The sequence below is a fragment of the Rhizobium leguminosarum bv. viciae USDA 2370 genome, from assembly GCF_002008365.1.
In the GTDB taxonomy this organism is placed as follows: domain Bacteria; phylum Pseudomonadota; class Alphaproteobacteria; order Rhizobiales; family Rhizobiaceae; genus Rhizobium; species Rhizobium leguminosarum.
The window spans coordinates 109432-164820 of the sequence record NZ_MRDL01000047.1 but is presented as its reverse complement, the minus strand read 5'-3'; the positions used below and the strand labels follow the sequence as shown (position 1 = coordinate 164820).

At 62.2% G+C, this 55389-nt stretch carries 60 protein-coding genes and 1 pseudogene (2 of these 61 cut by a window edge); 27 read left to right on the top strand and 34 right to left on the bottom strand.

The window, feature by feature from the left end; translation table 11 throughout:
* Positions 1-257, bottom strand: the start of a protein-coding gene (locus tag BS629_RS24820) for an SDR family oxidoreductase (RefSeq protein ID WP_018241275.1). Its footprint begins 658 nt before the window's first position; the window shows 257 of its 915 coding nt (coding positions 1-257); the start codon lies at positions 255-257; the stop codon falls past the left edge of the window.
* A gap of 179 nt (positions 258-436) precedes the next feature.
* Between BS629_RS24820 and BS629_RS24815 the strand changes: the two genes are divergently transcribed.
* The gene (locus tag BS629_RS24815; protein ID WP_026188324.1) at positions 437-997 is read left to right on the top strand and encodes a TetR family transcriptional regulator; all 561 of its coding nucleotides are present in this window, start codon (positions 437-439) and stop codon (positions 995-997) included.
* Positions 998-1116: 119 nt separating this feature from the next.
* Here BS629_RS24815 and BS629_RS24810 read toward each other — a convergent pair whose 3' ends face one another.
* Entirely contained in the window at positions 1117-1593 is a 477-nt protein-coding gene (locus tag BS629_RS24810) for a YcgN family cysteine cluster protein (RefSeq protein ID WP_018241273.1), read from the bottom strand.
* Between the two features lie 203 nt (positions 1594-1796).
* On the opposite strand from BS629_RS24810, the gene BS629_RS24805 reads away from it, so the two are divergent.
* The 3 genes from BS629_RS24805 (at position 1797) to BS629_RS24795 (ending at position 5320) form a co-directional block, all read left to right on the top strand.
* Positions 1797-3983 (top strand): transglycosylase domain-containing protein, encoded by a 2187-nt coding sequence (locus BS629_RS24805; protein WP_018241272.1) that lies wholly within the window; start codon positions 1797-1799, stop codon positions 3981-3983.
* Between the two features lie 208 nt (positions 3984-4191).
* Complete coding sequence (locus BS629_RS24800; RefSeq protein ID WP_018241271.1) at positions 4192-4779, top strand: DUF1214 domain-containing protein; 588 nt, start codon at positions 4192-4194, stop codon at positions 4777-4779.
* Entirely contained in the window at positions 4772-5320 is a 549-nt protein-coding gene (locus tag BS629_RS24795) for a DUF1254 domain-containing protein (RefSeq protein WP_018241270.1), read from the top strand. The genes BS629_RS24800 and BS629_RS24795 overlap by 8 nt, the downstream gene beginning before the upstream one ends.
* 13 nt (positions 5321-5333) lie before the next feature.
* Here the strand turns inward: BS629_RS24795 and BS629_RS39320 are convergent, their stop codons facing one another.
* The gene (locus tag BS629_RS39320; RefSeq protein ID WP_018241269.1) at positions 5334-5501 is read right to left on the bottom strand and encodes a hypothetical protein; all 168 of its coding nucleotides are present in this window, start codon (positions 5499-5501) and stop codon (positions 5334-5336) included.
* Between the two features lie 541 nt (positions 5502-6042).
* Here BS629_RS39320 and BS629_RS24790 point away from each other — a divergent pair.
* Positions 6043-6249, top strand: coding sequence for a hypothetical protein (locus tag BS629_RS24790; RefSeq protein WP_017963548.1), 207 nt, complete (start codon positions 6043-6045; stop codon positions 6247-6249).
* Positions 6250-6496: 247 nt separating this feature from the next.
* Positions 6497-7543: a DUF2336 domain-containing protein gene (locus BS629_RS24785; protein ID WP_026188323.1), complete on the top strand. Its 1047-nt coding sequence runs from the start codon at positions 6497-6499 to the stop codon at positions 7541-7543.
* A gap of 67 nt (positions 7544-7610) precedes the next feature.
* Here the strand turns inward: BS629_RS24785 and BS629_RS24780 are convergent, their stop codons facing one another.
* From BS629_RS24780 to BS629_RS24770, 3 genes and pseudogenes are all read right to left on the bottom strand, one after another.
* Positions 7611-7955 carry a DUF1491 family protein gene (locus tag BS629_RS24780; RefSeq protein WP_018241267.1) on the bottom strand — a complete coding sequence of 115 codons (345 nt, stop codon included), beginning with the start codon at positions 7953-7955 and terminating at the stop codon, positions 7611-7613.
* Between the two features lie 61 nt (positions 7956-8016).
* Positions 8017-9465: pseudogene (locus BS629_RS24775) on the bottom strand (methyl-accepting chemotaxis protein).
* 132 nt (positions 9466-9597) lie between these two features.
* A complete protein-coding gene (locus BS629_RS24770; protein WP_018241266.1) occupies positions 9598-10572 on the bottom strand; it encodes an oxidoreductase in 975 nt (324 codons plus the stop codon).
* Positions 10573-10630: 58 nt separating this feature from the next.
* Between BS629_RS24770 and BS629_RS24765 the strand changes: the two genes are divergently transcribed.
* Positions 10631-11668, top strand: a complete 1038-nt coding sequence (locus BS629_RS24765) for an AraC family transcriptional regulator (protein ID WP_018241265.1) — start codon at positions 10631-10633, stop codon at positions 11666-11668.
* Positions 11669-11671: 3 nt separating this feature from the next.
* Here the strand turns inward: BS629_RS24765 and BS629_RS24760 are convergent, their stop codons facing one another.
* Entirely contained in the window at positions 11672-12625 is a 954-nt protein-coding gene (locus tag BS629_RS24760) for a peptidoglycan-binding domain-containing protein (RefSeq protein ID WP_077988529.1), read from the bottom strand.
* Complete coding sequence (locus BS629_RS24755; protein ID WP_018241263.1) at positions 12597-14177, bottom strand: sensor histidine kinase; 1581 nt, start codon at positions 14175-14177, stop codon at positions 12597-12599. The genes BS629_RS24760 and BS629_RS24755 overlap by 29 nt, the downstream gene beginning before the upstream one ends.
* A 412-nt stretch (positions 14178-14589) precedes the next feature.
* Here BS629_RS24755 and BS629_RS24750 point away from each other — a divergent pair, with 412 nt between their 5' ends.
* Together BS629_RS24750 and BS629_RS24745 are read left to right on the top strand one after the other, a co-directional pair.
* Entirely contained in the window at positions 14590-15084 is a 495-nt protein-coding gene (locus BS629_RS24750) for a DUF5330 domain-containing protein (protein ID WP_018241262.1), read from the top strand.
* A 361-nt stretch (positions 15085-15445) separates the two neighbouring features.
* On the top strand, positions 15446-15868 hold the full coding sequence (locus BS629_RS24745; RefSeq protein ID WP_018446245.1) for a SufE family protein: 423 nt from the start codon (positions 15446-15448) through the stop codon (positions 15866-15868).
* Positions 15869-16269: 401 nt separating this feature from the next.
* Here BS629_RS24745 and BS629_RS24740 read toward each other — a convergent pair whose 3' ends face one another.
* The 9 genes from BS629_RS24740 to BS629_RS24700 all read right to left on the bottom strand — a co-directional run bounded on the left by BS629_RS24740 (position 16270) and on the right by BS629_RS24700 (position 23504).
* Entirely contained in the window at positions 16270-16701 is a 432-nt protein-coding gene (locus tag BS629_RS24740; RefSeq protein ID WP_003557810.1) for a Ros/MucR family transcriptional regulator, read from the bottom strand.
* Between the two features lie 440 nt (positions 16702-17141).
* Complete coding sequence (gene mnhG, locus BS629_RS24735; RefSeq protein WP_018241260.1) at positions 17142-17474, bottom strand: monovalent cation/H(+) antiporter subunit G; 333 nt, start codon at positions 17472-17474, stop codon at positions 17142-17144.
* Positions 17471-17821: a cation:proton antiporter gene (locus BS629_RS24730; RefSeq protein WP_018241259.1), complete on the bottom strand. Its 351-nt coding sequence runs from the start codon at positions 17819-17821 to the stop codon at positions 17471-17473. The genes mnhG and BS629_RS24730 overlap by 4 nt, the downstream gene beginning before the upstream one ends.
* Positions 17818-18294, bottom strand: a complete 477-nt coding sequence (locus tag BS629_RS24725) for a Na+/H+ antiporter subunit E (RefSeq protein ID WP_018241258.1) — start codon at positions 18292-18294, stop codon at positions 17818-17820. Before BS629_RS24725 ends, BS629_RS24730 begins: the two co-directional genes overlap by 4 nt.
* Positions 18291-19859 carry a Na+/H+ antiporter subunit D gene (locus BS629_RS24720; RefSeq protein WP_018241257.1) on the bottom strand — a complete coding sequence of 523 codons (1569 nt, stop codon included), beginning with the start codon at positions 19857-19859 and terminating at the stop codon, positions 18291-18293. The genes BS629_RS24725 and BS629_RS24720 overlap by 4 nt, the downstream gene beginning before the upstream one ends.
* Before the next feature lie 67 nt (positions 19860-19926).
* Entirely contained in the window at positions 19927-20304 is a 378-nt protein-coding gene (locus tag BS629_RS24715; RefSeq protein ID WP_032980268.1) for a Na+/H+ antiporter subunit C, read from the bottom strand.
* Complete coding sequence (locus BS629_RS24710) at positions 20304-20723, bottom strand: Na(+)/H(+) antiporter subunit B (RefSeq protein ID WP_018241255.1); 420 nt, start codon at positions 20721-20723, stop codon at positions 20304-20306. The genes BS629_RS24715 and BS629_RS24710 overlap by 1 nt, the downstream gene beginning before the upstream one ends.
* 4 nt (positions 20724-20727) lie before the next feature.
* Entirely contained in the window at positions 20728-23085 is a 2358-nt protein-coding gene (locus BS629_RS24705; RefSeq protein WP_018241254.1) for a putative monovalent cation/H+ antiporter subunit A, read from the bottom strand.
* Positions 23086-23288: 203 nt separating this feature from the next.
* A complete protein-coding gene (locus tag BS629_RS24700) occupies positions 23289-23504 on the bottom strand; it encodes a hypothetical protein (RefSeq protein WP_018241253.1) in 216 nt (71 codons plus the stop codon).
* Between the two features lie 187 nt (positions 23505-23691).
* Between BS629_RS24700 and msrB the strand changes: the two genes are divergently transcribed.
* On the top strand, positions 23692-24105 hold the full coding sequence (gene msrB, locus BS629_RS24695) for a peptide-methionine (R)-S-oxide reductase MsrB (protein ID WP_018241252.1): 414 nt from the start codon (positions 23692-23694) through the stop codon (positions 24103-24105).
* Between the two features lie 105 nt (positions 24106-24210).
* The gene (locus BS629_RS24690; protein ID WP_018241251.1) at positions 24211-24738 is read left to right on the top strand and encodes a GNAT family N-acetyltransferase; all 528 of its coding nucleotides are present in this window, start codon (positions 24211-24213) and stop codon (positions 24736-24738) included.
* A gap of 20 nt (positions 24739-24758) precedes the next feature.
* Here the strand turns inward: BS629_RS24690 and BS629_RS24685 are convergent, their stop codons facing one another.
* The 4 genes from BS629_RS24685 to BS629_RS24670 all read right to left on the bottom strand — a co-directional run bounded on the left by BS629_RS24685 (position 24759) and on the right by BS629_RS24670 (position 27413).
* Positions 24759-25460 carry a pentapeptide repeat-containing protein gene (locus BS629_RS24685; RefSeq protein WP_018241250.1) on the bottom strand — a complete coding sequence of 234 codons (702 nt, stop codon included), beginning with the start codon at positions 25458-25460 and terminating at the stop codon, positions 24759-24761.
* Positions 25461-25623: 163 nt separating this feature from the next.
* Positions 25624-26139: a GNAT family N-acetyltransferase gene (locus tag BS629_RS24680; RefSeq protein WP_018241249.1), complete on the bottom strand. Its 516-nt coding sequence runs from the start codon at positions 26137-26139 to the stop codon at positions 25624-25626.
* 69 nt (positions 26140-26208) lie between these two features.
* Positions 26209-26877 (bottom strand): PAQR family membrane homeostasis protein TrhA, encoded by a 669-nt coding sequence (gene trhA, locus BS629_RS24675; protein ID WP_026188320.1) that lies wholly within the window; start codon positions 26875-26877, stop codon positions 26209-26211.
* A gap of 116 nt (positions 26878-26993) precedes the next feature.
* Positions 26994-27413: a universal stress protein gene (locus BS629_RS24670; protein WP_018241247.1), complete on the bottom strand. Its 420-nt coding sequence runs from the start codon at positions 27411-27413 to the stop codon at positions 26994-26996.
* 293 nt (positions 27414-27706) lie between these two features.
* On the opposite strand from BS629_RS24670, the gene BS629_RS24665 reads away from it, so the two are divergent.
* From BS629_RS24665 to BS629_RS24655, 3 genes are all read left to right on the top strand, one after another.
* Positions 27707-28567 carry a VOC family protein gene (locus BS629_RS24665; RefSeq protein ID WP_032980181.1) on the top strand — a complete coding sequence of 287 codons (861 nt, stop codon included), beginning with the start codon at positions 27707-27709 and terminating at the stop codon, positions 28565-28567.
* A 176-nt stretch (positions 28568-28743) separates the two neighbouring features.
* Positions 28744-29910, top strand: coding sequence for an AI-2E family transporter (locus BS629_RS24660; RefSeq protein ID WP_018241245.1), 1167 nt, complete (start codon positions 28744-28746; stop codon positions 29908-29910).
* An 18-nt stretch (positions 29911-29928) separates the two neighbouring features.
* Positions 29929-31218: an NAD(P)/FAD-dependent oxidoreductase gene (locus BS629_RS24655; protein ID WP_018241244.1), complete on the top strand. Its 1290-nt coding sequence runs from the start codon at positions 29929-29931 to the stop codon at positions 31216-31218.
* A gap of 31 nt (positions 31219-31249) precedes the next feature.
* On the opposite strand, the gene BS629_RS24650 is transcribed toward BS629_RS24655, so the two are convergent.
* Together BS629_RS24650 and BS629_RS24645 are read right to left on the bottom strand one after the other, a co-directional pair.
* Positions 31250-32062 (bottom strand): polysaccharide deacetylase family protein, encoded by an 813-nt coding sequence (locus BS629_RS24650; RefSeq protein ID WP_018241243.1) that lies wholly within the window; start codon positions 32060-32062, stop codon positions 31250-31252.
* Between the two features lie 102 nt (positions 32063-32164).
* The gene (locus tag BS629_RS24645) at positions 32165-32554 is read right to left on the bottom strand and encodes a DUF930 domain-containing protein (protein WP_003557772.1); all 390 of its coding nucleotides are present in this window, start codon (positions 32552-32554) and stop codon (positions 32165-32167) included.
* A gap of 253 nt (positions 32555-32807) precedes the next feature.
* Here BS629_RS24645 and BS629_RS24640 point away from each other — a divergent pair, with 253 nt between their 5' ends.
* The gene (locus BS629_RS24640; protein WP_018241242.1) at positions 32808-34916 is read left to right on the top strand and encodes a S9 family peptidase; all 2109 of its coding nucleotides are present in this window, start codon (positions 32808-32810) and stop codon (positions 34914-34916) included.
* A gap of 17 nt (positions 34917-34933) precedes the next feature.
* Positions 34934-35458 carry a DUF1697 domain-containing protein gene (locus BS629_RS24635; protein ID WP_018241241.1) on the top strand — a complete coding sequence of 175 codons (525 nt, stop codon included), beginning with the start codon at positions 34934-34936 and terminating at the stop codon, positions 35456-35458.
* 11 nt (positions 35459-35469) lie between these two features.
* Here the strand turns inward: BS629_RS24635 and BS629_RS24630 are convergent, their stop codons facing one another.
* Positions 35470-36138 (bottom strand): TetR/AcrR family transcriptional regulator, encoded by a 669-nt coding sequence (locus BS629_RS24630; RefSeq protein WP_018241240.1) that lies wholly within the window; start codon positions 36136-36138, stop codon positions 35470-35472.
* A 219-nt stretch (positions 36139-36357) separates the two neighbouring features.
* Here BS629_RS24630 and BS629_RS24625 point away from each other — a divergent pair, with 219 nt between their 5' ends.
* Positions 36358-37305 (top strand): homocysteine S-methyltransferase family protein, encoded by a 948-nt coding sequence (locus BS629_RS24625; protein WP_018241239.1) that lies wholly within the window; start codon positions 36358-36360, stop codon positions 37303-37305.
* Positions 37306-37326: 21 nt separating this feature from the next.
* Positions 37327-37557, top strand: a complete 231-nt coding sequence (locus tag BS629_RS24620) for a hypothetical protein (protein ID WP_018241238.1) — start codon at positions 37327-37329, stop codon at positions 37555-37557.
* Between the two features lie 17 nt (positions 37558-37574).
* Here BS629_RS24620 and BS629_RS24615 read toward each other — a convergent pair whose 3' ends face one another.
* Entirely contained in the window at positions 37575-39029 is a 1455-nt protein-coding gene (locus tag BS629_RS24615; protein WP_018241237.1) for a DHA2 family efflux MFS transporter permease subunit, read from the bottom strand.
* Positions 39030-39278: 249 nt separating this feature from the next.
* On the opposite strand from BS629_RS24615, the gene BS629_RS24610 reads away from it, so the two are divergent.
* From BS629_RS24610 to BS629_RS24600, 3 genes are all read left to right on the top strand, one after another.
* Positions 39279-40781: a protein adenylyltransferase SelO gene (locus BS629_RS24610; protein ID WP_018241236.1), complete on the top strand. Its 1503-nt coding sequence runs from the start codon at positions 39279-39281 to the stop codon at positions 40779-40781.
* A 197-nt stretch (positions 40782-40978) separates the two neighbouring features.
* Entirely contained in the window at positions 40979-43318 is a 2340-nt protein-coding gene (locus tag BS629_RS24605; RefSeq protein WP_018241235.1) for a glucose/quinate/shikimate family membrane-bound PQQ-dependent dehydrogenase, read from the top strand.
* A 94-nt stretch (positions 43319-43412) separates the two neighbouring features.
* On the top strand, positions 43413-43877 hold the full coding sequence (locus BS629_RS24600; protein WP_018241234.1) for a hypothetical protein: 465 nt from the start codon (positions 43413-43415) through the stop codon (positions 43875-43877).
* A gap of 59 nt (positions 43878-43936) precedes the next feature.
* On the opposite strand, the gene bla is transcribed toward BS629_RS24600, so the two are convergent.
* From bla to dmeR, 3 genes are all read right to left on the bottom strand, one after another.
* Complete coding sequence (bla, locus tag BS629_RS24595) at positions 43937-44854, bottom strand: class A beta-lactamase (RefSeq protein ID WP_018241233.1); 918 nt, start codon at positions 44852-44854, stop codon at positions 43937-43939.
* A gap of 113 nt (positions 44855-44967) precedes the next feature.
* Entirely contained in the window at positions 44968-45999 is a 1032-nt protein-coding gene (dmeF, locus tag BS629_RS24590; protein ID WP_026188319.1) for a CDF family Co(II)/Ni(II) efflux transporter DmeF, read from the bottom strand.
* 157 nt (positions 46000-46156) lie between these two features.
* A complete protein-coding gene (dmeR, locus tag BS629_RS24585; RefSeq protein ID WP_018241231.1) occupies positions 46157-46429 on the bottom strand; it encodes a Ni(II)/Co(II)-sensing transcriptional repressor DmeR in 273 nt (90 codons plus the stop codon).
* A gap of 269 nt (positions 46430-46698) precedes the next feature.
* Between dmeR and BS629_RS24580 the strand changes: the two genes are divergently transcribed.
* Entirely contained in the window at positions 46699-47193 is a 495-nt protein-coding gene (locus BS629_RS24580) for a GNAT family N-acetyltransferase (protein ID WP_018446273.1), read from the top strand.
* A gap of 107 nt (positions 47194-47300) precedes the next feature.
* Complete coding sequence (locus BS629_RS24575; RefSeq protein WP_018241229.1) at positions 47301-47930, top strand: glutathione S-transferase family protein; 630 nt, start codon at positions 47301-47303, stop codon at positions 47928-47930.
* A 145-nt stretch (positions 47931-48075) separates the two neighbouring features.
* Here the strand turns inward: BS629_RS24575 and BS629_RS24570 are convergent, their stop codons facing one another.
* The 3 genes from BS629_RS24570 to BS629_RS24560 all read right to left on the bottom strand — a co-directional run bounded on the left by BS629_RS24570 (position 48076) and on the right by BS629_RS24560 (position 50394).
* Complete coding sequence (locus BS629_RS24570; protein ID WP_018241228.1) at positions 48076-48990, bottom strand: cytochrome c; 915 nt, start codon at positions 48988-48990, stop codon at positions 48076-48078.
* A 137-nt stretch (positions 48991-49127) separates the two neighbouring features.
* A complete protein-coding gene (locus tag BS629_RS24565) occupies positions 49128-49568 on the bottom strand; it encodes a c-type cytochrome (RefSeq protein WP_018241227.1) in 441 nt (146 codons plus the stop codon).
* Positions 49569-49758: 190 nt separating this feature from the next.
* Complete coding sequence (locus BS629_RS24560) at positions 49759-50394, bottom strand: LysE family translocator (RefSeq protein ID WP_018241226.1); 636 nt, start codon at positions 50392-50394, stop codon at positions 49759-49761.
* Positions 50395-50522: 128 nt separating this feature from the next.
* Here BS629_RS24560 and BS629_RS24555 point away from each other — a divergent pair, with 128 nt between their 5' ends.
* On the top strand, positions 50523-51215 hold the full coding sequence (locus BS629_RS24555; protein WP_018241225.1) for a helix-turn-helix transcriptional regulator: 693 nt from the start codon (positions 50523-50525) through the stop codon (positions 51213-51215).
* A 55-nt stretch (positions 51216-51270) separates the two neighbouring features.
* Here BS629_RS24555 and BS629_RS24550 read toward each other — a convergent pair whose 3' ends face one another.
* Together BS629_RS24550 and BS629_RS24545 are read right to left on the bottom strand one after the other, a co-directional pair.
* On the bottom strand, positions 51271-52116 hold the full coding sequence (locus BS629_RS24550; RefSeq protein WP_018241224.1) for a metallophosphoesterase: 846 nt from the start codon (positions 52114-52116) through the stop codon (positions 51271-51273).
* A gap of 137 nt (positions 52117-52253) precedes the next feature.
* Positions 52254-52856 (bottom strand): superoxide dismutase, encoded by a 603-nt coding sequence (locus BS629_RS24545; RefSeq protein WP_008528928.1) that lies wholly within the window; start codon positions 52854-52856, stop codon positions 52254-52256.
* 225 nt (positions 52857-53081) lie between these two features.
* Between BS629_RS24545 and BS629_RS24540 the strand changes: the two genes are divergently transcribed.
* The 3 genes from BS629_RS24540 (at position 53082) to BS629_RS24530 (ending at position 55175) form a co-directional block, all read left to right on the top strand.
* Positions 53082-53408 carry a hypothetical protein gene (locus BS629_RS24540; protein WP_018241223.1) on the top strand — a complete coding sequence of 109 codons (327 nt, stop codon included), beginning with the start codon at positions 53082-53084 and terminating at the stop codon, positions 53406-53408.
* A gap of 320 nt (positions 53409-53728) precedes the next feature.
* Positions 53729-54382 (top strand): class I SAM-dependent methyltransferase, encoded by a 654-nt coding sequence (locus BS629_RS24535; RefSeq protein WP_018241222.1) that lies wholly within the window; start codon positions 53729-53731, stop codon positions 54380-54382.
* A 61-nt stretch (positions 54383-54443) separates the two neighbouring features.
* Positions 54444-55175 carry a sulfite exporter TauE/SafE family protein gene (locus BS629_RS24530; protein WP_018241221.1) on the top strand — a complete coding sequence of 244 codons (732 nt, stop codon included), beginning with the start codon at positions 54444-54446 and terminating at the stop codon, positions 55173-55175.
* Positions 55176-55206: 31 nt separating this feature from the next.
* Here the strand turns inward: BS629_RS24530 and BS629_RS24525 are convergent, their stop codons facing one another.
* Positions 55207-55389, bottom strand: partial view of a nuclear transport factor 2 family protein gene (locus tag BS629_RS24525; RefSeq protein WP_018241220.1) — the 3' portion only. The gene runs 162 nt beyond the window's last position; only the last 183 of its 345 coding nucleotides appear in the window; its start codon lies off the right edge, out of view — the gene reads right to left on this strand; its stop codon occupies positions 55207-55209.

The window sequence follows — 55389 nt, the reverse complement described above, 5'->3', positions numbered from 1 at the left end:
GCGACCAGCGCCTCGACCTGTTCCTTGACGAGATGGTCCACCTGAACGGCAATGCCCCTGCCGCCGGCTGATGTCACCAGCTCGGCCGTCTCCTCGATCGTCTCCGGTCGCATATATTCGGATTGCTTAGCGCGCGTCGTGCGCCCCGTCACGTAAACGGTAGCGCCGGCGGCGCCGAGTTCCACCGCGATGCCTCGGCCCGCGCCGCGCGTTGCACCCGCCACCAAGGCTACTTTCTCCCGCAAGTTCGCTATCACTTCTCCATCCTCCACGCTAGAACGGCCTTCACGCCGTAAGCACCCGGGTTTAGCTCTTTGTTTTTACGCAATTCCGGACGGAAAACCGCTTCACACTTTTCCTGGAATTGCTCCAGCTAGCGCCGCTTGTATATAAACGAATGATCGTTTACATTCGAGGCGAATGCAAGAGGAATTTCATGCCGCGTCGCCGCACACTTTCCGATGAACAGCTTCTCGCCATGGTGCTGGCGCTGATCCACGTCGAAGGGCCGGAGGCGGCGACCTTTGCGGCGGTGGCGAAAGCGAGCGGCCTTTCCGGCTCGACGCTGGTGCAACGTTTCGCGACGAAAGCGGCGATGCTGCGCGCCGCGTTGCTTTACGCCTGGGACCGGCTGGATGCGGAAACGGCGCGGCTTGCCGAGACCGTGCCGAAAACGCCGGAAGGCGCCGTCGCGCTGCTCGTCGGCCTGTCGCAGGATTACGGCGACAATGCCGCCGCCTATGGCGAGGGACTGCTGGTGCTTCGCGAGGATTTCCGCGATCCGGTGCTACGTGCCCGGGGTGCGGCCTGGGGAGCGGCACTGACGGCGGCAATCGCTCGATGTTTCGGATCGGCAAAGGCGCCGGAGACAATCGCCCGGCTGATGCTGTCGCAATGGCAGGGATCGCTGCTCTGGTGGGGTTTTGGCGCAGACGGGCCGGTGGCTGCCTATGTCGAGACGGAACTGCGGCGCTTCCTCGCGGCAATAAAGTCCTGAGCCCGCCTAGAGCATGATGCCGAAAAGTGTAAGCGGTTTTCAGACGACGTCATGCTCTAACTCTTTAATTTAGAACAGGATTCAGATTTTAGGCCGACCCGGCCTAAAATCATCTTGTTTTAGGCTTCCTCTTCGTCCTTCTCCTCACCCACCGTCAGCGGCCAGTCGACGACATAATCCTCGAGATCGTCGATATCGATCTCATTTTCGCTGATCGCGCGGCCCCGCGCGGAAATGCCGGCGGCATGGACGGTCTCCGGGTCGCCGGAGACGAGCGGGTGCCACCAGTAAAGATCGCGGCCTTCATTGACCAGCCGGTAGCCGCAGGTGGGCGGCAGCCAGGCAATGTCAGGCACGTTCTCCTTCGTCAGTTGCACGCAGTCCGGCACGAAATCCCAGCGGTTCTCATAGCTGGAGCAGCGACAGCTTTGGCCGTCGAGCAGCTTGCAGCTGACCGAGGTGAAATAGATATCGCCGCTATCCCATTCCTCGATCTTGTTGAGACAACAGAGGCCGCAGCCGTCGCAGAGGCTTTCCCACTCGGCGACGGTCATTTCGGCTAGCGTCTTGCTCTTCCAGAAGGGCAGATCGTTCATCGTTCGTTTCTTGCAACAGCGGCCCGCAAATTCGCGTGAGCCTCATGCATCTCTCTTGTTATCAGCCGCAAAATCAATCAATTCTCAGTATACTCCTGGTACTCGGAGAATTCTCTCCTGGTATCGGAGAGCTTTGCGGCCATATGCGGGCCTCGCGCTTTCGTCAGATATGACCGAAGCGCGATCAGGCGGGAATACAGGACGTGCAGGATCCGGACAACCCAGAAAACGGGCCAGAAAACAGGCCCGGAAAAGCGGCGAACGAGGCGGCGGACAAGCGGCCTAGGAAGAGCCGTCACATTCTGCTGCGCATCGATTCCTGGATCGATTCGACCGTCTGGAACGCCGGCTTCCGCGCCGCCGAGATCTGGGAAGACATTACCATCTTCTTCCGCCGCTTCCGCGTGCGCGGCTGGAAACGCATGGTCTTCGAACTTGCCGGCGAAGGGCTGACGCTCGGGGCGGCCGGCTCGGTGCTGATGCTGCTGCTTGCCCAGCCGGCCTTCGAGGCGACCAAGGAGGATTGGCGCAACCGCGGCGATTTCGCCGTCACCTTCACCGACCGCTACGGCAACGTCATCGGCCATCGCGGCGTCATCCACCAGAATTCGGTGCCGATCGACGAGCTGCCGGATTCGCTGATCAAATCGGTGATCGCCACCGAGGACCGGCGCTTCTTCGACCATTTCGGCATCGATTTCATCGGCCTCTTCCGCGCCATGAGTGAGAATGCACGCGCCGGCGAAGTCGTCCAGGGCGGCTCGACGCTGACCCAGCAGCTCGCCAAGAACCTGTTCCTGTCCAACGAACGCTCGATCGACCGCAAGGTCACTGAGGCGTTCCTGGCACTGTGGCTCGAGGCGAACCTTTCCAAGAAGGAAATCCTCTCCACCTATCTCGACCGCGCCTATATGGGCGGCGGCACCTTCGGCGCAGCGGCGGCGGCACAGTTCTATTTCGGCAAGAACATCACCGATGTGAACCTTGCCGAATCTGCCATGCTTGCCGGCCTGTTCAAGGCGCCGGCGAAATATGCGCCGCATGTCAACCTGCCGGCGGCGCGTGCCCGCGCCAACGAAGTGCTGACCAATCTGGTGCAGAGCGGGCTGATGACCGAGGGCCAGGTGATCGCCGCCAGGCGCAATCCAGCCACCGTCGTCGACCGCAACGAGGTGGAATCGCCCGATTTCTTCCTCGACTGGGCCTTCGACGAGGTGCAGCGGCTGTCACCGCGTTTCCACCAGCATTCGCTGATCGTGCGCACGACGATCGACATGGGCATCCAGCAGGCAGCCGAGGATTCGGTCGAAACATCGCTGCGCGAATATGGCGAGGCCTATCACGCCAAGCAGGGCGCGATGGTGATGATCGAGAACGGCGGCGCCGTGCGCGCCATGGTCGGCGGCCGGGATTACGGCGAGAGCCAGTTCAACCGCGCCACCAGGGCGCTGCGCCAGCCAGGTTCCTCCTTCAAGGTCTACACTTATTCGGTGGCGATGGAGAGCGGGATGACGCCGCAGACGACGATCGTCGACGCACCGATCTCCTGGGGCAACTGGAGCCCGCATAATTATGCCAATCGCTATGCCGGCCGCATCACGCTCGAGACCGCCATCGCCCAGTCGATCAACACCGTGCCGGTGCGGCTCGCCAAGGAAAAGCTCGGTATTCAGCCGATCCGGGCAATGGCGAAAAACCTCGGCGTCGAAACGCCGATCCGCGACGACGTTACCATCCCGATCGGCACCTCCGAGGTGACGGTGCTCGACCAGGCGACGGCCTACGCCACCTTCCCGGCTGGCGGCTACCAGTCGCGCCGCCACGGCATCACCCAGATCCTCGATTACGACGGCGACGTGCTCTACGATTTCGACCGCGACGAGCCGGCGCCGAAACGCGTGCTCTCCGAAAAGGCCGATGCCTATATGAACCAGATGTTGTCGCGCGTTCCCTATGTCGGCACGGCGCGCAAGGCAGCCCTCGACAACGGCATCGTGACGGCTGGCAAGACCGGCACGACCCAGGCCTATCGCGACGCCTGGTTCGTCGGCTTCACCGGCAATTACACCTGCGCCGTCTGGTTCGGCAATGACGACTATACCTCGACCAACGAGATGACCGGCGGCTCGCTGCCGGCGATGACCTTCAAGCGCGCCATGGACTACGCCCACCAAGGTGTCACGCTGCGGGCCATCCCCGGCATCGAAAACCCCCTACCCTCGGACAAGGATCTCGCCAAGACTGCCGCCGCCAAGCCGCAGGACGGATTGCCGCAGCTTATCCGGCCGCGCATGCTTTCGGTTCAATCGACGGACATCCTCAAGAAGCTCGGCGAGAAGCTGAAGGATGCCGTCCCGCTCGCGCCGGCGAAGGTGGCGAGCGCGGAGTAGCCGGCCACGCCTGACGTCCAGATCTCCCATCAGCATCCGCCCGCATCGATGCATAGGCGTGGATTGCTGTCGCAGCTTGCGGCATGACGGCTTTGCCGCACATATGGCATGACCGTGGATCAATCGGCCTCTATGTCATGGCGTGGCATTCCACCCTGCCAGAATCAGTGGTAACCCTTTCATCCGATATGGTTTCCAAGGTCTTGACGTGTTTCGATTCCCCCTCTTTATCGCGATCACGCTGATCGTCGCCTTTGGCGGCGGGATCATGATTTCGCTTTATGCGCTGGATGCGACGCAGGGTTTCGGGGCGATCAAGCTCGGCGCCTGGGAGGCCTTTCCGGCGTTGCAGACCGTCGAGGCTGATCCTTATGCCAAATCGCACCGGGCGCGCGCCGGCAAGCTGCTCTATGGCAGCGCCGAGGGCCTGACCTTCACGGCGAGCGTCGACGACGACGGCGCGCGGCTGAATGCCGGCTGCCGCTATCGCATCAGCGGGCAAACACCGCCTGCCCGGCTCTGGACCCTGTTTACCGCCGACAATGGCGGCAATCCGGCGGCGGTGACGACCGGGCATCCCTCAGCGCTCAATTCCTGGACGGTGCTGCGCCAGCAAGACAGCAGTTTCTCGATCGAGATATCCGCCGTGGCGCAGCCGGGCAACTGGCTGGCCCTGCCACAGGCCGGCACTTTCCGGCTGGTGCTGACACTGTTCGACACTCCGACCGCCGGTAGTTCCGGCGTGATCGACCTCGCCATGCCGAAACTCACCAAGACCGGATGTGGCAATGCTTAGGATATTCTTCGCCGTCCTGACCGGTCTTTTCGGCGCAGCCCTGCTGCATCTCGTCATCATCCTGTCGCTGCCGCATTTCACCGGCAAGGATGCGGCAACCCGCGTGGAGGCAGAGGGCGACCTCAACAATTTCTACCTGCTCGGCAACCAGTATGACGAAGCCGGCCTTGCCAATGGCGACCCCTTCGTGCGCACCGCCGTCTGCTCCTTCGATGTCGAGGATGCGCCGGTGCATTTCACCGCCAAGGGCAATGTGCCCTTCTGGTCGATCGCGATCTACGACAGCGCCTCCAACGAGGTCTTCAGCATGAACGACAGGACGTCGGTCGGCGGTGCGCTCGATGTGGTGGCCGGCAGTCCGATCCAGCTGACCGACCTGCGCAAAAACCTGCCGCAGGAGCTGCAGCAGGCGATCCTGGTGGAAATGGCACGGCCGGACGGTTATGCCGTGCTGCGGACGCTGGCGCCGCAGGCGAGCTTCGATGAGGCCGCGCGCAACTTCCTGACGGAAGCCGGCTGCGAGCAATTCGCCGCTCGCTGAAGTTGAAGAGCGGTTACTTCTTGTTGACGCGCAGCGCGGGCGCCGGACGATGTTTCGGGCTCTCGGCCAACCGCTCGTAGCGGACGCCGGTGAACCAAAGGATCTTGGCTTCGCGGGGCTCCTTGTCCGGGCGACGCGGCGCCCGCGGCCGCCGATCCGCCAATGCGACTACTATTGCCATTCTCGTCTCCATGCACTGCCCGAGACGGATGAACTTGCGATGGATTTCACCCTGCCCGCCAATGTGCGAGCCGGCGCGTCCTGCAGTGCCGGAATGACCGGACCGAGGGCATTCGCGCCTTTCCCACGGCACTTGATTGAAATACCGTGATGCGGAGTTTCAACGATCCAACTACTCAAATCGCGTCGTTCCTATCCGAATTGAGCCACATGACAGTTAACAGTTTACTAATATTCAGCGGATGCCAAACACAGTTCACCTCACTTCTCCTTTAACGCTCGAAGAGTTGATTTGGTTTCACGCCGCCCGCGCGGATGCCCAGCCTGGCGTCGACGTATAAAATTAGAGATAATTCATATAGTTGACATTGGCGCGGCAAACTCCCTGGCGGGAAAGGGGCGGTGTTGCAAAAATGCGTCATGAAAATATTTAATTGCGAGGCGCTCAGATGGGCGTATGTTCGCGCATGTCGATCACATGTTTCCGGGCACCGATCGATCGGAGATGTTCCCCGCTCTTGCCGGAATGCGGAGGGTAAGCGGTGTCTTTGTTGGTGAATTCATCCTTCTCGCCTGACGATCTCGACGTGCTGCGCAGTGCGCTCGATGCCTGGTGCTCGGAACGGCGCATCGACATCAAAAGCGTCGAGGCGCAGTTCGCGGCATCCGCAGCCCTCGACCTTTACCAGGCCGGTTACGACAGTCGCGAAAAGTTGCTGCACGCGCTGCGCGATCATAGGATCGCCTGAGCTTTTCCACCATCACAGCGGCGATGAGCATCGCGCAACGGCGCTTCCAAACCGATCATTTTTATAGTGCCGGCTAGCCATGCCGACACTCGCTTAGCGTGTATATTTCTGTTGCTTTTTAATAAAATCTTCAGCATGCATTAACCGTACCGGTGTAGGATTTGTTCATAACCGTATGGCCTGACATGCGTTCCGCCAGCGCATATCGGCCCTTGGTCCCCTTGTTCTGCGTTTTCGGGGTGTTTTTGTGCGTGACCGGTTTCGAGACCTAGAAGGCCCCTTGGCCGTCAGGAAAAAGGACGTGGTGTTAATGGCGACTGTCAGCAGTTTCGAGAACCTGTCTCATCCGACACGGTCCGAACTGCGCCAATTTGCCGAACTCTTCATGCCGCTGTTCCAGGCCTCCTCCGACGAGGCCAAGCGCCAGGCGGTCGCGGCGCTGTCCCAATGCGAGAACATGCCGGCAGCCGTGGCGCTGTTCATCGGCAACCAGCCGATCGAGATCGCGGCGCCTTTTCTTGCCGCCTCAAAGGCCGTCGCCGACGATACGCTGATCACCATCGCGCGCATGCAGGGTGCAGCGCATGTCAAGGCGATCGTCAGCCGCGATTCACTCTCGCCGAAGGTCATCGATGCTTTGGTGGCGCTGCGCCAGAGCCAGCCGCGGTCCGCGGGCGCATCGGCGCCGATCATGGAATCGCCGGCGGTCCCGCTTTCACCAGCGCCTGCCGAGACCAACGAGGCAGATGCGCTGGAGGAACAGCGGGTTGCCAATGAAGAGGCATTGCGCGAGCGCATCCTCGGGCTTGCCAGTCATCTCGGCCGTGCCGACGAGGACAGGCTCGGTCTGCGCACGCTCACGGACATTCAGGAGGCGCTGCTGGTGCGCTTCGCTCGCTCGCGCGAGGCGACGCATTTCGCAACCGCACTTGCCGACGCGCTTTCCGCCAGCCGCTGGCTTGCCGAGCGCATCATGCTCGATCTTTCCGGCCAGCAGCTCGCCACGACGCTGACCAGCCTCGGCATGAGCTTTCTCGACGCCGTCTTCGTGCTCGAAAGGCTCCATCCGCACCTTGCCGACCAGCAGCACAACGTCACGCGCGGCTGGATGGTGCTCGATGCGCTCGACCCGGAAGAATGCCACGAACGCGTCGAAGCCTGGCGGCGTGCGGATCGCTACACCTATAGGCCGGAAGCGCCTGATACGCCGGCGCCGGCAGCACCCGACCATCGTTTCATCCGCCAGGCGGCGCCGCAGCGCGACATGCGCGTCATGGGGCGGCGGTATCGCTGAGCTGGAATGACTAACCTCAACGCATGGTGAGCTGTTCGAAATGGCGAGGAGCTGACGCGCCTGGCCGTCAGCCGCCCTTGGCAAGCGGGATCATGTCCCCCAGTTCCTCCGCCTCCAACTCGACGATCCAGAGATCGGGGTCGAATTTGCGTTCGCGCTCCAACATCGCACGCACCGCTTCCGGTTCGCTGCGCGACAGGCGGATCTCGAACAGGCGGTCACCGGCCTGACCTTCGTCGAAGGCGGTCTGCGGCGCCGGCGCATAGAGCGTTTCCAGGCCGCTGCGGAAATGCTGGCGGATAAAGATCGCACCCGCCTCCTCCGCGCCCCTCTTCTCGACGGCGGCGAAATCGCCGCTGGCAAAGACGCGGCGCAGGAGGGCTGAAACGAAGATGTCGGCGCGTAGTCTCATTGGTGCGGTATAGACCGGCCTGTGGGCGGCGGCAATGCGGGGTCAGAGTCTGATCCCGGGGTCAGACCTTGATTGCCAGCCGCAATCCGCCCCAGTGCCGCCCGCGCACGGTAATCGGAGCGGAGATATCCTTCATCATCACGAAATTGCCGCCGCCCATGTCGCGCCTGTAGGTCTGGACGAGGAAAGGCGCGGTGCTGCGGCCGGCGGCAAGACCGACGCGATCGGCGAAGATGCGGCGATTGCGGCAATTGGCGGTGTTCCAGACGGTGTCGCCGGGCCGCTGGGCCTGCGAGAATTTTCGGTTGTGAGTCGGCAGATAGCCGTTCTCGTCGATCGCCGCGCAAAAGGCGATGCGCTCGTCCAAGGCTGTGACGGGTTCCTGGATCGGCGGCAGCAGGCGGTCGGTGAGCTCGGTAAAGGCTGCCATCACCTGTGCCGGATCGGAGCCGGCTATCGGCCGATAGCGTCGATCGAAGAGAGCATCGAGCCCGATCTGGCCTTCAGCGACGGCGCGTTCGAAGGCGCCGGAAATCTGTCTTGCCACCGATTGCGCTTCCTCGATCCAACGGCTGTCGGCGGTCTTGACGCCGGCGCTCGCCGTCAGCTGGATCAGTGTTTCCGACAGGCCGACGACGCTGTCGACGCGTTTCGCCGCCTGCTGCAGCCTGACATTCGAGCCAGCGACTTCGGCCGACATCTCGCCGAGTTTCTCGACAAAGCCGGCGCATTGCTGGTCGACCGCCTCGGTGGTGTTGGCCATGACAGTCGAACTGTCGAGGATGCGGGTGATGACATGTTCCATGCTTTCGAAGGCACCGCGCATCGCCTCCGACTTGTCACGCACGCCGGCCGCACTGTCGCGCGCATCGCTGCCGACGGCCGAGAGCCGGTCGATCTTCACACGCAGTTCGTCCAGCGTCTGCTGGATGGAGCCGGTCGCCTTCGAGGTCTGCAGCGAAAGCGCGCGGACCTCGGCGGCGACGACCGCAAAACCCTTGCCCGCATCGCCGGCGCGCGCCGCCTCGATCGCGGCATTCAGCGCCAGCAGGTTGGTCTGGCGGGCAATGGTGCTGATCTCCTCGGCGATATTGTCGACATCGGCAAGCGACTTGGAGAAGCCGGCGATCTCAGTGCCGATCTCGTTGGAGGACTGGACCATGTGGCCGATCTCGGCGACGGAGCCGGTCAGGCGGTCGGCCGATTCCTTCAGCATGTGGCGGGCCTCGGCCGCCGTGCGGTCGGTCTCGCGCAGCGACACGGCGACCGAGCGGTTGGTCTCGGCAATCGAAAGCGCGGTGCGGGTGACATGATCGAAGGCGGAGGCATGCCGGGCCGACATTCCCGCCATATCCTGGATAGCGCCGGCGATATCGACGAGATCAATGCCAAGGGTGAAGCTTCTTCGGCAAGGCGCAGCAAAATGTAGCGGAGCGCCTCGGGGTCTGGCCCCCCCCGCTTCGACCGCCGGTTCTCCGGCCAGATCGTCTATCGCCTTCAGCGCATGCATGACCGACGCTCCCCCGCCCCAATCAGAAAAGCTTCAGGCAACATGGTTAACAAGTTGCAAACAGCGGCGACACCTTAGACTTAGGTTGTAGAGAAATCAGACTCCGTGACTGTGGGTGGCCGTGTGGCGCCATCAGCTGGCGATGAAGCCCGTCAGCCGCTCGCTCAGCTGCCAAAGGCGTTCGGCAAATTCCGGATCGGTTGCCCAAGGGCGGACACCGAGCATCTCGGTCGAATCGCCGGGGACGGCGGTGGCGATATCGCAGTTCTCGCAATAGACGCCGCCGAGACCCTCGAGCTTCTCGCTGACGGCGCACCAGACGGTGGTCGACGCCCCCTGCTCAATCGTCTTCTTGTTGTTTTCCGGATCGATGACCGGCTTGCCATCCTCATCGACATAGCCGCTCGCCCTGAGGAAGTCGCTCGACTGGTGGCGGACCAGATTGGTGGTGACGATACCGCCGGGATGCAGCGAGAAGGCTCTGACACCGTGCTTCGCACCCAAAGCGTCCAGTGAGACCGCAAAGAGAGCATTTGCCGTCTTCGACTGGCCATAGGCGAGATAGGGCGCGTATTCGCGGTTCTCGAAATTCGGATCGTCGAAATCGACGCCGGAGAAGACGTGACCGCGCGAGGAGACGGCGACGACGCGCGCACCCTCGGCCTTCACCAGCGCCGGCCAAAGGCGGGCAGTGAGTTGGAAATGGCCGAGATGATTGGTGGAGAACTGCGATTCGTAACCACGGGCGTCACGCGTCAGCGGGTTCGCCATGACGGCAGCATTGTTGATGAGCAGATGCAAGGGCTCGCCGCTTTCGAGGAAGCGGTCGGCGAAGTCGTCGATCGACCCGGGGTCCATCAGGTCGAGCTTTTCCACCGCAAGGCCGGGAATGCTTTCCACGGCCGCCTTGGCCTTTCCGAGATTGCGGGCGGGAACGACAACCCTGGCGCCGGCTTCGGCGAGCACGCGCGCTGTCTCGAGGCCAAGACCGGAATAGGCGCCGGTGACAATCGCGACCTTGCCTGAAAGATCGTGCCCGGCAATGACGTCGGCGGCGGTTGAGGCCGCACCGAAGCCGGAACCGATGGGAGCTTGTGGGGTGGACATGGCATGCCCTCCGTTGTTGCATGATGGCCTTATGTACGCCCGAGAAACGGGATTCTGAATGCTTGCAAATCCCGATTTCCTGCTTCATCGTTCAAAAATGATCAGTGACCCGCTCTCCGAAATGCTCAATCTGCTCGATGCGCGCTGCCTTGTGTCGGGCGGGCTGATCGCCGGCGGCGCCTGGGCGCTGCGCTTCCCCCGGCCGAACCGGATCAAGATCAGCGCGGTCGCCAAAGGGCGCTGCTGGCTTTGCCTCGACAATGGCAGTGAACCCATTCTGCTCGAGGCGGGCGACGTTGCGCTTCTGAACGGCCGGCACTCCTTCATCCTGGCCAGCGACCTTGCCGTTGCGCCCGCCGACGCGGTCGGCGCCTTCAAGGAGAAGGTCGACGGCATGGCACGCCACGGCGTTGGCGAGGATTTCCATTATCTCGGCGGCCACATCGCGCTCGGGCCGCAGGGCATGGAGCTGCTGTCCGACGTGTTGCCGCCGATCATTCATGTGCGCGCCGCCCTTGCCGAAGCCGGCGTGCTGCGCTGGCTGCTCGACCAGCTGGTGCGGGAGATGGCGGCAAAGCGGCCAGGCGCCCTGCTCGCCTCGACCCAGCTTGCGCAGTTGATGTTCGTGCAGGTGCTGAGGGCGCACATCATGAGCTCGGCGCCATTGACGGTCGGGTGGCTCCGCGCCTTCGGCGACGATCGGATTGCGCCGGCGCTCCGGCTGATGCATGGCGATCCCGGCCGGTCCTGGCAGCTTGGCGAACTGGCAAAGGCGGCCGGCATGTCGCGCACGAGCTTTGCGCTGCGGTTCAAGACCGTGGCGGGGGTTGCGCCGCTCACCTATCTGATCGGCTGGCGCATGCGCCTTGCTGAACGCGAGCTCCGGGAGGGCAGCATGCCGGTCTCGGCGCTGGCGCTTTCGCTCGGTTACACATCCGAAAGCGCCTTCAGCAACGCCTTCAAGCGGATGACGGGTATGGCGCCCAGGCGCTATCGCGTGGCGATGGCCCGCGAGGCCGGGCCGATCGAAGAGGTGGTGGATGTCGAGGGCCAGGCGATGACGACGCATTACCGGCTGTTGAAGGCGGCATCATAGCGGCTAGATCGCGCCGATTTCCTTGAGTTTCTTCAGCACCGCCTGGTTCGGCTCACCGTCTTCGGGCAGGTTGTAGTGCTTCTGAAAATGGCGGATGGCCGCGCGGGTCTGCTCGCCGGCGACGCCGTCGACGCCGACATTGGCATAGGCCATGTTGGAAAGACCCTTCTGGATCTTCAGCACCAGGTCGACATTGGTGATTTCGCTTGATGGAACCTGCTTTGCCGCTGATGAGGCCGTTTTGACCGTCTTTTCAGCACTGCGGATCGCCGCTGCCACCGGGTCTTCAGCCGCCTCCTTCGAGCTTACATCTTCGGGCGGCTTTTCGGCGGGCACGGTCGAGGGGCCGGCGGCATCGGTCTTCAGCGCCGCCAGTACCTCCGGCGTCGGATCGCCGGTCTGGGTCATGCCGACGGTCTCTTCGAAGAAGAGAATGGCCGCACTGGTGCGCGGACCGATGATGCCGTCGGGTATGCCGTTATAGAGGCCGCGGCGCACCAGCTGCTGCTGGATGTCCATGACGAGCTGGCTCGGTTGCTGGCCGGGTGCGGCAGGCGCCGGTGTCGCGTTGGTGGTGGCGGTATCCTGCGGCCGTTCGATCCGGAAGGTGGTGACGTCGCCCTGCTGCTCCTCGGCTAGGCGACGGGCGCCGAGCACGGTCGGAGACTGCGGATCGCGGGTGCGGAAGATCGGATGCGGATGCAGGCCCGGCTGATACCAGAGCGCATTGGCGGCGACGAAGGAGAAAATGACGGCGAAGGTGATCGTGCCGCCGGCGACCGACGGATTGCGGCCGATGACGCCGCCGAGCGCGGAGGCGCCCTGCAGACTGAGCCCGCCCAGCACGGAGGCGCCCTGCAGGCCGAGTCCGCCGAGGGCGGCAGCGCCTGACATCAGAAGGCCCGGCTGCTGCCGTCCCCTTTTTCCCTTAGGCGATTTTCGCTTGCGCGCGGCCATCGAAACGCCCCTCTTCCAATTCTGCGCCTGTGTTGACCGCGCCCTTCAGCCGCGGCGGAAACTCGACAGTCGCGCCGTGACCGGCGTCTTCGGCGTGCTGAGCACCCGAGCCGTCCATCGCGATCTCGATGGTGATGATCGTGCCTTCGCCCGGCTGGCTGGCGATGGCGAAATACCCGCCATGCAGCGCCACCAGCCCCTTGACCAGGGAGAGACCGAGGCCGGAGCCTTCGAACTGGCGGGTATAATCATTCTGGATCTGGACGAAGGGCTGGCCAAGCAATGCCAGCTTGTCAGCCGGGATGCCGATGCCGGTATCGCTGACCGTCAGCTTGAGGATGCCGTCGCGCGCTGCCGCATCGACCGAGACGACGCCGCCAGCCTCGGTGAACTTTATGGCATTGCCGACGAGGTTGATGAGGATCTGCTGGATGGCGCGCTGATCGGCAACAACCTCGCCGAGGCCGCGCTGGATACGGCTCGTCAGGGTGAGGCCCTTGGTCTTGGCCTGCAAGGCCAGCATCGATTCGCAGGATTTGACGGAGCTTGATATATCGAAGGCTTCGAGGATCAGCTCGTAGCGACCGGCTTCGATCTTGCTCATATCGAGCATGGTGTTGACGACGGACAGCAGATGCGCGCCGGATTCGCGGACCAGGCCGACATATTCGCGCTGGCGGTCGTTTTCAAACTTGCCGAAATATTCGCCGATCAGGATATCGGAAAAACCGAGAATGGCGTTCAGCGGCGTGCGCAGCTCATGGCTGACGGCGGCGAGGAAGCGTGACTTGGCGTCGTTTGCCGATTCGGCATCCGCCGCGCGGTTCTGGGCTTCGTCACGCAGCTGCTGCTCGACGGAGACGTCGCGCAGCTGCGCAATGATGGCGGCAAGTTCGCCGTCGGCATCGCGCCGGGCCGTCATGTCCATTCGGAGATAGGCGAACTGGCGTTGATCGCGCGAGACCGAGGGCCGGTCGATGCGCAGATCGACGCTCTGAGCGTCCTCGCCTCGGCGCAGGTCATCAAGCGCCTGCAGGAAAAGGATGCGGTCGGAGACATGCACCTGCTCGAGGAAGCCCCTGCCCTTGGGATCGCGCATCCAGGCGAGGAAATCGCGGCGGTCGCGACCGCCGACCGTCGCCACACTGCCGTGCGGGTCGAGGAAGAAGACGAGGCCCGGGGTGGCGGCAAGGAAGAAATCCTCAGCCGACTGTGTGGCGATACCGGCCGACGAACCCTGACGGGCGAGCGCGATGCTGCCAACGGCGGAAAAGAGAAAGGCGGCGCAGACCATGGCGACACCCGCCGGCAAGGCGACGGCAGGACTGGTGACCGCCGAAAGGCCGATGGGCGCGGCAATGAGAGCGGCCGACGAGAACAGTACGAGGCGGCGCAGGATCGCGAGCTCGCGTTGGCGCACGGCTTCACCGCCGCCCGTCCGGGAGAGCCAGCTTGTCGCTGCCCGGTCTACGAGGGCCGTCATCCAGCCGCCAATGTTACTCAATACACGCACGCAATACCCGCCCGAAAGGCTGTCGATCGATCCGGACAATAGGCCTTGGCGACTTAAAGAAAGGATAAGGCAAAAGCGCTGTTCACAGGCTGAAACGGCTGAAATTCCCGTTTTGAAGCATCTGGAAGGCTCTTTGCCTTTTGTGGTTAATAGGGGGTAAGCGACGGATTTTCCTCATATTTCAGCATTGCGTTAACTCCTGTGGCAAGGCGAGCCGGCAAAAGTCCTGCAATTGCAAGCAGGTGCTGCCCTGATGCTTAACGGCGATCGCTCGCATTCGACTAAAATGTCCCTCAAATACCGTTCGCTAAAATTTGAACTAAATTTGCCGCAAATGCGCGTGAGTTTCGAAAAGCGGCATTCGCAACTTGGCGGTAGGGTGAAAACACACCGGACAACCGGCCTGATTCGGCGACAAGAACCGGACGGGGAAACAGGATGGGCGACGACAATGTGGTTTCTGATCAAAGGATCCTTCTGGTTTGGCCTCGTGCTCGTGCTTCTTTCCGTCTTCAGCACGGAGAGTTCCGACAAGCTCGCCAACGGCCCGCAATTGCAGCTTTCCGACGCCTTCACGGCGGCAAGCGGCGCTTATGACTATTTGACCGGCATGTGCTCGGAGAAGCCCGAAGTCTGCGCCAAGGGCAGCGAGACCCTCACCGCGCTCGGCTACCGGGCCCGTGAAGGTGCCCGTGTTGCTTACGAACTTCTCGACAGCCAGTTCAAGGACGAGGCGCCGGCGACCGCAAAGCTTGCCGAACCGCAGATGCCGGTGGCGCTCAACATGCCTTCCCTCACCCCGCCTGCCATCCAGGAAAAGGTGCGCGAGGCAAAGGCTGCGCTCAACCAGCCGATGCCTTACCGCCCGCCGGTCGAAGATGATGCCGCAGCCGAGACGGTGGTAACAGGCGCAATTCCGCTGCCGACGCCAAAGCCGGCGATCTGACGAAATTTTTCGCGGGCATTCGTCCGCAATACCTTTCGGTTTATAGCTTGCATCGGTGGTCCGCATGACGCGGAGAACCCCATGCCTGACGTGCCTGCCCTGTTTAATTCAGCATGTTGCTGCGCCGTGAGGATGCCCATCCCTCACGGCGTTTTTCTATCTTGGTTTACACAATTCCCGGCAAAACCGCTTCGCGCTTTGCCCGGGAAAATCGCTTCAAACTTTTCCTGGAATTGCTTTAGCGGTTCAAATCCGCCGGTCTTTCACCTATATGCACTTGTAGAGCATTTCCTGACGCATTCCGGACGCAAAACCGCTGCGCACTTTTGCTGGAACTGCTTTAACAGTGAAAGGCTTCTCCATGGCATCCCTCGACCAGATCATCGACGACTTCGCTTTCCTGGACGATTGGGAAGACCGTTACCGCTATGTCATCGAACTCGGCAAGGCATTGCCCGACTTGGCCGAGGAGAAGCGCACCTCCGAGAACAAGGTGATGGGCTGTGCCAGCCAGGTCTGGCTGGTGACGCATACCACAGGCGATCCCGACGACCCGGTCATGAGCTTCGAAGGTGATTCCGACGCCCATATCGTGCGCGGCCTCGTCGCCATCGTGCTTGCCACCTATTCCGGCAAGATGGCATCCGAGATCGCCGGGCTCGATGCCTTCGAGATATTCTCGAAAATCGGCCTGGTGGAGAACCTCTCGTCGCAGCGCTCGAACGGACTGCGCTCGATGGTGAACAGGATCCGCGAAGAGGCAAGAGTTCGCGCCGCGGCTTGACGGTGATGATGGCTGATCGGCTTTCAGAGCCACAGCCGATCGATTCCGGCAGCGCCTGCCTTGGCACATCGAATACATTAACACTTGCTGATAGTATAGGAATACATTCTAAGCCTGTCGGCAAAGCATAAGACAGGGTCGCTCACACTATCTTGGCGCCCGCCCGAATCATCTGCGAAGGCCTGAATACCAACGCCGCTCAGCTTTTGATTGAACCACAGGATCGCTTCAACCTTTAGCTTTAGCCGATTCCCGGCAAAACCGCTTCGCGCTTTGCCTGGGAAAACCGTTTCGCACGTTCCTGACTGGCTCCATCGAGATTATTTTCCTCGCCTTGAAAAGGCGCACAAAAAAGCCGGGCACAAGACCCGGCTTTTTGTCGTCGATGCTTTCGAAAAAGCTCAGCCGCGGCCGCGCTTGCGGCGCTGCCCGAGGCCCATCTCCTTTGCCAGGCGCGAACGCGCTTCGGCATAAGCGGGCGCTACCATCGGGTAATCGGTCGGCAGGTCCCATTTCTCGCGGTATTCTTCCGGCGAGAGGCTGTGATGCGTCATCAAGTGACGCTTGAGGGACTTGAAGTTGCCGCCGCATTCCAAACATGTGATCTGCTCGTCCTGTACGGACTTGCGGACAGAAACTGCAGGCTTCTGCTTTTCGACGATCGCCGCAGCAGGCTGCGGTACGGACGTGTTGCTCAGTGCCGAATGCACGTCGGAAATCAGATTGGCCAGGTCGCTGACCGGTACAACGTGGTTGCTGACATAGGCCGCGACAATGTCGGCTGTCAGTTCCACAAGCAGCTCCGGCGCATTGCCGGTCGCTATATCCGTCATATTTTTTCTCCTGTTAGCATGCTCAAACGGCCTTTGACTGACACGCCAAAGACCCGCCTCGTAGAAGCGAACAGCAAAAGCGCAGGAATCGACCTTCTGTTTCGAAAAACGCGAAATCCACCCCTAGATTCCGAAGAGCGTAACCTGTTCTTATACTGCCTGACCGGAAACCACTACGTCATGCTCCAGGCGATGGCCTCAGTTTAGACATTAAAAATCAAAACTGAGGGACTTGGAAGCAGTACGATTGTAATTCACAATCAGAACTCTACTTGCATTTTCAAATACCATCGTTTGGTCGAAACGCCAATTATTATTTGTCGTTTTTCTTGAGAAAAAATGACAGATGAAGAATTGAGGGGCTCTCCGGCAAGCTTTACTCACAGCTTCCTGTGCATAAGTTTTGCATAAATCTGGTAAAGTTGCCGAACAGCATAGGCTCAACGATCCCTGATATCGTCACGAACCGAGAGCGCATCGAGATCATATCCCGAGCGATGGGCAGCTTTGGCAAGCAGATGGGCAGACACCGGCGCCGTCAGCAGGAAAAAGATAAAGCCGGCGACGGCACGGGCGAGAATCGCCGCATCCTGCGAATAGAGGCCGGCGGCGAGAAGCAACAGGCCGGAGCCGACAGTCCCCGCCTTCGAGGCCGAGTGCATGCGGGTGTAGAGATCGGGCAGCCTGACCAAGCCGATCGCCGCCGCAAGCGCAAAGAGCGCGCCGACGAGGAGCAGCAGGGCGGTGATGGCAGCCACGATATAGTCGATCATCGCTTCTTGCCCCCTGCCCGCTTTTGCGTGTTGCCGTTTGCCGCAGTTGCGGACGGCTTCGATGTGATGTTGCCGCGCGACAGCACGAATCGGGCGAAGGCGACAGTCGCCAGGAAACCGACGAGGCCGAGCGAGATGGCGATATCGATATAGAGCGAAAAGCCGGTCTTGACCGCGATGACGGCGATGAAACCGATGGCGATGCCGGTCAGCATGTCGAGGGCGAGGATTCGGTCCGGCAATGTCGGGCCGGCAACGACGCGCCAGACGGTTAGGATCAGCGCCAGGCCGAGGATGACGAGTGCGGACGAGGATGCGACCGCGACGATGGCGGCAGGTGTGATCACCGGAAGGCCTCCATGATCTTACGTTCGAAACCGTTGGCGATATCACGCTTAGTCGCCTCGGGATCGGAACAATCGAGCGCGTGAACATAGAGCGTGCGGCGATCTGTGGAGACGTCGACCGAAAGCGTGCCGGGTGTCAGCGTGATGAGGTTTGCCAGCAAAGTGATCTCAAAATCGCTCGTCACTGTCAAAGGGAAGGCGAAGATGCCGGGTTTCAGCTTCATATCGGGCGAGAGGACGGTGACCGTGACCCTCCAGGCCGACAGCGACAATTCCTTCAAGAACAGCGCGGCGAGCGAGAGAACCGGGCGGACGCGAGGGATATGATACCCCTTGCCGCGGAAGGATTCGCGGATGATGGCCAGCGCCAAGGCCCCGAGCAGGACGCCGAGGACGAGATTGTGCAGCGAGGCGCTGCCGGTAACAGTGAGCCAGGCAATGGCAAGCAGCAGGTTGAAGAGGAAGAAGATCACGGCGCGCCTCCTTCCGGGAAGACCGAATGAAGATAGGCCTCTGGATCGGCAAGGCCGGCGGCGGCCGATTGCGACAGCGTCAGCAGTTGTTCCGGCAATATCCCGAAGCCGACGACCAGCACTGTCAGCGCGGCGAGCGGCAGGCCCGTGCGCCACCGCGCCCTAGACGACGTCAGGACTATCGGCGCCGGGACTATCGGTGCCGGGCGCCAATAGGCGAGCAGGAAGAGACGGCCGAAGGCGATCGTCGTCAGAAAACCGCCGACGAGGATCGATGTCGCCAGCCACCAGGCGCCGAGATCGAGCGAGGCCTTGACGAGAATGACTTTCGGCCAGAAGCCGGAAAAGGGCGGCAGGCCACAGGCGGCAAGGAAGAGCACGAGGGAGAGCGCGGTGAAGCCGCCGCTTTGCCGATAGAGCCCGCCGAGGGCCGACAGCGAAAAGCCGCCGCCGCGCCGGGCGATCTCGCCGGCGGCAAGATAAAGCGCCGTCATCAGCACCATGGAATGGAGCGCATAGAAGACCGCACCGCTGATGCCGCCAAGCCCGCCGAGGGCGACGCCGGCGAGCATGTTGCCGATGCCCGATATGACGACATAGCCGAACAGCCTGCGAATATCGTTTTCGGCAAGCGCGCCGAGAGCGCCGACGAGAATGGTCGCGGCGGCGGCGAGCGCGATCACCAGGCTCAACTCCTCGCGTTCCACCGGCAGCAGCATGACCATCACCCGGATCAGCGCGTAGATGCCGACCTTGGTGAGCAGGCCGGCAAACAGAGCGGAGACGGTGATGCGCGGCGTATGGTAGGCGGCGGGCAGCCAGAAATTGACCGGGAAGGCCGCCGCCTTCATGCCGAAGGCGAGCAGGAAGAGGCTTGCCAGCGTCATCAGCGGCGCCGTGCCGCGCAAATCCCTCGCCCGGGCCGCGATATCGGCCATGTTGAGCGTGCCGAAGGCGGCATAGAGGATGCCGACCCCGACCAGGAACAGGGTTGTGGCGATGAGATTGAGCACCGCATATTTCAGCGCGCCGTCGATCTGCTCACGTTCGGAACCAAGGATGATCAACCCGAAGGAGGAGATCAGCAGCACCTCGAACCAGACATAGAGATTGAAGATATCACCGGTGAGAAAGGCGCCGGTGACGCCGGCCATCAGCAGCATGAGCAGCGGGAAGAAGCCGTATCGCCGGCCGCTTTCGCCAATATCGGCCAGCGCATAGATGCTAGCGGCGAGCGCGGCAAGGGCTGCGGTGAAGGCCATCAGCCCACTGAAGAGATCGACGGTGAAGGCGATGCCGAAGGGCGGCAGCCAGCGGCCCATGACCATGGTCAGCGGCCCCTCGGCCGCGACCTTGGCGAGCAGTGCCGCATTGATCAGCGCCAGCGCCGCAAGGCCAGGGATGGCAAGCCAGGCCTGCAGGCGGGGATAGCCGCGCAGCATCAGCAGGACGGCGCCGAGCGTGATGCAATGGGCGACCGGCAGGATGGCGAGCCAATGACCGATGGGCACCGGGGCGGTGATCAGGGCGGCGGAGAGATCGACGGTAGAGGTGGGGGCGGCCATCAGATGGCGCCTCCGCTATCGCGAGAGAGGGCTTGCCATGGGTTGAGCATCCGCACCAACATCCGCCTCAATATCCCAATGGCGGCAGCGGCCGGTCGTCGGGCTCGGCGGCGCGCATTTCGCTGGTGTTGTCGGTGCCGAGGTCCTGATATGCGCGGTAGGTCAGCACCAGCAGGAAGGCAAGGAACGAAAAGGAGATGACGATCGCCGTGAGGATGAGGGCCTGCGGCAACGGGTTGGCCGTGCCTGCGGGCAAGCTGTCGAGACCCGCCGGGATGATCGGCGGCACCTCGCGCGTCAGCCGGCCGCCGGTAAAAAGCAGGAGGTTGACAGCATTGCCGAGGATGGCGATGCCGAGCATGATCCGGATCGAGAATTTCGACAGCATCAGGTAGATGGCGGCGGCAAAGAACAGGCCGACGAGGATCGCGAGAAGCGGCTCCATCATTCCACCTCCTTTTCCTCGAGCGCCAGTGCGATCGAGGTGATGGCGCCGAGCACGACGAGATAGACGCCGACATCGAAGAGCATGACGCTAGACAGCGGCACTTCGGCGCCGAAAAGCGTCGGATAGATCCAGAGGCCGGTCATGAAGGGAACGGCAAACAGGATGGAGAGAAGACCGGCCGCGGTCGACAGGAGCAAGCCAAAGCCGGCAATCGACAGCGGATGGAAAAGCAGTGCCCGGCGAACGGCACCAACGCCGCGGGCAATGCCGTAGATCGCCAGTCCCGAGGCAGCGATCAGCCCGCCGATAAAGCCGCCGCCCGGCTCGTTATGGCCGCGCAGCAGCACGAAGACGGAAAAAAGCAGCATCAGCGCGGTGAGGAACGGGGCGACGGTGCGGAAGATGAGGGTGTTCACGCGATCAGCCCTCCGCCGCGGGATCATTGGCGGCAAGCTTGCGCTCGCTGCCGGCGCGGATGCGGATCAGCGCCAGGATGGCAAGGCCGGTGACCGCCACGACGGCGATTTCGCCGAGCGTGTCGGTGCCGCGGAAATCGACGATGATCACGTTGACGACATTGGCGCCATGGGCGATCGATTTGGAATAGGCGTTGAAGAAAGCCGTCAGCGCGTCGTTGAACGGCGCCTGCGTCGCCCGCATCAGCAAAAGCGTGAACCCGAGGCCGCAGGCGAGCGCCAGCGCACCGTCGAAGAGCTTGCGGCCGAGTGGCCGCCGATCAGCGGGCGAGAGCCGGAGCCTGGTCATGACCAAGGCAAGGATCACCACCGAAAGGGTTTCGACCGTGAACTGGGTGAAGGACAGGTCCGGCGCGCCGAACAACAGGAAGATGATGGCGACGGCGAAACCCTGGATGCCGAGCGAGACGATCGCCGTCAACCGGTCGCGGGCGACGAGCACGGCGGCAAGACCGAAGGCGGCGATCAGGAAGACCGCCCATTCATGGAGCCTGACATCGACCGGCCAGGCCGGGAGACGCGGCAGTTCGCCATAGACGACGAGCGGGACGATGAGGATAGCGGCGACGCAAAGGAAGGTGCAGGTGACATAGATCTCCAGCCGCCCCGGCTGGAGGACACGCATGAGGCGGCCGGCGAAGCAGACAAGGCCCGATATGGCAAGGTCGAAACCGTGATCCGGCCCGCGCCCGGCCGCATGCAAGAAGACGGCCATCAGGAAACGGGCGCGCGCGAGTTGCCAGTAGACGCCGATACCGAGCAGCACGGTCAGGGCGGAGAGCGCTAAGGGCAGGCCGATATGCGGCGTCAGCGAAATATCGATCTCGACGGGTGTCTGGCGGATGGCGGAGGCGATCGGCGAGGACAGGACGGTGTGGGTGAAGGTCGAAAAGATCGCCGCGAGCAGGCCGAGGACGGCGAGAACGGCCGGGCCGAGCCAAAGCAGGACGGGCGCTTCGTGCGGAGGTTTCGGCGTCTCCACCGGCTGGCCGAGGAAGGGTTTCAGCGCCACGGCAAAGGCGACGGCAAACATCAGCGCATTGCCGAATACGGTTATGGCGGTAAAGGTGAGTGCGCGGACATCGCCGCCGACGAGTGCCGTATAGATCTCCTCCTTGGAGAGAAAGCCGAAGAAGGGCGGCAGGCCGGCCATCGACAAGGCCGCCGCAAGTGCAATCATCCAGGTGAGCGGCATCGCCCGCATCAGGCCACGCAGCCTGGTAATATCGCGCGTGCCGGTTTCGTGATCGATGATGCCGGCGACCATGAAGAGCGCGCCCTTGAAGAGCGAATGCGCCACCAGATAGAGCGTCGCCGCCTCCACCGCATGGTCAGAGCCGAAGCCGATCAGCATGACGAGCAGGCCGAGCGAGGAGACGGTGGTATAGGCGAGCTTGAGCTTCAGGTCGGTCTGGCGGATGGCGAGCGCGGTGCCGACCACCAGCGTCAGCCCGCCGAAGAAGGGCAGTAGGATCTCCCAGGCAGGCGTTGCCCCCATGACGGGACTGAGCCGCATCAGCAGATAGACGCCCGCCTTCACCATCGTCGCCGAATGCAGGTAGGCGGAAACCGGCGTCGGCGCCTCCATGGCGTTCGGCAGCCAAAAATGGAAGGGAAATTGCGCCGACTTGGTGAAGGCGCCGCCCAGGACCAGAAGGAGGGCTGCGAGATAGAACGGGCTTTCGCGCACGACATCGCGCGTTCCCATGAGCCGCGACATCTCAGTGACGCCTGAGATATTCCAGAGCAACAGCAGACCGGCCAACAGGCAGAGCCCTCCCCCACCGGTCACAACAAGCGCCTGCAGGGCTGCGCGGCGAGCCGCCGCACGCTCGTGATCGAAGCCGATCAGCAGGAAGGAAGTGATCGACGTCAGCTCCCAGAAGACGAAGAGCATCAGGAAACTGTCGGAAACGACGACACCGAGCATCGCGCCCATGAAGAGGAAGATGAAGGAGAAGAAGCGGCCCTGATCCTTGTGTCCTTTGAGGTAGCCGCCGGCATAAAGCACGATCAGGGTGCCGATACCGGTGATCAGCAGTGCGAAAGCCAGCGACAGGCCGTCGAGGAACCAGGAGAAGGAGAGATGAAAGCTCGGCACCCAGGAATAGCCGCCGGTGACGACCTCGCCGCGCGCGATCTTGGGAACGAAACGCAGGAAATGCAGGAAGGCGAGCAAGGGAGCGATCGCCAGGAGCCAGGCACCGTTTGCGCCGAAGATGCGGATGACGAAGGGGGCAGCAAGAGCGCCGACGAGCGGCAGACACAGGGCCAGAAATGTCAGAGCCGTGACATCGGCCATGTCCCCTCCTCTACTGCATAATTCTCTACTGCATAATTCAAAATGTTACAGTCCTTCGCACGTCCGACAAGGCGCGCGGCGCTGTAAAGGCAACAGACGAAAAGCCAGAGAAACCCAGCCTGTCTTCTGGCTTAGGCGAAACGGGGGAGCGTCTCAAGTGATTTCGGCCGCAGGCCCCACTGCATGGCGATGTTCGAAGTCGATCAGGCCATCGATCGGGAAAGACGCGACAGCAGCCGGGCGATGCAACCGTGCAGGATGAAGACCACAAGCGTCAGCGGCCAGAGCAGGCAGGCGAAGAGTCCGGCGAGACGATGGAGCGTAAAGCCGTCATGGTTGGCCCAGCCTTCCAACAGCGTGACCGCCATGGCGGCCACGGCCACCAGGCCGTAGAGCAGGACGATTGCTGCCTCAAACACCAGTGATTCTCCAATGCACGTAACATTAACCCTAACAGAAAACCCCTAACGGATGTAAAAGCAAGCGTCTTCCTCCAATTGCGGTATGCCGCCAATCTGATGGCGCGGCGCTGGAGACTTGATGAAGTGAACGCGGCGCACCACATTTTGCGCAAACGGAACCGCCCCTCGGCGAAAGGAGCACCTCATGTCCGAAACTGCGACCACCGCCAAGATCCACAAAACCGATGACGAATGGAAAGAGCAGCTCACCCCCGAGCAATACCGCATCACGCGCCAGCACGGTACCGAACGCGCCTTTACCGGCCCCTACTGGGACTCCTTCGAGACAGGGCTTTACCGCTGCGTCGGCTGTAATGCGCCGCTTTTCCGCTCCGACACGAAATTCGATGCCGGCTGCGGCTGGCCGAGCTATTTCGAAGCAGTGTCGCCCGAAGCGGTGACGGAGCATCGCGACACGGCCTTTGGCATGGTGCGCACCGAAATCCGTTGCGGCAGCTGCGAAGCCCATCTCGGCCACGTCTTTCCCGACGGGCCACCACCGACCGGCCTGCGCTACTGCATCAACGGCCATTCCATGGTGTTCGAGCCCGGGAAGTAGGCGCGCAGCCCCGCAATCGGCAAGCGGCCCATTCCGATGTGATGGGCCGCTGACTTCCTCCGTCGTAGACGCTATCGACGGATCGGCGATACCAGGAGAAGGCCGATGGCGCGCGATATCCTGAAGACCGAGCGGCTGACGCTGCGGGAGATCACGCCTGCCGACCTGCCGTTTCTCCACCGCATTTTCGGCGATGCCGAATGCATGCGGTATTACCCCGGCATCAAGAGTTTCGACGAAACCGCGCGCTGGTTCCAGAGGCTCGCCTTCGACAGTTATACCAGTCACGGCTTCGGCCTCTGGACGGTGACGGACCGGCAGAGCGGCACATTGCTCGGCGATTGCGGCATCACGCTGCAGGAAACCTCCGCGGGCCTGGAACCCGAGATCGGCTATCATCTGTGGCGCGACCATTGGGGCAAGGGCTATGCGATCGAGGCGGCCGCCGCCTGCTGCGACCACGCGCTTCATGACCTTGGCCTTGCGCGCATCGTCTCCATCGTCAGGCCCGACAACATTCCCTCGCAACGTGTTGCGGAGCGGGTGCACCGGCGGCGGGAAACATTCGCCAAAACAGGCAGCCCCGATGGCGGCATAATGGAATTCTACCTCTACATCACGGACCGGACATAGAGCGGTTCAGACCCGCCTGGTTACTCGCGCTCGGCTGGACAGGGCCAGGTCGTCGGGGCGGAGAGGCCGGCCGGCAGCTTGGTCGAGGCATCGCCGCAGGCAAGGTCGATCTGGGCCTGTTCGAGCCCTGCTGCGGCCGAGAGGTCAAGGCCTTCGATGCGCGTGAGGAACATGAAGGCGCGATCGAACATCGGCGTGGTTTCGAAGGTCGCGCCGGAGAGATCGGCACGGGAGAGATTGGCGAACGAGAATTTCGCACCCGTCAGCACCGCTTTGTCGAAGTCGGCGCGGCCGAGCTCGGCCTTTTCGAAGCTCGTGCCGGCGAGCCGGGCGCCGGCGAAATTGGCCCGCTGCAGCTCGGCGCCGGCAAAGGAAGCACCATCGGCGGCGATATTGGCGAAGCTGGAGCGATAGGCCTCGATCTTGGCGAAGTTGGCGCCTTCAGCGTGTGCGCCCTCGAGTGAGGCGCGCACCAGCGTCGCTTTCTCCAGGTTGGCGGATTTGAAGTTGGCGCCAGCGAGATCGGTCAGCGAGAAGTCGGTGCCGACGAGATTGGCGCCTTCGAGATCACTGCCCTGCAGCATCAGGTTCTTCTTGGTGCATTCCTGCCAGTCGAGCTTCGGCGAGGCCATGCTGCCGCAATCGGCGGCCCGGGCTACAACCGGCGGAAATGCCAGAAGGACGAGGGCAAGGAGACCGAGCGACGATCTTTGCATTGCCATTGAACTATTCACCCCCATGACGCTTACATGACGCTTTCAGGCCGCATTCCGCGAAGCAGACTGCGTCCACATTCTTACACAGCTCAGACTACAATAAAAAGATGGTGCGCGCCGTTCACAATGGCTTTGCCGGATGGGTCTGGGGCTTTGCCGGGCAGGTGGATCAATCCACCTTGCCGGGCAAGCGAAGTTCCATGCAAGTCAGGTCCAGCCAGCGGCCGAATTTGGTGCCGACCTCGGAAAATCTGCCGGCGATACGGAAACCGAGCTTTTCGTGCAGCCTGACCGAGGCGGTATTGTCAGCCTCGATACCGGCGATCATCACATGGATGTTGCCGGCCGCAGCACGCGCGATCAATTCCCGCATCAGGCGCTCGCCGATGCCCGCACCGCGGCAATCCTTGTCGACATAGACGGAATGCTCGACCGTATGGCGGTAGCCGTCGAAGGCCCGCCAGTCGCCATAGGAGGCGTAGCCTGCGACCTTGCCCGACATTTCGGCGACGATGACGGGAAAGCCCCGCGCCTTGCGCGCCCTGAACCATTCCAGCCGATTTTCGAGATCGACCAGTGTGTCGTTCCAGATCGCCGTCGTGTGCTCGACAGCGTGATTGTAGATATCGCGGATGGCGGAAAGATCGGCTTCGGTGGCGTCGCGGAGGAGGACAGCGTCTGTCATGATTGCCCGGTTCGTATTGTCTGTGAAGGCGGCATACGCCCGACCCCGACAGATGTAAACGACCGTCGTTCAGACCCCCGGCGCCGACAGGCTGAAGCAAGTGAAGACGGCCGAATAATGCACAGCTGCGGCGGTGACGACGAAACCATGCCAGATGGCGTTTTGAAAGCGCAGCTTCTCCCAGACATGGAAAATAACGCCGAGCGAATAGATGACGCCGCCGATGACGATCAGCAGCATCGAGGCGGAAGGAATGCGCGAGGCGACGGGCCCGGCCACCAGCACGCCGCTCCAGCCCATAGCGAGATAAAGCAGGATGGCAAATCGGTCATAACGCCCGGGGAAGACGCATTTCAGGACAATGCCGACGGCGGCGAACAGCCAGATCGCGACCAGCATGAACAAGAGCAGCGGGTCGTCGGCGCCGCGTTCGAGGAAGGGCGTGTAGGTGGCGGCGATCAGCAGGAAGATCGCCGAATGATCGAAGCGGCGCAGAAACCATTTCGTGCGCGAGACCGGCCAGGCGTTGTAGGAAAAGGAAATGGCAAGCGTCAGCACCAGCCCGACCCCATAGATCCAGGCGGCCGCGAGCGCGCCGTAAGAACTCCAGACCGTGGCGTAGAAAATCAGCACGGTGGCCCCGATCAGCGCCAGCACGAGGCCGACGCCATGGACGATACCGTCGGCGATCAGTTCGTATTTATCATAAGCCCAGCGAATGCCGTTGAACTCGGCCATGCACGCCAATCCGTTTCATACCCCGATTGCAATCGTCGCATCGAACCGGCGGGCGCGCAACTGCGGCAAAGCGCACCGGCGGTAAATCTTCGTGACAGGCCGCAGTGGCGCAAAAATCAAATCTTCTGCCGGTCGACCAGCACCGAGCATTTGGCATGACGCACGACCCGGTCGGCGGTGGCGCCGATGAAGTAGTTGGAAAAGTCCGGAACGTGTGAGGCGACGATAATCAGATCCGCGCCGTGGCTTTCGGCGGTCGAGATGATGGCTTTGGCAGGCGGGCCGTTGGCGATCTCGACGGTTGCCGTGACGCCGGTGGTTGTCAGCAGCGCTTGCAGCTTGTCGCGGCTGTCCTGCATGGCGTCCTCGACCATATTGGCAGGCAACTCGATCGCGACATAGCTCGGCACATCTTCGATAACGTTGAGCGCGATGATCTCACCGCCGTCATCGAGCAAGGACGCGGCCTTGCGGAGGATCTTTTCTCCCTTTTCGATGCCGCCGAGCGCGATCGCTACGATGATCTTTCTGTACATGGCTTCCCTCCATGACTAGTATTTATAAGCTTCCTCTAAATAAGATATGGGCGCGTTGACGGCGATCAAGTGGGCGCAAGTCATCGTCAACATCTGTTCAACGCTTCATCCTCAAAAACGGGCCTTCTGTGAACAATCGGAATGCGCCATATAGGGATCAAGTACGGCAACCGAGGGACCAGAGGCGAATGAACCGGCGAAACTTCCTCGGGCTTGCCACAGGCGGCATGTTTGCCGCCACCGCCGGTACGCCTTCTCTCTTACAGGCCAATTCAGAGGCAGGAGAACAATCCATGACGACCGAAACTTCCTATGCGCTGACGCGGCCCGCCTATATCGACCAGTCGCATCTCGTCGTCACCGACCTTGGCCTCGTTTCCGGTTTCTATCAATCGATGCTTGGCCTGAAGGTCATCGAGAAGACGGCGAGCGGCGAAGTGCTGGGTGTCGGCGATCTCCCTTTGCTGACGCTGACGACCGCAAAAGATGCGACCATCGCGCCGCGCAATGCCGCCGGCCTTTTCCACACCGCCTTCCTTATGCCGAGCAGGACCGAGCTCGCACGCTGGCTGCGCCATGCGGCACAGAACAATGTCGCGCTCGACGGCGCCTCGGACCATCTCGTCAGCGAGGCGATCTATCTTTCCGATCCCGAAGGCAACGGCATCGAGATCTATGCCGACCGGCCGCACGAACAATGGAAATTCCACCAGGACGGCATGGTGGAGATGGCGACGCTTCGCCTCGACCTGCAAGCGCTCTATAACAGCGCGCCTGATGAGCGCTGGGACGGCATGGCGGTGGGAACGGCGATCGGTCACCTGCATCTGCAGGTCGGCGACATCCCGCAGGCCGACGCCTTTTACCGCGACGTCCTCGGCCTCAAGCTGATGGCGCGCTATCCCGGCGCGAGCTTCTTTGCGAGCGGCGGCTATCATCACCATCTCGGCGCCAATATCTGGAACAGCCGCGGCGCGACGGCTCGCGCCAGCAATATGACCGGGCTTTCGGACTACAAGATCCGTTTCAACGACAAGGCGACGCTGGATGCGGCGGTCTCCAAGCTCGATGCGCTGGAGATCAAAAGCGAGAAGCGCGACGGCGGCATATTCCTCAGGGATCCCTGGGGCATCGGCCTGACGCTGTCGGCGTAATTTCCAGGTTGCCGCAGATCAGCCATAGCGGTTGAAGACGCTCACGCCATGCGGGCAATGCCATCGGCGCAAAGACATGCCGGATGCACCTTCACAGGCGGTCGTTCCTTCAGGGAACCGGAACCCTATCGGTGCGTTTCCGTGAGGAAGCAATGGGGCTTCGGGGACCTCACCGCATGGGCATCGCCAATGGCATCCGCAAACAAGCAAAGAAAATCGCGATCGGCGAACGCCACACCAGCGCCTGGGCACAGTCGCTGAAGGAAGCTGCGGAAGAACTGCCGCCGCCTCCGCTGCACCGTCTGGAAAAGGATGGGCTCGACGTCAGCATGGCCTGGGCGATCATCGGCATCTTCGGCATTCTTTTTCTTGCCGCGGTCTACCTGATGTCGCTGATCCTCATCCCGATCACACTTGCCGTCGTCGTCGGCATGATCCTCGGCATGGCGGCAGAAAAACTCGGCAAGATGGGAGTGCCGCGGCTTGCCAACGCCTTCATGCTGTCGAGCGCCGTGGCGCTGGTGATCTTCCTGCTGATCAACTCGCTTGCCGACCCGCTGATGACGCTTGCCAATGAGGGCCCGGCCTTCGCCGAGCGAACCATAAACCGCGTCATGCCATATCTGGAACGCATCAGATGGCTGCATATCACGCCGGCGACATTCGAAAGCGGGTCGATGTCGATCGGTGCGCTGCTCGAAAACACCGGCAACGTGCTGCACGTGGTGACGAGTAGCCTGACGCCGGCGCTGGTGCAGGGGATGATCTTCTTTGCGGCGCTGCTGTTCTTCCTCGCTGGTCGGGTCAACTTGCGCAAGACGATCATCATGACCTTCCGCACCCGCACGCAACGCCTGGCGGCAATCCGTGTCATCAATGCCGTAGAGCAGGTGCTCGGCTTCTATTTCGCCACGGCCTCGCTGATCTATGTCGGGCTCGGCGTCGTCATGACTGTCATCGCCTATGCCGGTGGGCTGTCGGCCCCGGTGCTCTGGGGCTTCTTCGCCTTCCTGTCGAGCTTCATCCCCTATCTCGGCATCACGCTGATGACACTTGCCGTCGCGGTCGCCGGCATCCTGACCCATGATGGCATCCTCATCGGACTGATGCCGGCGGCAGCCTTCTTCACCGTGCATCTCCTCATGGAGAACCTGATCTTCCCGGCGGTGATGGGACGGCGGCTGGAAATCAATCCCTTCGTCGTCTTCCTCGCCATCCTGTTCTGGACATGGATGTGGGGTGCCGTCGGCGCCATGCTGGCGCTGCCGCTTTCGCTGATCGTCATGACTATTATCGACGAGTTGCTGATCGAGGAAAAACCGCAGCCGCAATTGCCGAAATAATCAACCGGGGAAACCTTCGTGGCAGCTGATCTCGACCTTACCGAATCCGATCATGACCAGATGGTCAGCGGCCGTTCTCTCTGGGGAAAAAGCGGCATTCGGCCCGAATGGCGGCCGATCGAGCAGAGCTTTTCCACCGACATCGCCGTGATCGGCGGCGGCATTACCGGCGCATTGGTTGCCGAACATTTGACGGCCCGCGGTTTCTCGGTTGTTGTCATCGACCGGGAGGAGCCCGGTTTCGGCAGCACCGCGGCGAGCACGGCGATGCTACAATGGGAAATCGACAGCACCCTCACCGAGCTCGAGGATTATTACGGTTTCGAGCGTGCGGCCGGCATCTACCGCCGCAGTGGTGCCGCGGTCGCCGGCCTTTCCAAGCTGATCGCCGCAAACGAGATCGCCTGCGGCTTCCGGTCGCGCAATACGCTCTATCTGGCTGATGGCCGCGAAGGCGCGCGCAACCTGCTGGAGGAGCGCCAGCTTCGTCGCCGGGCGGGCCTGCCCGGCGTCTATCTCGAACATCCCGATCTCTTCACACAGTTCGAACTCGACCGGGATGGTGCGATCTATTCGCCGGGTTCGGCGGAATGCGATCCGCTGCTTCTGACCTGGGCGCTCCTGGAGATGGCCGTCCGGCGCGGCGCGCGGCTGGTCAACGCTTCCGTGGCTGCGCTTCACAGCGAAGGTGACCGCGTCATGGCGGAGACGGATGGAGGCCACGTCATCGAGGCGCGGCATGTCGTGCTTGCGACCGGCTATTCGATGCCGGGCCTCGACATGCCGAAACTGCATCGGTCGAGTTCGAGCTGGGCGCTCGCCACCGTGGCGCAGGACCCGGCAAATTTCTGGCGCGACAGGGCGCTGATCTGGGAGGACAGCCACCCCTATCTCTACATGCGCACGACACCGGATAATCGCATCGTCGCCGGCGGCGAGGATGACGATACCACGGATGCCGAGGTACGAGATCGGAAGCTGCCGGCCAAGATCGTCGCAATCCAGGAGAAGATGAAGCGGCTGTGGCCGAAGGCGGATACACGCGTCGCCCATGCCTGGTGCGGCACCTTTGGCGAGACGGCCGACGGCCTGCCGCTGATCGGTCCGGTGCCGCAGATACCACATGTGTTCGCAGCCTATGGCTACGGCGGCAACGGCATCACCTTCTCCTATCTCGCCGCGCAAATGATCGGCGCCATGCTGGCCGGCATGCAACGGGATTGGTTCGAGGATTTTGCCGTCGACCGCGACGGACCGGGTTTAAGAACGCTGCACGAGCGCTTCCGACCGGAAATCATGCTGCGTTAAATCTGGTTCGAGACGGAAGAAGCTTCGGCCGCTATTCGGTCGTCTTGTCGTCGCCGGTGTCCTCGACATCCTGGAGTCGGACGAATTGAGTCCCCTTGGCCTTGAGATCGACCAGTGCTTTGGCCACCCCCTCGCCGGCCGCATGGGTCGGCTGGTTGACGTGGGAGATGACGACGTCGCCGTCCCTGGCCGAGGCGATACGCTTTTCGGTGATCACAGCCCCGAGCAGCGAGCCGCCGTCGCCATTCACCGAATAACCGGCAATGCGATAGCCCATGGCGCGGATCTCGCCGATGGCGGAAAGATCATATTTGGCGGTCGAGCCGCGGAACCAGTGCGGCGCCGGGATGCCGGCAGCGACCATAGCGGCAGCGCCGCCTTCGACTTCCTGCCGCACCGCCTGCGGCGAGCCGGCAGATGCGATGCCATAGATCAGCGTCGGCGTGTCGACGGCCGGAATATGGTTCTGGCCATGATTTTCGAGTTCGAAGAGATCGGGATTCTGCAGGAACACGGCGACCGCGGCGGGATTGCGCTTCAGCCAGCGGGCGGTGACGAAGATCGTTGCCGGGATGCGTTCACGCACCAAGGTCGAAAGGATGCGCTCGTCCGCCTGCCCCATGCAGGCATCGAAGGTCAGCGCAACACGGGCATGGCCGGCGACATTGGAACGGGCGATATGTAGATGCGGCTCGACGAGTTTTGGCGCCGGCGCCTTCGGGGCCGGACTGACTGCAGCCGGGACCGGACCGAGCGCGGCCGACACGGCTGACGGGATTTCGTCCGCCAATGCAGCGGAGATGCTGACCAGAAGGAACGCCGAAGCGAGCAGGATGCGGTTCATACGATGGATTTCTATGATTCGAGCTGCCGATTTTAGCGGCGGCTCTCCCCCGGCGCCATGCGGCCGGTTGTCACCGCAGCCGCCTGGACGGACAGGGCAGCATCAATCATAGAGATAATACTTGTCCCACTTCTCGCGCGGCACCTTCTCGCCGATCTCGTAGTTGAGTTCGCGCACATTGATATGCTGCGGACCGGTGATGCAATTGTAGGAGAGATGGTACCAGTCGCCCTTGCTGCGGAAGACGGCACCCGGCGCGTCCAGCGAATTGTCGCCGGGGATCGGGTCCTTGAAGGTGTAGGCGATCACCTTGTCTGGCTTGAAGCCGGTGCTGTCCTTGTTGATGCGGCTCATCGCCTCGGTGTCGCAACTCTGTTCCAGGCGGGTCGAGGGATCGAGTTTTTCCAGCTGCTTCTTGATGGCGGGATCAACGGCAAAGGCGGGGGCAGCGAGGCTTGCGAGGGATACAAACAGGAGCAGACGTTTCGGCATTGCGGAGAAAATCCCTTACTGTTGTCCATTCTTCACCCTGCCACAGGCGGCTTGCCGGAGGCTTGGCACGTGCAAATTTCGCGCGACGAGAGCGGACTTTCTTAAATATTGTGGTGACATCAAGGCAAGGCGGGCAAAGTGTCCTCCTTGTCTGTGGAAGGTCATCCGCGCCCTTGCCGCACCCTTGCCGCTTGATCCGGGACCAGTGCGCCTCTATCTCTTGCCAACCCGACATTCCCACCGGAGCCATTCCTTGTCCGCTTTCAAGAGCCTGCCGACCCCGCCTGCCGCACCGAAGAAGCCCACCTCCGATACGCGCCACGGCATCACCCGCACGGACGACTATGCCTGGCTGCGCGCCGACAACTGGCAGGCGATGTTCAAGGATCCGTCGATCCTCGATCCCGAGATCCGCCGCCATCTCGACGCTGAAAACACCTATATGAACGCGGCGATGGAGGACACCAAGCCGCTGCAGAAGGTGCTGTTTTCCGAAATGCGCGGCCGCATCAAGGAAGACGACAGCTCGGTCCCGATGAAGGACGGTGCCTATGCCTACGGCACCTTCTATGTCACCGGCGGCGAACAGCCGCGTTATTTCCGCATCGCCCGCGACGGCAATGTCGCCGACGAGGCGATCCGCACCGTGCTGCTCGACGGTGACAAGGAGGCGGCCGGCAAGGCCTATTTCCGCCTCGCCGGCCTCGACCATACGAGCGACCACAACCGCGGCATCTGGGGTTATGACGACAAGGGTTCGGAGTTCTTCACGCTGAAGGTGCGCGACCTCCAGACCGGGCAAGACCTGGAGGACCGGATCGAGAATACCGGCGGCGGCGGCGTCTGGGCGCCGGATGGCAAGAGCTTCTTCTATTCGGCACTCGACGAGAATCACCGGCCATCGAAGGTGTTCCACCACATTCTCGGCCAGCCGCAGTCGGAAGACCGGCTGGTCTATGAGGAAGCCGATGCCGGCTTCTTCATGGGCGTCGGCGGCTCGCTGCTCGACGATGTCATCTATATCGACATCCACGACCACGAGACCAGCGAATACCGGCTGCTGTCGACCAAGGACTTGACCGCCGAGCCGAAGCTGGTGGCGGCGCGCGAGGAAGGCATCGAATATTCGCTGACCGAGGGCGGCGACGTCTTCTACATCCTCACCAATGACGGCGGCGCCAAGGATTTCAAGATCATGGAAGCGCCGGTCGACAATCCGGTGAAGGAAAACTGGCGCGAAGTGGTCGCCCACAAGCCCGGCACGCTTGTTATCAGCCACATGGCCTATGCCCGCCATCTCCTGTGGCTGGAGCGCAAGGACGGGCTGCCACAGATCATGATCCGCGACCGCAAGACCGGCGAGGAACATGCGATCGCCTTTGCCGAGGAAGCCTATTCGCTGGGGCTGCAGGGCGCGGCGGAATACGACACCGATATCATCCGCTTCTCCTATTCCTCGATGACGACACCGTCGCAGCTCTATGACTACAACATGGTGACGCGCGAGCGCACGCTGTTGAAGACGCAGGAAGTGCCGTCCGGTCACAATCCCGACGACTACGTCACCCGCCGCGTCTTCGCTCCGGCGTGGGACGGCGAGAAGGTGCCGGTCACCCTGCTCTATCGCAGGGATACCCCACTCGACGGCAGCGCGCCCTGCCTGCTCTACGGCTATGGCGCCTACGGCATCACCATTCCGGCCGGCTTCAACACCAACTGCCTGTCGCTCGCCGACCGCGGCTTCGTCTATGCCATCGCCCATATCCGCGGCGGCAAGGACAAGGGATTTTCCTGGTACGAAGACGGCAAAATGGACAAGAAGACGAATACCTTCAAGGACTTCGTCGCAGCGGCCGACTATCTGAATCAACAGAAGTTCACCTCTTACGCGAAGATCATCGCCGAGGGCGGATCGGCCGGCGGCATGCTGATGGGTGCGGTTGCCAACATGGCGCCGGAGAAGTTTGCCGGCCTCATCGCCGCCGTTCCCTTCGTCGACGTGCTCAACACCATGCTCGACGACACTTTGCCACTCACCCCGCCGGAATGGCCGGAATGGGGCAATCCGATCGACAGCAAGGAAGAATACGAGCAGATCGCATCCTACTCGCCCTATGACAATGTCGGCGCAAAGGCCTATCCGCCGGTCCTGGCGCTCGGCGGCCTGACCGACCCGCGCGTCACCTATTGGGAGCCGGCCAAGTGGGTGGCAAAGCTGCGCGACAAGACGACGGGCGACGCGCCGATCCTGCTCAAGACCAATATGGACGCCGGCCATGGCGGCGCCTCGGGCCGCTTCCAACGGCTGGAAGAGATTGCCTTTGAGTATGCGTTTGCAATCAAGGTTGCCGGCAAGATGTAAAGGATTCGGAGGAGCCGATGACGGTCTTTGTTGCATTGCTGCGCGCCGTCAATGTCGGCGGCACCGGCTCTTTGCCGATGGCCGAACTGAAGGCGATCTGCGAAGGCCTCGGCTTTTCCGACGTGAAGACCTACATCCAGAGCGGCAACGTGCTTTTCCGCTCGGATGAGGCGGAAAAGACGGTGGAGGAGCGGCTCGACGAGGCGCTCGGCAAGACGATGGGCAAACGCCCAGGCGTGATGGTGCGCAGCCGCAAAGAACTCGACAAGCTTGCCGCCGACGCACCCTTCCCCAAGGCCAAGCCGAACTTCCTGCTGGTCTACTTCCTGCCCGAAAAGCCGCCCGGCGATGCGCTGGAAAAGATGGTGGCGCCCGACGGCGAGGAGGCGAAACTCGCCGGCCGGGAAATCTACGTGCATTATCCCAACGGCTCCGGCCGCTCGAAGCTGAAACTGCCGGCGCTGAAGCCTGGGACCTCGCGCAACCTCAACACCGTGCGCAAGCTCGCGGAAATGGCCGCGGCGATGGAAGGCAAGGACTGACGCCCAAAAAGCTAGTGCGGCTCTGCGCCTCCATGAAAGGCTGAACCGCTCGACGCCCTCGGCATCTCCGCCACCGGCAGGAAGAGCATCTTCACGAAGGTGCGGAGCATCAGCACCTGTTCGGCCAGCGTGTTCGGCTCCTTCAGCGTCTTCGACAAAACGATGCCGCCTTCCAGGACTGAGGACACCATGTCGGCAAGCTGGTCGACGTCGACGGGTTCGCGCAGCGGATAGACGGCCACGATTTCCCGGATCATGCGGCCGAAGCGGCGCCGCCAGGCAAGCACCGCATTCCGGTTGATCTCCTGTATCTCGCGGTCGAACAGCCGCTCGTAATAGCAGATGCCCGCCACAAGACAGCCCGGATGGCCGTTCGGCAGGTCGGAGAGCAATTCGGACAGCAGCTTCAGGCCGAGCAGGAAGGACTGCAGCGGATCGTCGACCAGATCGCGCGCGCGGCTGAAGATCTCGTCGTAGATGCGCTCGTCATTTTCGATGTAACGGTTGAGCAGCGCCTTGGCGAGCTCGTTCTTGTCTCTGAAATGATAGAAGAAGCCGCTCTTGGTGATGCCGGTCTCGGCGATCAGCTCCTCGATGGATGTGCCGCCGAAACCCTTCTGCAAGACTGCCGCTTCGGCCACATCGAGGATGCGGGTCCGCGTTTCCTCGCCCTTTCGCATGTCCCCTCCTGTACCGACGGTACAGTTTTCAGCGCCGCACCTTCAGGCTTGCTTGCGCCCCCGGCAGCATCGGTTGAAGCAAGCAATTGATATCAATCGGCAAAAACCAAAACCACCTGGAGTATACCGCAAGTCGTCTAGTTTGGCAGCCGATTAAGCGCCAGAACATCATTCATCGACGGCAGCCGTTTCGGGCGCCGCGAGGGAGAGGCTTCAACAATGGCAAAGTACAGAAATGGTTTGCCGCAGCTCAAAGGCGGCACCTTCATTACCGATGGCGGCATGGAAACGACGATGATCTTCCAGGAAGGGATCGAGCTTCCGCATTTCGCCGCCTTCATATTGCTGTCTTCCGAAGACGGGCGGCAGCGCATGCGGAATTACTATCGCCGCTATCTCGATATCGCCCGGCGGCACGGCACGGGCTTCGTGCTCGACACCGCCACATGGCGAGCCAATCCGGACTGGGGACAGAAGCTCGGCTATACCAGCGAAGCCCTGAAGGCGGTCAACGAGGAGGCTGTCGACCTGCTCGTCGGCTTACGCGGCGCCTATGAGCGGCCGGAGCAGCCGATCGTCATCAGCGGGGCGATCGGCCCGCGCGGCGACGGCTACAAGGCAGGCAGCATGGATGCGGCCGAAGCGGAAGACTACCACGCCTTTCAGATCGGGACTTTTGCCGGCACGGAAGCCGATATGGTGAGCGCCTTCACGCTGACCAATATCGACGAGGCGATCGGCGTGGCGCGGGCGGCACAGTCGCTCGGCATGCCCTCGGCCATCTCCTTCACGCTGGAGACGGATGGCCGGCTGGTGACGGGCCGCAGCATTCAGGACGCCATCGAGACGACGGATGCGGCGACCGGCGGAGCGCCGGCCTATTACATGATCAACTGTGCCCATCCGACGCATTTCGAAACAGCACTCGATCCTGGAAGCGCCTGGGTGAAGCGCATTTCCGGCATCCGCGCCAATGCCTCGACCATGAGCCATGAGCAGTTGGACAATAGCGAAACGCTGGATGCAGGCGATCCCGAAGATCTCGGCCGCCGCTACCGCAAGCTCATCGACCGCATGCCTGCGGTGCGCGTGCTTGGCGGCTGCTGCGGCACCGACCACCGCCATGTCGCGGCGATCTGCGAGGCATGCCTGCCGCAGGCGGCGTGACGACCTGAGAGGGAGGAGAGAATGACGATTGGGGGCACGATGATGCGTGGGCGCGGCTGGCACGATCTGTGGCTTGCGATTACGGGACGGCAGAGGCGCACCGAGCCTGAGGCGACCGTGGAGGTGGCGCTGCGGGATAGTGATCTCGCCTTCGGGGGCTTGCCCGGCCAGATGACCTACGGCCTCGAGGCAGACCGGCGCGAGGGCCGGCTCTTGCGACGCCGGCAGCCGCGGGAGCCGGTCGGCTTCTGACGAAGGGAAAGGCGGTGTCAGCCTTTGGCGACGGCGCCTTTCGTCTGCTTGGCCTTGTAGCCGGTGATCTCCTCGCCGGCAGTCGGCGAGAAGCGCAGGTTCCAGAAGGTCGCGGTGATCGAGATGATCGTGACGACGATGAAGGCTGCCGAGAAATCGCCAAGGGCCGGCGTCTCGGCGCCATTGAACGCCATGGAGCCGTGCAGCGCCAAGGCGCCGATGCAGATGCCGAGCGACAGCATCAGCTGCTGGAAGGTGGTGTAGAAGCTCGTGGCCGAGCTCATCCGCTCCTTGCTGATCTCGTCATAGGCAATGGTGTTATAGGCGGTGAACTGGAACGACAGGAAGAAGGCGCTGAGCACCAGGACGATAAAGACCAGCGGCATCGGCCAGTCCGGCCGGAAGGCGGCACAAAGGCCATAGCCGATCGTCCCGAGGATACCGTTGAGGATGAGACTCCTGCGGAAGCCCAGCCGGCGGAAGACAAACTTCGCCATCGGCTTCATGGCGAGAGCGCCAAGCGCGGTCGCGATGATGATCTGGCCGGCCGCGGCGGCAGACAGGCCGAAGCCGATCTGGAAGAGCAGCGGCAGCAGGAAGGGCTGCGCTCCTTGCGTGATGCGCGTCAGCGAACCGGCAATGACCGACGTGCCGAAGCTCGGCACCTTCATCAGCGAGAAATCCATGATCGGCGACGGGTGCTTGCGGGCATGTCTGAGATAGGCGATGCCGAAGAGCAGGCCAAGCGCGATCAGGAAGATCGAAAACGCACCCTCGCCCTCATGGCTCGACATTTCGAAGCCGAAGAGCAGCGAGCCGAGCGAGACGCCGGAAAGAATGAAGCCGATCGTATCGAACGGACCGCTTGCCTTGCCCTTGACCTCGTCGATGTAGATCGAGACAAAGATCATGCCAATGATGCCGATCGGCACATTGATATAAAAGATCCAGCGCCAGTCGAGATAAGTGACGATGAAGCCGCCGAGCGGCGGGCCGACGATCGGGCCGATCAGCGCCGGCACGAGCAGCCAGGACATGGCGCTGACCATATCCTTTCGGTCGACGCTGCGCATCAGCACCAGGCGCCCGACCGGCATCATCATCGCGCCGCCGATGCCCTGCAGCAGCCGCGCCAGCACCAGGAAGGACAGCGTCGGCGCCAGGGCACAGAGGATGGAGCCGACGACGAAGACGGCGATGGCCGAGCGGAAGACGGTGCGGGAGCCGAAACTATCGGCCATCCGGCCGCTTGCCGGAATGAAGATCGCAAGGCTCAAGAGATAGGAGGTCAAGGCGATCGACATGGCCGGGGCGCTGACGCCGAAATCACGTGCCATGGTCGGCAGCGCGGTCGCAAGCACGGTCGCATCGATATTTTCCATCAGCATCGCACTCGCGACAATCATCGCGATCACCCGGAAATTGGGTGTGGCGCGCCGAACCATCGGCGCCTGGTAAATCTGATCCGACATCGTCCGGGATCACTCGCGGTGGCGCGGCGGAGCACACAAGGCAGCAAGGCCGCGGGGGATGACATGGCGCAAAGCCAAGGGGAGACGATCTGCTATACGCCCGCGATCATGGCGGCGCTATGTCGTTTATGGCAAAGCTGCTTTGACGAGAGGTAAAGGCAGATCACGATTCCTTGCATGGGTCTGTTCTTCGTGAAGGTCTTCATCCCCTGGCTTGCGCGGCATGCATCCTAGCCCTACCTATGAACCATGACCTCCGCCCTGCAGAAAAACCGGCCCGGTGCGGCCTTTCCGTTCGACAATAGCTATGTCGGCTTGCCGCCGCACTTCTTTGCGGCGCAAGTGCCGACACCGGTGACGGAGCCCTGGCTGATCAAGCTCAACGAGCCGCTCGCCGCCGAGCTTGGGCTCGACGTCGAGGCCCTACGCCGCGACGGTGCGGCAATCTTTTCCGGCAATCTCGTTCCCGAAGGGGCCGAGCCGCTGGCAATGGCCTATGCCGGGCATCAGTTCGGCGGCTTCTCGCCGCAGCTCGGTGACGGGCGGGCGATCCTTCTCGGCGAGGTGGTCGACCGCAGCGGCAAGCGCTACGATATCCAGCTGAAGGGCGCCGGACCGACGCCTTTTTCGCGCCGCGGCGATGGGCGGGCGGCAATCGGGCCGGTATTGCGCGAATATATCATCAGCGAGGCGATGTTTGCGCTCGGCATTCCCGCCACACGGGCGCTGGCGGCGGTGACGACAGGCGAGCCGGTCTATCGCGAAGAGGTGCTGCCGGGCGCGGTCTTCACCCGCGTCGCGGCCAGCCATGTCAGAGTCGGCACGTTCCAGTACTTCGCGGCCAGGGGCGACACTGACGGTGTACGGGCTCTGGCCGACTATGTGATCGACCGGCACTATCCCACATTGAAAGAGGCCGAGAACCCGTATCTCTCGCTCTTCGAAGCGGTCTCCGAACGCCAGGCGGCGCTGATTGCCCGATGGCTGCATGTCGGCTTCATCCATGGCGTGATGAACACGGACAATATGACCGTCTCCGGCGAGACGATCGATTTCGGCCCCTGCGCCTTCATGGATACCTATGATCCGGCGACCGTCTTTTCGTCGATCGACCAGCATGGCCGTTACGCCTATGCCAACCAGCCCGGCATCGGCCAATGGAACCTCGCAAGGCTCGGCGAAACGCTGCTGCCGCTGATCGACGCCGAGCCCGACAGCGCGGTCGACAAGGCCAATGTGGTGATCAAGCGTTACGGCGAACGGTTCCAGGCGCATTGGCTGGCCGGCATGCGCGAAAAGATCGGCCTTGCCGGTGAAGAGGACGGCGATCTCGAACTGGTGCAGGCGCTGCTGTCACTGATGCAGGCGCAGGGCGCCGATTTCACCCTGGCCTTCCGGCGGCTATCGGATCTTGCCGGCGATGACGTCGCAGCGCCCGCATTTGCGGCAAGTTTCCGCGAAGCGGATGCCTGCGGCCCCTGGCTCACGCAGTGGCGCGAGAGATTGTCCCGCGATCCGCAGACGGCCACTGAGCGCGCCATTGCCATGCGCAGCGTCAATCCAGCCTTCATTCCGCGCAATCACCGGGTCGAACAGGCGATCAAGGCTGCCGTCGAGGACGGGGATTTCTCGCTGTTCGAGGCGCTGCTGAGCGTGCTTTCGAAACCCTATGAGGACCAGCCGGGCTTTGCCGCCTATAGGGAACCACCGAAGCCGGACGAACGGGTGCTTGCGACCTTCTGCGGAACGTGACGGGCGGTCTTGCCCGTTTAGGTGGAGCATTTGTGCCACGGCGATCCGCTTCGATCCGGCCCGACGCGCCGTTCGGTGCATCCGCGCCCTGCGGCAATTGTGGCCGTTGAAAGGCATCTCCCTCGCGCTATCTGCCTGATCGGCGGGGCTTTTCCGCCGATCCTTCACCCCGGCTAACCTCAGCGGGAGACTGCCTTATGGCGATCATCGTCACCTCCATCTTCTTCATCATCATCGGGCTGGCACTCGGCGGTGGCGGGCTCTGGCTCGTCACGCTCGGCGGCAGCGTCTTCTATCTGTTTGCCGGGCTGATGTTCGTGATTACCGCCGGTCTGCTTCTGATGCGCAAGGCGGTGGCGCTCTGGGTCTATGCGGTGCTCGTCGTCGCAGCACTCGCCTGGGCGATCTGGGAGGTTGGCTTCGACTGGTGGCAGCTCGGCCCGCGCGGCGGCATGATCATCCTGCTCGGGCTCTGGCTGCTGACACCATGGATCCGCCGGCCGCTCGGCCTGCGCAGCCCGACGGGCATCACCTACGCCGCCAACCCCTGGCCGCTCGCCGTGCCTGTCATCCTCGCCATCCTCGTCGCCCTTTATTCGATGACGACTGACCCGCATGATCTTGCCGGCGAACTGCCCAAGGACATGGTCGCCGCCAATCCCGCCTTCGGCGGCAGCGTGCCGGATGGCGAATGGCATCAATATGGCCGCACGCCTTTCGGCCAGCGCTATTCGCCGCTCGACAAGATCACAGCCCAGAATGTCTCCACTCTCAAGGAAGCGTGGCGATACCAGACCGGCGACGTCAAACGGCCGGAGGATATTAGCGAGACGACCTATCAGGTGACGCCGCTCAAGGTGAAGGACACGCTCTATCTCTGCACGCCGCACAACTGGGCGATCGCGCTCGATGCCAAGACCGGCAAGGAGAAATGGAAATACGACGCCAACTCAGGCATGAACCCCGACCGGCAGCATCAGACCTGCCGTGGCGTCACCTATTATGCCGATCCAACCGTTGCCGCCGGCCAGCCCTGCGCCGAACGCGTCTACCTGCCGACATCCGATGCCCGGCTGATCGCGCTCGATGCGGCGGACGGGAAGGTCTGCACCAGCTTTGCCGACCAGGGCGTGCTGCATTTGGAAACGGGCATGCGCTACAACCCGGCCGGCTATTACTATTCCACCTCGCCGCCGGTCGCGGTGGCGGGCAAGATCATCGTCGGTGGGGCGGTGAACGACAATTATTCGACTGAGGAACAATCCGGCGTCATCCGCGCCTTCGACATCAATACCGGCGCATTGGTCTGGAACTGGGATTCCGGCAATCCCGACGTGACGACGCCGATCACCGAGGGCCAGACCTATACGACCAACTCGCCGAACAGTTGGTCGGTCTTCAGCGTCGACGAGACACTCGGCATGGTCTATATCCCGCTCGGCAACCAGGTGCCCGACCAGCTCGGCATCAACCGCAGCGACAATGTCGAGAAATTCTCCTCCTCGATCGTCGCGCTCGATATCGCCACCGGCCAGTTGCGCTGGGTGCGCCAGACGGTGCATCACGATCTCTGGGACATGGACGTCCCGGCCCAGCCGGCGCTGATCGACCTGACGAAGCAGGACGGCACCGTGGTTCCAGCCCTGGTCGGCCCGACCAAGCAGGGCGATCTCTATGTGCTCGACCGGCGCAGCGGCGAGCCGATCATCCCGGTCAAGGAAATCCCGGCGCCGGGTGGTGCGGTCTCCGGCGATCATACTTCGCCGACGCAGCCGATCTCGGACCTCACCTTCTCGCCGGAGCCGCTTCAGGAAAAGGACATGTGGGGCGTGTCGCTGTTTGACCAGCTCGCCTGCCGCATCGACTTCCACCGCTACTACTATGAGGGCCGCTATACGCCGCCTTCGCTCAAAGGGACGATCGTCTATCCCGGCAATTTCGGCACCTTCAACTGGGGCAGCGTGGCGGTGGATCCGGAGCGGCAGATCATGTTCGGCATGCCGACCTATCTCGCCTTCACCTCGCGCCTGGTGCCGGCCGCCGATATTCCGCCGAGAGGCCAGGACGAGAAGGGCAGCGAACAGGGGCTCAACCGCAATGACGGCGCGCCTTACGGCGTGTTCATGGGTCCCTTCCTCGGGCTGCTCAAAATCCCCTGCCAGGCGCCGCCATGGGGCTATGTTGCGGGCGTCGACCTGCGCACCGGCAAGATTGCCTATATGCACAAGAACGGCACGGTGCGCGACATGACGCCATTGCCCCTGCCCTTCAAAGTGGGCGTACCCGGCATCGGTGGACCGATGCTGACCAAGGGCGGCGTCGCCTTCTTGGGTGCCGCGGTCGACAACTACCTGCGCGCCTATGACGTGACGAATGGCAAAGAGCTCTGGCAGGCGCGGCTTCCCGCCGGCGGCCAGGCGACGCCGATGACCTATGAGACTGATGATAACAAGCAATATGTCGTCATGGTCGCCGGCGGTCACGGCTCTGTCGGCACCACGCCCGGCGATTACGTGATCGCCTATACGCTGCCTTGATGGGAGAACCCTTTCTCCTCAAGAGAAGGCACCGGCGCAAGCTCTAGGCATGGCTGCATCGCCATTCTCTCCCCGTTTTTCGGGGAGAGTTTTTATGGAAATCTCTAGCAATATTCGCAATTATTACGGGGTCGGCGGTCTTTTCGATCAGTCGGCCAAATCCAAGAATCAGCAAACGACGGACTTCGACAGCACTGCGCGCAATACCGCGCCCGGTCTCGAGCCCAGCAGCACGCCGCCTTCGATCGCCAATACGATGTGGGCCCTGCAAAGCAGCGAAGGCCCCTACATCAATCAGCCTTCCGACGATGAAGCGGCGGCGAGTGCGGCGCATGCCGCCCTGGTCGACGAATTCTCCAAATGGGGCAACATGACGCCGGCGGAATATATCCGGGCCCGCTATCTCGAGCAGCACGATCTGACCGAGGCCGATCTGGCCGCCATGCCGGCCGACCAACGCGCCGCAATCGAGAAGGAAATCACCGAGCAGATCAAGCGCGAGATGGCCGGTATCGAGGATGATGGCACCAAGACGGCGGACGATATCACCGCCGCCTGAGCCACAGGCAGATCTAATCCAGCATGCGGCGGGAGCCTTCTCCGCCGCATTTTCCCGATTCACACCATCTCGACGATCATGCGGCCGACTTCGGCAAAGACCGGGTTGAGTTCCTTCACCGGCACGGTCGTCTCGCTGATATAGACGGCTGCGACGATCGGACCGCGATCCGGCGGCCAGATCACAGCGATATCGCCGAGAGAGCCATTCGGCCCGGTGCCGGTCTTGTCTCCGACCTTCCAATCCGCCGGCAAGCCGGCGCGCAGCCGCTCCTTGCCTGTCGTGCTCGCCACCAGCCAGGCGATCAGCCTGTCGCAGGATGCTTCGGCGAGGACCGAGCCGAGCGTCAGATTGCCGAGCGTGTCGAGCATCGCATCCGGGGTCGTCGTGTCGCGCGGGTCGTCCTTTCGGCCCTCGTTCAGCGTCGGTTCGGTGCGGTCGAGACGGGTCGTGCCGTCACCGATCGAGCGCAGCCATTCGGTCAGCGCCGCCGGACCGCCAAAACTTTCGAGCAGCAGATTGCCGGCCGTGTTGTCGCTGACGGTCACCGCCGCCTCGCAGAGTTCGGCAATGGTCATGCCATCGGTGCCGGCATGTTTTTCGCTGAGCGGCGAATAATCGACGAGCTTGTCCTTGCCATAGGTCACCCGCCGGTCGAGGTTCTCCTCGCCCTTGTCGGCACGGGCAAGCACGAAAGCGGCGGCCAGAGCCTTGAAGGTACTGCACATCGGGAAGGCCTCGCTGCCGCGATAGCCGAAGGAGATGCTCGTCTCAGTGTCGAGCACCGAGACGCCGAGGCGGCCGCCGGTGCGTTTTTCCAGCGCAGCAAGGCGGCGCTCGATGTTGTCGTCGCCCTCCTCGGCACTCTCCTTGGCCCCCTCCTCGGCGTTGGCGGGAATCGCCAGCGCGGGCAAGCCCATCGCAGGCAGGCACAATGCCGAGCCTATCAGCATGCGGCGGGTCAGACTGAGATCCATGAAATCCTCCGGCAAATCAGGAGGACAGAGCTAAGGCGAGATTGCGGCGGCATCTCGTCCCCAAGGTGATGTTAATCGTCCGTCGAGCGACCTTTGTCGTCCGATCGCGCCGATCACGCCGCGCGCGTAACCTCGACCGTTACATGCGACAATTCCTCCAACGCCGAAAGCCTGCCCTTGTAGAAGGCCGGATCGCGCGGCTTCGAGGTAAGGACGGCAACAATTGCGGCATGATGGCCGGGGCCGACCTGCCAGACATGCAGATCGGTGATCCGGTCGTCCTCCGTCTCGATGGCGCCGCGGATCTCCGCCGGCAGCGTCTCGCCTTCGGAAATGACGTCGAGCAGGACGACGCCGGAGGATTTCATCAGGCTCCACGACCAATTGGCGATCACCAAACCGCCGACGATGCCCATCAGGGGATCGAGCCAGAGCCAGCCATAAAGGCTGCCGAGCGTCAGCGCCGCGATGGCGAGCACGGAGGTCAAAGCATCGGCGATGACATGCAGATAGGCGGCGCGGATATTGTTGTCGCCGGTCTTTGCGTGATGGGCATGGTCGCCATGACCGTGCGGACGATGTCCATGCGCGGGATGGGCGTGGTTGCCATGACTGTGATGCGCGTGATGGCCATGCCCATGATGATGGTGCGCATGATCGCCATGCGCGACATGGCCGCCGCCGGCCAGCAGCCAGGCGCTGGCCAGATTGACGGCAAGGCCGATCACCGCCACGGCGATCGCCTGGGCAAAACCGATCGGCACGGGATTGGAAAGGCGCAGCAGGCTTTCCCAGGCCATCAGCAGGGCGATCAGGGTAAGGATGATAGCGCTGGCGAAGCCGGCGAGATCGCCGAGCTTGCCGGTGCCGAAGGTGAAACGCGGATTGCGTGCCTGCCGGCGGGCGAAGAGATAGGCGAGCGCCGAAATCAGCAGCGCACTGGCATGGGTCGACATGTGCCAGCCATCGGCGACCAGGGCCATGGAGCCGTAGACGGTGCCGGCGGCGATTTCCGCCACCATCATCACTGCCGTCAGCGCGATCACCAGCCAGATGCGCCGCTCGTTGCGCGTATGATCGGCGCCGAGGAAGACATGATCATGTTCCAGGGCATTGATTCCAGCTTTGTCGCTTCCCACACTCATGACAGGCTCCTTCGTCATCGCGCTTAGAGCGGTTCAGCGCTTCAGCGTTTCATGAAAACGCAAAACCGCTCTAAGCTTTTGTTTTTTACGCAATTCCCGGCAAAATCGCTTCGCGCTTTGCCTGGGAAAATCGCTTCACACTTTTCCTGGAATTGCTCTAGCGCATATAGGTTCTCAACACTTCCGATATGTCCTCGACCGCCTCCGCCCTTGCCGCATCGTCGGCGGCATTCAGCACGTGCTCACGCAGATGATCGTCGAGCACCTCGCCGGTCAGCCCGGTCAGCGCGCCGCGGACGGAGGCGAGCAGTTGCAGGATCTCGCCGCAAGGGCGCTCAGACTCGAGGGCGCGCTCGACCGCCTCCATCTGCCCCTTCAAGCGGCTGATGCGGGCGACGAGCTTCTTTTTCTGCAGGGTGGTGTGGGACATGATGGGTCCTCATATAGCATAGGGGGGTATACTATCAAGAGTGAGGCCAGGGCTCAATGCCTGTGATGGGCTCCGATCCGCCATTGACAAAGCCCGCATTTCCGACGATCTATGATCCATGATCAAAAACGCGCACCAGAGCCGCTCGTATTTTTGGCTGTACCTGTAAAGGGCGGCCGGACAAGATCATATTGTCAACAAGCCGCCGTCAGGCGGCTTTGTTGTATCGGCAGCGTCCTGACGGCAGAATATCAAAGGACGCGAAGACCATGACCGAAATCGAAGACAGCGAAATTTCACTGATGCGCCCATCGGTGGTGACGATCCGCGCCGCCAAGCCGCGCGACCTGCCCGAACTCAACGAGATGATCGCCCTGCTTGCCGCCCATCACGGCGATTCGGCAGGCACGACGGCGGAGCAGCTGGAGCGCGACCTCTTCGGCCCGCTGCCCTGGATTAATGCGCTCGTCGCCGAGACCGGCGGAGGGCTGATCGGCTACGCCATTCTCGTGCCGCTCTACAGGGCGCAGGAAGGCAAGCGCGGCATGGACCTGCACCACCTCTTCGTGCGTGACGGCCATCGCGGTCACGGCACCGGCCAGTTGCTCGTCGACCGGGCGCGCGAGACCGCCCGCAATGCCGGCTGCGGCTACCTCTCCGTCAGCGCCGCCACCGGAAACGTGCTGGCGCACCGCTTCTACGAACAGCTGGATTTCACCCCGCGTCCGGTGACCGGCATGCGCTATATGCAGTCGATCGCTTAGGGTGACCGGCTCGAAGGTTCGGCTTTCGCAAGAGCCGAAGCTCAACGCATCAAAACGGCTGCACAGTATTGCGCGACATGCTTTGTCGAATTGCATAAGGAGCTTTCATGCCTGATTTCAAACTCCATTGTTTCGCTCTGTCGGGGAATTCTTACAAGGTCGCGCTGTTCTTTGCGCTTGCCGGCATCGAGTGGGAAAGCATTTTCGTTGATTATCTGGGCGGCGAAACGCGAACCGAACAATGGCGAAAAACCATAAACGAACAGGGCGAGGCGCCTGTGCTCGAACATGGGCAAACGAAAATCAGCCAATCGGGGATCATCCTGGACTACTTGTCAGAGGTGACAGGCCACTTTGGGGCGCAGACGGTCGAAGAACGGCGTGACATCATGCGTTGGATTCTTTTCGACAACCATAAATTCACGAGCTACTACGCAACGCTGAGGTTCATGTATGGCCTTCAGAAGAGCGGCGAGACGCCCGTCGTCGAGTTTTTGAGACTGAGGGCCAAAGCTGCCTATGCCATTGTTGACGAACATCTGGCGCACCAGGCCTTCATGGTCGGCGACCGACTGACGATCGCAGACCTCTCTCTGGCGGGCTACGTCTTCATGCCGGAGGAAACCGGGATAGATCACAGCGCCTTCCCGGCTATCACAGCCTGGAAAGATCGTATCAGCAAGATGCCCGGCTGGCGCCATCCCTATGATCTGATGCCAGGTCCCACCTCCCTATAAGCAGGCGTAGGACCTTGCGAAGGTGCCAGGCACAACCGCACTTAAAGCGCGTCGCATCAAACTTGATTCATGCGACGCGCTTTGGATCTTTGTTTTTACGCATGTCGTTGCCGCAAAACCGCTGCGCAGTTTTGCGCAACATGCTTTAGCGTCCCGGCACGGCCTTCAGATAGGCGGCGATCGCCTCGCGGTCGGCGGCCGGCAGATGGGCGATGTTCTGCTGCACATCGACCATAGAGCCGCCGACGGAATCGAAATCGGGGGTGAAGCCGGTTTCGAGGTAGCTGGCGATATCGGCCTCGCTCCAGCCGCCGATGCTCTTGGAGGCCGGGGTGATATCCGGTATGCGGCCCTTGCCTTCCGGATTGGGGGCGCCGGCGAGCCACTGATCCGCCTGGAAGCCGCCCAGCGCATCGCGCGGCGTATGGCATTCGCCGCAATGACCGGGGCCTTCGACGAGATATTGCCCGCGCTTGATCTTGTCGTCGCTCTTGGCGAGCGCGACGCGCGGTTGGTCGCTGAAATAGAGGAATTTCCAGCCGCCGAGCGCCAGCCGGATGTTGAAGGGGAACGGCAGCTCATGCTGTGGCGCGACATTTGCGCTCTTCGGCAGGGTCTTCAGGAAGGCGAAGAGATCGTTGACGTCCTTATCGCTCATGCGGGAATAGGAGCTGTAGGGAAAGGACGGGTAGAGGTGCTCGCCACCCGGGCCGACGCCGCGCTTCATCGCGTTGCCGAATTCGGCGAGCGTCCAGGCGCCGATGCCGGCCTTTTCATCGGGTGAGATGTTCGGCACGTGGAAGGTGCCGAAAGGGCTCTTCAGCGCCAGGCCGCCTGCAAGCGTCAGCTTTGCATCGCCTTCGGAACCCGGTGCTGCATGACAGCTGACACAGCCGCCCGCCCAGAAAACCATCTGACCGTTCGCCGGGTCCGGCGCGCCGAGACCGGCCCAACGGCTCTCCGGCAGCGGATCGGGTGCGGTGACGAGATAGAAGGCGCCGCCGCCAAGCACGGCGACGCCGATCAGACAGAGCAGTAACCGGATGAACCTGCGGACCATGCTCCGCCTCCCCTTTACCGAGATTTTCCTGCTTGGAGCGGTTCTGCGACCAGCCCGCACGGGCGGAGAATAAGGTGATCCGCGCCGGCGGCAAGGCCGGCGCGGGTCGCGTATCAAGTTCCAGATCAAACGGCCTATCAATCCTTGATGCGATAGGCCTTGTGACAGCCGCCGCAATTGGCGCCGAGCGTGTTGACCGTGGCGCCGACGGCGGCGGCATCGGCCGGAAGCTGAGCCAGCGCGGTTTCGGCGTCGGTGGAGAGCTTGGCGGCGCGCGCCTTGAAGTCATCCATGTTTTCCCAGATCTTCGGGCTCGCCTCTTCGTCGCCCGTCTCGGTGCCCGGCTTGAACTGGTCGGGGAAGACCTTGGCCGTTGCGGCGATGGTCGTCAGCGCCGCCTTCACCGCCTCGGCGTCATAGGGCTTGGTGCCCTTGGCGATGGCTGCCAGGGCGCCGGCCGAACCGCCGATCTGCTTCATCAGCGCAATGCGCGAATCATGAGTACCGTCGGCGGCGGTCACCGAACCTAAGGCTATGCCGGCCATCGCTGCGGCGGCAGCTACTGCTTTCCAATTCATATTCCTCTCCATTTCTCCTCGGCCAAGTGGCCGGAGGCCAATCTGCACCGGGAGCATGACAAAATCCATGCGTCCGGACAGTCACGTTTTGCCGGATCAACATAAAAACAATGTGATAGGCAGTTCTCTGCTTTTATGCATGTCGTTATCCCGGAACCGCTGCACACTTCCGGGCGACATGCAGTGGCGCTCAGGCGCTTTTCCACCCCTGCCAAAGGCTGAAGGCGGAGACGACAACCAGCAGCAGTCCGGCGAAGCGGCCGACAAAGGCCGTGACGTCAGGGTTGGCGACGAGCAGGTCGCGGCTGCGGCCGGCCGTCATCGCCAGCGTGCCGTAGATGGCAAACTGGGTGACGACAGTCATGACGCCCATGATCAGCCCCTGCATCCAGATCGGGCCATATTCCGGTCTGAGGAACTGCGGGTAGACGGCAAACATGAAGATATAGGCCTTCGGGTTGACGAGACAGGTGACGGCGCCCTGGCGGAAGGCGCGCCAGCCGGAGTGCGCCGTTCCCGGGCCAACCGCCTCGACGGTGATCGAACTGCGGATCAGCGAAATGCCGATCCAGATCATGTAGGCGACGCCGGCAAAGAGCAGCACGTTGAAAAGCTGCGGCAGCATGGTGACGAGCACGCCGACGCCGGCTGCGCCATAGGCCGAATGCACGGCGCCGCCGGCCATGATGCCGCCGGTCGCCGCCAGCCCGCGTTTGACGCCGCCGGTTAGCGAATTGGCGAGCACGAAGAGCATGTCCATACCCGGCACGATGATGATGCCGAAGAGAAGGGTGAAGAAGAGCCAGAGGTTTTCGTGGTAGTTCATGTCAGTTACCGCCTTGAGTTCTGCGGGCCGTTTTGAAAGACCCTGATTGATTTCAATCTGATAGGCGGCTCTATACGGGAACCCAACTGACAGTGTATTGTCAGGAGCGTGGCGGATGGGAGAGGTAAATGCGCAAGGCCTCGCGGCTTTTCGAGATCATTCAGATCCTCAGGCTGGCAAAAAAGCCGATGACGGCGGCGACGATGGCGGAGACGCTCGAGGTAACCGTGCGCTCGATCTATCGCGACATCGCCGCCCTTCAGGCGATGCGGGTGCCGATCGAAGGCGGGCGCGGCATCGGCTACATCATGCGGCCGGGCTTCGACCTGCCGCCGCTAATGTTCTCGATCGAGGAGATGGAGGCGATCGTGCTGTCGCTGGCGCTGCTCGAACGGACGGCGGACGAGGAGCTGAAGCAGGCCGCGCGCCGGGTCAACCGGAAGATATCAGGCGCCGTGCCGCCGCCGCTGCGCCAGGCAATGGACAACAAGGCGCTCTATGCCTGGGGCTCGATCGCGCAGCCGGCGGGCTTCGACCTGGCGATCGTGCGCCGCGCGATCCGTGACGAACGCAAGCTGATGCTCGGCTACCGTGACGAACTCGGCCGCGCCAGCGAGCGGACGATCCGGCCGGTCGCGCTGATCTATTATTCGCAGACCGCCAATATCGTCGCCTGGTGCGAGCTGCGCCAGGCGATCCGCAATTTCCGCAGCGACCGGGTGGAGCGCTGCGCAACGAGCGAGGATTTCTTCAAGGGCGACGGCGACCGGCTGCGGGAGCTTTGGACCAGCGGCTGGACGGAGAAGGCTGTGCCTGCCTGATATCAGCCGTTCGGCCGATCATCGACACGCTCGATCGGCTTCCGCTGTTTCGCAACTAGTAAGCCAGCGTGCGGCTCACCTCGCGGCCGAAGCCGCGGATTTCGATGCGGTCTGTATAAACCTCGACGATCGCGAAGGCGTTTTCCGTCTCGGTGTCGACCACGCCCTTGAAATTGACGAAGTGGCAGGCGCCGGCCATGCCGTAATTGCCGACGTGGTCGTGGCCGTTTAGATAGGCAACGACATTGCTGCTGGAGGCGAGCAGCTCGACGATGCGCTCGCTGTCCCACATGCCGTGCTCACTGGGCGGATGAATGGGATAGTGATTCATGACGATCACCTTCTCGCCGGCCTCGGCCGCTTTTGCGATTTCATCGCCAAGCCAGGCGAACTGCTCGTCGCTCAGTGCGGCATTCCAGCGATGGGCATTCCTTGCACCCTTGGCCTGCAGCTCTGCCAGCATCCGAGCTGCCAGCGCTCGATGATGATGGCCTTCGGGCGGCGCGAAGATGCTGACCTCGTTGCCGTCGAGCACGATAAAGCGCCAGCCGTGACGCAAGAAGCTATAATAGGGCGATGGCATGCCGAGGCGCGCGGCGACTTCGGACAAGTGTCCTGCAGAGACCGAGAAATCGTGGTTGCCGAGCAGGAAGAGCGCCTCGTGCCTGAGCTTCTCATAGACCGGCAGGATATCGTCGAAGCTTGAAAAGCTGCGGTCGATGACATCGCCGAGCGTCATGACGAAGCTCAATTCCCAGCCATTGAATACCTCGATCGCCGCGGCGACCTTGGCGAGGCTGTTGGCGTAATAGCGATCCATCACCACATGCGGCGCGATCGCCGCATATTGCGGGTCGGCGATGATGCCGAAGCGGAACAAGCGAGAAGCAGAGGAAGACATGGGGCGTGATTAGGAGCGGCTGGTGACAGGGATGTGACGGCTTCGTGTGAAAACGAAACACCCGGCGTTTGAGGCGCCGGGTGTCAAATTCGAAGAGGCGGACGACATCGCCGCCATGGCGGCTGGTCTGGTACCGCTTACTTCGTGGCTTCTTCGTAGCGTTCCAGGACATAGTCCCAGTTGATCAGGCTATCGACGAAGGCTTCGAGATATTTCGGGCGGGCGTTGCGATAGTCGATGTAATAGGAGTGTTCCCAGACGTCGACGCCGAGGATCGGGGTGGCGCCGTGAACCAGCGGGTTTTCGCCGTTCGGGGTCTTGGAGATTTCGAGCTTGCCGTTCTTGACGGAAACCCAGGCCCAGCCGGAGCCGAACTGGGTGGCGCCGGCATTGGCGAAATCGGCCTTGAACTTGTCATAGCCGCCGAGATCGGAGGTAAAGGCCGCTTCGAGTTTGCCCGGCAGCTTGTTGCCGCCGCCGCCCTTCTTCATCCACTTCCAGAAATGGATGTGGTTGTAGTGCTGGGCCGCGTTGTTGAAGAGGCCGGCATTGGTGCCGAAGGACTTCTTGACGACGTCTTCGAGCGAGAGGTCCGAAAGACCGGCTTCGGCGGCGAGCTTGTTGCCGTTGTCGACATAGGCCTTATGGTGCTTGTCGTGGTGGAACTCCAGCGTTTCCTTCGACATGAAGGGAGCAAGCGCTTCGTAATCATAGGGAAGTTCAGGCAATTCGAAAGCCATGTCAGATCTCCTCTTGGCAATTGATTGCGTCTCGGCAGGTGAGGCGGAACATAGGAGCGGAAAGGGGGAGAGGCAACCGGCGAATTATCAAAAAACGACCGGCCGGAGGAAAATTTGCCTCAGTTACAGGGTTGGAGTCGCGCGTAGAAATCGCTTGGGCAAATCAATGGGAATGCCCGCCCCGAAAACCGCTTTGCCTGTTATGGCGATCAACGGAGACCCGATATGAACAGGAATATAATCCAGCCTCTCACTGCCGCCGTACTGCTTTGCCTGGCAGGTACGGCGCATGCCTCCTCCGATGACGCCTGGAAGCAGCTCGCCGCCGACGTCGAGGCCAAATGCAAGAAGGCAGCGGTCACGATCGAGAAGCCCAGCACCACGGTCGATCCGTTCGGCAGCTCGCATTATGGGCTTGCCCTGGTGACAGGCAAGCCGAAGGGCGCCAAGGGGCTGATCGCCCAGATCTGCGTCTACGACAAGCAAAAGAAAACCGTCGAGATCGGCAGCGAACTGGACACCAAACAGCTTGGGCTGATGCCGGCAAAATAGGCTGTAGCGGGGTCACCCCAAAGTGCCCCCCGGTGTGGATCTGTGCCTTGGGTCACATTTCGCCGGGAACCGGAACCTACCCTTAGGAGTTGAGAGGCTGGGCTTTAGAGCGGTTCAGCTTTTGAGAGAAGCACAGAACCGCTCAAATCTTTTTATTTGATGCAATTCCTGGGGAACCGCTTTCCACTTTTCCTGGGCTTGCGACTGCATAATTCCCTAAAGCAGAATTGATTTAGGGGCAAAATTATGCAGCAATTCAAAGTGTTACAGCGCCCTTTGCGCGTCCGAAAAGACGTGCGGCGCTGTAGGGAGGTGCCGGCATGTCAGAGCTTCGCAGCAGGGCGGAAGATCAGCAAAAAATCTATCAGCGTTGGGCGCCGGTCTATGACCGCGTCTATCGCGGCATCCTGCGCGATGGCCACCGCAAGCTTGCTGCACTCGCGGCCGCAGCCGGCACCGATATTCTGGAAATCGGCGTCGGCACCGGCCTGACGCTCGGGCATTACCCGCGCCACTGCCGGGTAACCGGCATCGACATTTCCGAACACATGATCGCGCGGGCGCGTGAAAAGGCGAAACGCGAGAAGCTGCAGCATGTGCGGGCGCTTGATGTGATGGATGCCCATGCGCTTACCTTTGCCGACCGGTCTTTCGATGCGGTCTGCCTGCCCTTCGTCATCACGCTCATCCCCGAGCCCGAACGGGCGCTTGACGAATGCGCGAGAGTGCTCAGGCCGGGCGGCGAGATCATCCTTGCCAGCAAGCTTGGCGACGGCGCCGGTCTGCAGGGCGCGATCGAGACGGCGGTGGCGCCGCTGGTGCGTCACATCGGCTGGTCCTCCGCCTTCCGCGTTCACCGCATCGTCGCCTGGGCCGAGCGCCGCGGTGATTTCGCGCCTGCCGATATTCTGCCGGTCTTTCCGAACGGCTTCTTCAAGATCGTCAGGCTGAAGCAGCACGGACTTGCCGCCTGAGACCGGAAACTTTTTCCCCGCGTCGCTTATTCTGATGCTACCGTTTGTCTGAGGGGACTGCATGACATCGGATTTCTTTTTCTTCATCGTCGTGGGTTTCTGCGCGCAGATCGTCGACGGCGCACTCGGCATGGCCTTCGGCGTGCTGTCGACGACCAGCCTTCTCGCCTTCGGGGTGCCGGCGGCCAATGCCAGCGCCATGACGCATGTGGCGGAAATGTTCACCACCGCCGCCTCGGGCATCTCGCACGCCTATCATCGCAACGTCGATTGGCGCCTCGTGGCGCGGCTCGCACCGGCCGGCATGATCGGCGGCGCGATCGGCGCCTATCTGCTGGCCAATATCGACGGCAAGGTGATCGCGCCCTTCGTGTCGGCCTATCTGATCGCGATCGGGCTGGTGATCCTCTACAAAGCCTTTCGGCCGCCGCCGAAACGGGATGTCCGCGACTGGATGGTGCCACCGGTCGGGCTTTGCGGCGGCGTGCTCGATGCCATCGGCGGCGGCGGATGGGGGCCGATCGTCACCAGTTCGCTCGTCAGCCGCGGCCATGACCTGAAGCGGGTGATCGGCTCGACCAATTTCACCGAATTCGCGGTGACGCTGACGATTTCCCTGACCTTCATGTTGACGCTCGGCTGGTCGGAGCTCAATTCGGCGATCGGCCTGATCATCGGCGGCGTTATCGCTGCCCCTTTCGGCGCGATCCTCGTCAAACGGCTGCCGGTGCGGCCGCTGATGGTGGCGGTCTCGATGATCATCATCGGCACGTCGGCAATGCGGCTCCTGTAAAGACAGGGCGATCGCCATCCCGGCCGGGAGACTACAGATTCCGGCCAAAATAAACATCCACGGAGGCGATCTTGTCGCCGTGGAAGCGAAGGCTCTCGATGTTGCGGAAGCTGCCGCCGTCCCGTTTTTTGGCGCGATAGCGGATGACCGCCTCGTCGCCTTCGATCGCCAGGAATTCGATATCAAAGCCGCGGAAGACCGGCTCCTTCGGCCA

Excerpts from the sequence above, each read along its gene's own strand:
- BS629_RS24815 (WP_026188324.1), top strand. The coding sequence starts at position 437 with ATGCCGCGTCGCCGCACACTTTCCGATGAACAGCTTCTCGCCATGGTG.
- BS629_RS24810 (WP_018241273.1), bottom strand. The coding sequence starts at position 1,593 with ATGAACGATCTGCCCTTCTGGAAGAGCAAGACGCTAGCCGAAATGACC.
- BS629_RS24795 (WP_018241270.1), top strand. The coding sequence starts at position 4,772 with ATGCTTAGGATATTCTTCGCCGTCCTGACCGGTCTTTTCGGCGCAGCC.
- BS629_RS39320 (WP_018241269.1), bottom strand. The coding sequence starts at position 5,501 with ATGGCAATAGTAGTCGCATTGGCGGATCGGCGGCCGCGGGCGCCGCGT.
- BS629_RS24780 (WP_018241267.1), bottom strand. The coding sequence starts at position 7,955 with ATGAGACTACGCGCCGACATCTTCGTTTCAGCCCTCCTGCGCCGCGTC.
- BS629_RS24770 (WP_018241266.1), bottom strand. The coding sequence starts at position 10,572 with ATGTCCACCCCACAAGCTCCCATCGGTTCCGGCTTCGGTGCGGCCTCA.
- BS629_RS24765 (WP_018241265.1), top strand. The coding sequence starts at position 10,631 with ATGCTTGCAAATCCCGATTTCCTGCTTCATCGTTCAAAAATGATCAGT.
- BS629_RS24760 (WP_077988529.1), bottom strand. The coding sequence starts at position 12,625 with ATGGCCGCGCGCAAGCGAAAATCGCCTAAGGGAAAAAGGGGACGGCAG.
- BS629_RS24750 (WP_018241262.1), top strand. The coding sequence starts at position 14,590 with ATGTGGTTTCTGATCAAAGGATCCTTCTGGTTTGGCCTCGTGCTCGTG.
- BS629_RS24745 (WP_018446245.1), top strand. The coding sequence starts at position 15,446 with ATGGCATCCCTCGACCAGATCATCGACGACTTCGCTTTCCTGGACGAT.
- BS629_RS24740 (WP_003557810.1), bottom strand. The coding sequence starts at position 16,701 with ATGACGGATATAGCGACCGGCAATGCGCCGGAGCTGCTTGTGGAACTG.
- mnhG (WP_018241260.1), bottom strand. The coding sequence starts at position 17,474 with ATGATCGACTATATCGTGGCTGCCATCACCGCCCTGCTGCTCCTCGTC.
- BS629_RS24720 (WP_018241257.1), bottom strand. The coding sequence starts at position 19,859 with ATGGCCGCCCCCACCTCTACCGTCGATCTCTCCGCCGCCCTGATCACC.
- BS629_RS24715 (WP_032980268.1), bottom strand. The coding sequence starts at position 20,304 with ATGGAGCCGCTTCTCGCGATCCTCGTCGGCCTGTTCTTTGCCGCCGCC.
- BS629_RS24705 (WP_018241254.1), bottom strand. The coding sequence starts at position 23,085 with ATGGCCGATGTCACGGCTCTGACATTTCTGGCCCTGTGTCTGCCGCTC.
- msrB (WP_018241252.1), top strand. The coding sequence starts at position 23,692 with ATGTCCGAAACTGCGACCACCGCCAAGATCCACAAAACCGATGACGAA.
- BS629_RS24690 (WP_018241251.1), top strand. The coding sequence starts at position 24,211 with ATGGCGCGCGATATCCTGAAGACCGAGCGGCTGACGCTGCGGGAGATC.
- BS629_RS24685 (WP_018241250.1), bottom strand. The coding sequence starts at position 25,460 with ATGGCAATGCAAAGATCGTCGCTCGGTCTCCTTGCCCTCGTCCTTCTG.
- BS629_RS24680 (WP_018241249.1), bottom strand. The coding sequence starts at position 26,139 with ATGACAGACGCTGTCCTCCTCCGCGACGCCACCGAAGCCGATCTTTCC.
- trhA (WP_026188320.1), bottom strand. The coding sequence starts at position 26,877 with ATGGCCGAGTTCAACGGCATTCGCTGGGCTTATGATAAATACGAACTG.
- BS629_RS24670 (WP_018241247.1), bottom strand. The coding sequence starts at position 27,413 with ATGTACAGAAAGATCATCGTAGCGATCGCGCTCGGCGGCATCGAAAAG.
- BS629_RS24665 (WP_032980181.1), top strand. The coding sequence starts at position 27,707 with ATGACGACCGAAACTTCCTATGCGCTGACGCGGCCCGCCTATATCGAC.
- BS629_RS24660 (WP_018241245.1), top strand. The coding sequence starts at position 28,744 with ATGGGCATCGCCAATGGCATCCGCAAACAAGCAAAGAAAATCGCGATC.
- BS629_RS24650 (WP_018241243.1), bottom strand. The coding sequence starts at position 32,062 with ATGAACCGCATCCTGCTCGCTTCGGCGTTCCTTCTGGTCAGCATCTCC.
- BS629_RS24645 (WP_003557772.1), bottom strand. The coding sequence starts at position 32,554 with ATGCCGAAACGTCTGCTCCTGTTTGTATCCCTCGCAAGCCTCGCTGCC.
- BS629_RS24635 (WP_018241241.1), top strand. The coding sequence starts at position 34,934 with ATGACGGTCTTTGTTGCATTGCTGCGCGCCGTCAATGTCGGCGGCACC.
- BS629_RS24630 (WP_018241240.1), bottom strand. The coding sequence starts at position 36,138 with ATGCGAAAGGGCGAGGAAACGCGGACCCGCATCCTCGATGTGGCCGAA.
- BS629_RS24625 (WP_018241239.1), top strand. The coding sequence starts at position 36,358 with ATGGCAAAGTACAGAAATGGTTTGCCGCAGCTCAAAGGCGGCACCTTC.
- BS629_RS24620 (WP_018241238.1), top strand. The coding sequence starts at position 37,327 with ATGACGATTGGGGGCACGATGATGCGTGGGCGCGGCTGGCACGATCTG.
- BS629_RS24615 (WP_018241237.1), bottom strand. The coding sequence starts at position 39,029 with ATGTCGGATCAGATTTACCAGGCGCCGATGGTTCGGCGCGCCACACCC.
- BS629_RS24610 (WP_018241236.1), top strand. The coding sequence starts at position 39,279 with ATGACCTCCGCCCTGCAGAAAAACCGGCCCGGTGCGGCCTTTCCGTTC.
- BS629_RS24605 (WP_018241235.1), top strand. The coding sequence starts at position 40,979 with ATGGCGATCATCGTCACCTCCATCTTCTTCATCATCATCGGGCTGGCA.
- BS629_RS24600 (WP_018241234.1), top strand. The coding sequence starts at position 43,413 with ATGGAAATCTCTAGCAATATTCGCAATTATTACGGGGTCGGCGGTCTT.
- bla (WP_018241233.1), bottom strand. The coding sequence starts at position 44,854 with ATGGATCTCAGTCTGACCCGCCGCATGCTGATAGGCTCGGCATTGTGC.
- dmeF (WP_026188319.1), bottom strand. The coding sequence starts at position 45,999 with ATGAGTGTGGGAAGCGACAAAGCTGGAATCAATGCCCTGGAACATGAT.
- dmeR (WP_018241231.1), bottom strand. The coding sequence starts at position 46,429 with ATGTCCCACACCACCCTGCAGAAAAAGAAGCTCGTCGCCCGCATCAGC.
- BS629_RS24580 (WP_018446273.1), top strand. The coding sequence starts at position 46,699 with ATGACCGAAATCGAAGACAGCGAAATTTCACTGATGCGCCCATCGGTG.
- BS629_RS24575 (WP_018241229.1), top strand. The coding sequence starts at position 47,301 with ATGCCTGATTTCAAACTCCATTGTTTCGCTCTGTCGGGGAATTCTTAC.
- BS629_RS24570 (WP_018241228.1), bottom strand. The coding sequence starts at position 48,990 with ATGGTCCGCAGGTTCATCCGGTTACTGCTCTGTCTGATCGGCGTCGCC.
- BS629_RS24565 (WP_018241227.1), bottom strand. The coding sequence starts at position 49,568 with ATGAATTGGAAAGCAGTAGCTGCCGCCGCAGCGATGGCCGGCATAGCC.
- BS629_RS24560 (WP_018241226.1), bottom strand. The coding sequence starts at position 50,394 with ATGAACTACCACGAAAACCTCTGGCTCTTCTTCACCCTTCTCTTCGGC.
- BS629_RS24555 (WP_018241225.1), top strand. The coding sequence starts at position 50,523 with ATGCGCAAGGCCTCGCGGCTTTTCGAGATCATTCAGATCCTCAGGCTG.
- BS629_RS24550 (WP_018241224.1), bottom strand. The coding sequence starts at position 52,116 with ATGTCTTCCTCTGCTTCTCGCTTGTTCCGCTTCGGCATCATCGCCGAC.
- BS629_RS24545 (WP_008528928.1), bottom strand. The coding sequence starts at position 52,856 with ATGGCTTTCGAATTGCCTGAACTTCCCTATGATTACGAAGCGCTTGCT.
- BS629_RS24540 (WP_018241223.1), top strand. The coding sequence starts at position 53,082 with ATGAACAGGAATATAATCCAGCCTCTCACTGCCGCCGTACTGCTTTGC.
- BS629_RS24535 (WP_018241222.1), top strand. The coding sequence starts at position 53,729 with ATGTCAGAGCTTCGCAGCAGGGCGGAAGATCAGCAAAAAATCTATCAG.
- BS629_RS24530 (WP_018241221.1), top strand. The coding sequence starts at position 54,444 with ATGACATCGGATTTCTTTTTCTTCATCGTCGTGGGTTTCTGCGCGCAG.